The sequence below is a fragment of the Mycobacterium sp. DL440 genome (assembly GCF_011745145.1).
Taxonomy (GTDB): Bacteria; Actinomycetota; Actinomycetes; order Mycobacteriales; family Mycobacteriaceae; genus Mycobacterium.
Genome location: NZ_CP050191.1, coordinates 5,814,269 through 5,870,974 on the forward strand (window position 1 = coordinate 5,814,269; position 56,706 = coordinate 5,870,974).

Annotated in this window: 55 protein-coding genes and 1 pseudogene (2 of these 56 only partly in view); 28 read left to right on the forward strand and 28 right to left on the reverse strand. The window is 64.4% G+C overall.

All coding sequences use genetic code 11. The features are described 5' to 3' along the window. Together HBE63_RS28295 and HBE63_RS28300 are read left to right on the forward strand one after the other, a co-directional pair. A protein-coding gene (locus HBE63_RS28295; RefSeq protein WP_166908215.1) for a sulfotransferase crosses the window boundary here: on the forward strand, positions 1-1,078 show its 3' portion. It extends 185 nt beyond the left edge of the window; only the last 1,078 of its 1,263 coding nucleotides appear in the window; its start codon lies beyond the left edge, outside the window; the stop codon is at positions 1,076-1,078. A gap of 63 nt (positions 1,079-1,141) precedes the next feature. Further along, positions 1,142-2,119, forward strand: coding sequence for a glycoside hydrolase family 6 protein (locus tag HBE63_RS28300; protein ID WP_166908217.1), 978 nt, complete (start codon positions 1,142-1,144; stop codon positions 2,117-2,119). A gap of 6 nt (positions 2,120-2,125) precedes the next feature. Here the strand turns inward: HBE63_RS28300 and HBE63_RS28305 are convergent, their stop codons facing one another. Beyond that, positions 2,126-2,752 (reverse strand): hypothetical protein, encoded by a 627-nt coding sequence (locus HBE63_RS28305; RefSeq protein WP_166908219.1) that lies wholly within the window; start codon positions 2,750-2,752, stop codon positions 2,126-2,128. 84 nt (positions 2,753-2,836) lie between these two features. Beyond that, entirely contained in the window at positions 2,837-3,616 is a 780-nt protein-coding gene (locus HBE63_RS28310; protein ID WP_166908221.1) for an SDR family NAD(P)-dependent oxidoreductase, read from the reverse strand. An 80-nt stretch (positions 3,617-3,696) separates the two neighbouring features. Between HBE63_RS28310 and HBE63_RS28315 the strand changes: the two genes are divergently transcribed. Then, positions 3,697-4,176, forward strand: coding sequence for a VOC family protein (locus HBE63_RS28315; RefSeq protein ID WP_166908223.1), 480 nt, complete (start codon positions 3,697-3,699; stop codon positions 4,174-4,176). A gap of 134 nt (positions 4,177-4,310) precedes the next feature. On the opposite strand, the gene HBE63_RS28320 is transcribed toward HBE63_RS28315, so the two are convergent. After that, positions 4,311-5,249, reverse strand: a complete 939-nt coding sequence (locus tag HBE63_RS28320; RefSeq protein WP_166908225.1) for an SMP-30/gluconolactonase/LRE family protein — start codon at positions 5,247-5,249, stop codon at positions 4,311-4,313. 74 nt (positions 5,250-5,323) lie between these two features. On the opposite strand from HBE63_RS28320, the gene HBE63_RS28325 reads away from it, so the two are divergent. Beyond that, complete coding sequence (locus HBE63_RS28325; protein ID WP_166908227.1) at positions 5,324-5,938, forward strand: TetR/AcrR family transcriptional regulator; 615 nt, start codon at positions 5,324-5,326, stop codon at positions 5,936-5,938. A gap of 155 nt (positions 5,939-6,093) precedes the next feature. Here the strand turns inward: HBE63_RS28325 and thiD are convergent, their stop codons facing one another. Then, positions 6,094-6,891 carry a bifunctional hydroxymethylpyrimidine kinase/phosphomethylpyrimidine kinase gene (thiD, locus tag HBE63_RS28330; RefSeq protein ID WP_166908229.1) on the reverse strand — a complete coding sequence of 266 codons (798 nt, stop codon included), beginning with the start codon at positions 6,889-6,891 and terminating at the stop codon, positions 6,094-6,096. 91 nt (positions 6,892-6,982) lie between these two features. On the opposite strand from thiD, the gene HBE63_RS28335 reads away from it, so the two are divergent. After that, complete coding sequence (locus tag HBE63_RS28335) at positions 6,983-7,825, forward strand: PhzF family phenazine biosynthesis protein (RefSeq protein ID WP_166908231.1); 843 nt, start codon at positions 6,983-6,985, stop codon at positions 7,823-7,825. A 474-nt stretch (positions 7,826-8,299) separates the two neighbouring features. Then, positions 8,300-8,605 carry a hypothetical protein gene (locus HBE63_RS28340; protein ID WP_243858350.1) on the forward strand — a complete coding sequence of 102 codons (306 nt, stop codon included), beginning with the start codon at positions 8,300-8,302 and terminating at the stop codon, positions 8,603-8,605. On the opposite strand, the gene HBE63_RS28345 is transcribed toward HBE63_RS28340, so the two are convergent. Further along, positions 8,581-9,201, reverse strand: a complete 621-nt coding sequence (locus HBE63_RS28345; protein WP_166908233.1) for a TetR/AcrR family transcriptional regulator — start codon at positions 9,199-9,201, stop codon at positions 8,581-8,583. The genes HBE63_RS28340 and HBE63_RS28345 overlap by 25 nt on opposite strands. A gap of 69 nt (positions 9,202-9,270) precedes the next feature. Here HBE63_RS28345 and HBE63_RS28350 point away from each other — a divergent pair, with 69 nt between their 5' ends. Continuing rightward, positions 9,271-10,434 (forward strand): SRPBCC family protein, encoded by a 1,164-nt coding sequence (locus tag HBE63_RS28350; protein ID WP_166908235.1) that lies wholly within the window; start codon positions 9,271-9,273, stop codon positions 10,432-10,434. 9 nt (positions 10,435-10,443) lie between these two features. On the opposite strand, the gene HBE63_RS28355 is transcribed toward HBE63_RS28350, so the two are convergent. Beyond that, positions 10,444-10,995: a VOC family protein gene (locus HBE63_RS28355; RefSeq protein ID WP_166908237.1), complete on the reverse strand. Its 552-nt coding sequence runs from the start codon at positions 10,993-10,995 to the stop codon at positions 10,444-10,446. 297 nt (positions 10,996-11,292) lie between these two features. Here HBE63_RS28355 and HBE63_RS28360 point away from each other — a divergent pair, with 297 nt between their 5' ends. Next, complete coding sequence (locus tag HBE63_RS28360) at positions 11,293-12,387, forward strand: tartrate dehydrogenase (RefSeq protein ID WP_166908239.1); 1,095 nt, start codon at positions 11,293-11,295, stop codon at positions 12,385-12,387. A gap of 22 nt (positions 12,388-12,409) precedes the next feature. On the opposite strand, the gene HBE63_RS28365 is transcribed toward HBE63_RS28360, so the two are convergent. Continuing rightward, entirely contained in the window at positions 12,410-13,078 is a 669-nt protein-coding gene (locus HBE63_RS28365; RefSeq protein ID WP_166908241.1) for an SDR family oxidoreductase, read from the reverse strand. A gap of 199 nt (positions 13,079-13,277) precedes the next feature. On the opposite strand from HBE63_RS28365, the gene HBE63_RS28370 reads away from it, so the two are divergent. After that, entirely contained in the window at positions 13,278-13,544 is a 267-nt protein-coding gene (locus HBE63_RS28370) for a YdeI/OmpD-associated family protein (RefSeq protein WP_166908243.1), read from the forward strand. A gap of 10 nt (positions 13,545-13,554) precedes the next feature. Here the strand turns inward: HBE63_RS28370 and HBE63_RS28375 are convergent, their stop codons facing one another. Beyond that, positions 13,555-14,766 (reverse strand): acyl-CoA dehydrogenase family protein, encoded by a 1,212-nt coding sequence (locus tag HBE63_RS28375; protein WP_166908245.1) that lies wholly within the window; start codon positions 14,764-14,766, stop codon positions 13,555-13,557. Positions 14,767-14,792: 26 nt separating this feature from the next. Beyond that, positions 14,793-15,398 carry a TetR/AcrR family transcriptional regulator gene (locus HBE63_RS28380; protein ID WP_243858351.1) on the reverse strand — a complete coding sequence of 202 codons (606 nt, stop codon included), beginning with the start codon at positions 15,396-15,398 and terminating at the stop codon, positions 14,793-14,795. 106 nt (positions 15,399-15,504) lie between these two features. On the opposite strand from HBE63_RS28380, the gene HBE63_RS28385 reads away from it, so the two are divergent. The 3 genes from HBE63_RS28385 (at position 15,505) to HBE63_RS28395 (ending at position 21,284) form a co-directional block, all read left to right on the forward strand. Next, entirely contained in the window at positions 15,505-15,876 is a 372-nt protein-coding gene (locus HBE63_RS28385) for a DUF2834 domain-containing protein (RefSeq protein ID WP_208301235.1), read from the forward strand. A 351-nt stretch (positions 15,877-16,227) separates the two neighbouring features. After that, positions 16,228-17,136, forward strand: coding sequence for a hypothetical protein (locus HBE63_RS28390; RefSeq protein WP_166908247.1), 909 nt, complete (start codon positions 16,228-16,230; stop codon positions 17,134-17,136). Between the two features lie 758 nt (positions 17,137-17,894). Further along, complete coding sequence (locus HBE63_RS28395; protein WP_166908249.1) at positions 17,895-21,284, forward strand: lipopolysaccharide assembly protein LapB; 3,390 nt, start codon at positions 17,895-17,897, stop codon at positions 21,282-21,284. Positions 21,285-21,594: 310 nt separating this feature from the next. On the opposite strand, the gene HBE63_RS28400 is transcribed toward HBE63_RS28395, so the two are convergent. Together HBE63_RS28400 and HBE63_RS28405 are read right to left on the reverse strand one after the other, a co-directional pair. Next, positions 21,595-22,626: a glycoside hydrolase gene (locus tag HBE63_RS28400; RefSeq protein ID WP_166910331.1), complete on the reverse strand. Its 1,032-nt coding sequence runs from the start codon at positions 22,624-22,626 to the stop codon at positions 21,595-21,597. A gap of 119 nt (positions 22,627-22,745) precedes the next feature. After that, positions 22,746-23,264 (reverse strand): TetR/AcrR family transcriptional regulator, encoded by a 519-nt coding sequence (locus HBE63_RS28405; RefSeq protein ID WP_243858801.1) that lies wholly within the window; start codon positions 23,262-23,264, stop codon positions 22,746-22,748. A 165-nt stretch (positions 23,265-23,429) separates the two neighbouring features. Here HBE63_RS28405 and HBE63_RS28410 point away from each other — a divergent pair, with 165 nt between their 5' ends. From HBE63_RS28410 to HBE63_RS28425, 4 genes are read left to right on the forward strand one after another with little or no spacing between them, the layout of a single operon-like run. Next, positions 23,430-24,137, forward strand: a complete 708-nt coding sequence (locus tag HBE63_RS28410) for a hypothetical protein (RefSeq protein ID WP_166908252.1) — start codon at positions 23,430-23,432, stop codon at positions 24,135-24,137. Next, positions 24,134-24,931, forward strand: a complete 798-nt coding sequence (locus HBE63_RS28415; protein ID WP_166908254.1) for a hypothetical protein — start codon at positions 24,134-24,136, stop codon at positions 24,929-24,931. Before HBE63_RS28410 ends, HBE63_RS28415 begins: the two co-directional genes overlap by 4 nt. Next, complete coding sequence (locus HBE63_RS28420; RefSeq protein WP_166908256.1) at positions 24,928-25,503, forward strand: cytochrome c oxidase subunit 3; 576 nt, start codon at positions 24,928-24,930, stop codon at positions 25,501-25,503. Before HBE63_RS28415 ends, HBE63_RS28420 begins: the two co-directional genes overlap by 4 nt. Before the next feature lie 3 nt (positions 25,504-25,506). Then, positions 25,507-25,803 carry a cytochrome C oxidase subunit IV family protein gene (locus HBE63_RS28425; protein ID WP_166910335.1) on the forward strand — a complete coding sequence of 99 codons (297 nt, stop codon included), beginning with the start codon at positions 25,507-25,509 and terminating at the stop codon, positions 25,801-25,803. Here HBE63_RS28425 and HBE63_RS28430 read toward each other — a convergent pair. After that, complete coding sequence (locus tag HBE63_RS28430) at positions 25,800-27,326, reverse strand: serine hydrolase domain-containing protein (RefSeq protein WP_371815065.1); 1,527 nt, start codon at positions 27,324-27,326, stop codon at positions 25,800-25,802. The two genes, HBE63_RS28425 and HBE63_RS28430, sit on opposite strands and share 4 nt — an antisense overlap. 103 nt (positions 27,327-27,429) lie before the next feature. Here HBE63_RS28430 and abc-f point away from each other — a divergent pair, with 103 nt between their 5' ends. Then, complete coding sequence (abc-f, locus tag HBE63_RS28435; protein ID WP_166908258.1) at positions 27,430-29,088, forward strand: ribosomal protection-like ABC-F family protein; 1,659 nt, start codon at positions 27,430-27,432, stop codon at positions 29,086-29,088. Here the strand turns inward: abc-f and HBE63_RS28440 are convergent. The 8 genes from HBE63_RS28440 to HBE63_RS28475 form a co-directional block, all read right to left on the reverse strand. Continuing rightward, positions 29,056-30,336 carry an MFS transporter gene (locus tag HBE63_RS28440; protein WP_166908260.1) on the reverse strand — a complete coding sequence of 427 codons (1,281 nt, stop codon included), beginning with the start codon at positions 30,334-30,336 and terminating at the stop codon, positions 29,056-29,058. The two genes, abc-f and HBE63_RS28440, sit on opposite strands and share 33 nt — an antisense overlap. Next, positions 30,333-30,980: a GntR family transcriptional regulator gene (locus tag HBE63_RS28445; RefSeq protein WP_243858353.1), complete on the reverse strand. Its 648-nt coding sequence runs from the start codon at positions 30,978-30,980 to the stop codon at positions 30,333-30,335. The genes HBE63_RS28440 and HBE63_RS28445 overlap by 4 nt, the downstream gene beginning before the upstream one ends. A 61-nt stretch (positions 30,981-31,041) precedes the next feature. Continuing rightward, on the reverse strand, positions 31,042-31,470 hold the full coding sequence (locus tag HBE63_RS28450) for a DUF5313 domain-containing protein (RefSeq protein ID WP_166908264.1): 429 nt from the start codon (positions 31,468-31,470) through the stop codon (positions 31,042-31,044). Positions 31,471-31,485: 15 nt separating this feature from the next. Beyond that, positions 31,486-32,001: a MarR family winged helix-turn-helix transcriptional regulator gene (locus tag HBE63_RS28455; protein WP_166908266.1), complete on the reverse strand. Its 516-nt coding sequence runs from the start codon at positions 31,999-32,001 to the stop codon at positions 31,486-31,488. A 55-nt stretch (positions 32,002-32,056) separates the two neighbouring features. Continuing rightward, positions 32,057-32,731 (reverse strand): Crp/Fnr family transcriptional regulator, encoded by a 675-nt coding sequence (locus tag HBE63_RS28460; RefSeq protein ID WP_166908268.1) that lies wholly within the window; start codon positions 32,729-32,731, stop codon positions 32,057-32,059. Between the two features lie 130 nt (positions 32,732-32,861). After that, positions 32,862-33,524, reverse strand: a complete 663-nt coding sequence (locus HBE63_RS28465; protein WP_166908270.1) for a response regulator transcription factor — start codon at positions 33,522-33,524, stop codon at positions 32,862-32,864. Continuing rightward, a complete protein-coding gene (locus HBE63_RS28470) occupies positions 33,521-34,738 on the reverse strand; it encodes a sensor histidine kinase (protein WP_166908272.1) in 1,218 nt (405 codons plus the stop codon). The genes HBE63_RS28465 and HBE63_RS28470 overlap by 4 nt, the downstream gene beginning before the upstream one ends. Positions 34,739-34,837: 99 nt before the next feature. After that, the gene (locus HBE63_RS28475) at positions 34,838-35,125 is read right to left on the reverse strand and encodes a hypothetical protein (RefSeq protein ID WP_166908273.1); all 288 of its coding nucleotides are present in this window, start codon (positions 35,123-35,125) and stop codon (positions 34,838-34,840) included. A 126-nt stretch (positions 35,126-35,251) separates the two neighbouring features. On the opposite strand from HBE63_RS28475, the gene HBE63_RS28480 reads away from it, so the two are divergent. Both HBE63_RS28480 and HBE63_RS28485 read left to right on the forward strand, forming a co-directional pair. Further along, a complete protein-coding gene (locus tag HBE63_RS28480; RefSeq protein ID WP_166908275.1) occupies positions 35,252-35,917 on the forward strand; it encodes a TetR/AcrR family transcriptional regulator in 666 nt (221 codons plus the stop codon). Between the two features lie 9 nt (positions 35,918-35,926). Further along, positions 35,927-36,796 carry a LysR family transcriptional regulator ArgP gene (locus tag HBE63_RS28485; protein WP_166908277.1) on the forward strand — a complete coding sequence of 290 codons (870 nt, stop codon included), beginning with the start codon at positions 35,927-35,929 and terminating at the stop codon, positions 36,794-36,796. 7 nt (positions 36,797-36,803) lie between these two features. Here HBE63_RS28485 and HBE63_RS28490 read toward each other — a convergent pair whose 3' ends face one another. Together HBE63_RS28490 and HBE63_RS28495 are read right to left on the reverse strand one after the other, a co-directional pair. Beyond that, on the reverse strand, positions 36,804-37,385 hold the full coding sequence (locus HBE63_RS28490) for a TetR/AcrR family transcriptional regulator (protein ID WP_166908278.1): 582 nt from the start codon (positions 37,383-37,385) through the stop codon (positions 36,804-36,806). Positions 37,386-37,422: 37 nt separating this feature from the next. Further along, positions 37,423-37,836, reverse strand: a pseudogene (locus tag HBE63_RS28495) (oxygenase MpaB family protein); the annotation flags it as partial. A gap of 79 nt (positions 37,837-37,915) precedes the next feature. Between HBE63_RS28495 and HBE63_RS28500 the strand changes: the two are divergent. Further along, positions 37,916-38,407 carry an OsmC family protein gene (locus tag HBE63_RS28500; protein WP_166908280.1) on the forward strand — a complete coding sequence of 164 codons (492 nt, stop codon included), beginning with the start codon at positions 37,916-37,918 and terminating at the stop codon, positions 38,405-38,407. Here the strand turns inward: HBE63_RS28500 and HBE63_RS28505 are convergent. The 3 genes from HBE63_RS28505 to HBE63_RS28515 form a co-directional block, all read right to left on the reverse strand. Further along, positions 38,373-40,130, reverse strand: a complete 1,758-nt coding sequence (locus HBE63_RS28505) for an alpha/beta hydrolase (protein ID WP_166908282.1) — start codon at positions 40,128-40,130, stop codon at positions 38,373-38,375. The two genes, HBE63_RS28500 and HBE63_RS28505, sit on opposite strands and share 35 nt — an antisense overlap. A 90-nt stretch (positions 40,131-40,220) precedes the next feature. Beyond that, on the reverse strand, positions 40,221-43,532 hold the full coding sequence (locus HBE63_RS28510) for an NAD-glutamate dehydrogenase domain-containing protein (RefSeq protein ID WP_243858354.1): 3,312 nt from the start codon (positions 43,530-43,532) through the stop codon (positions 40,221-40,223). A gap of 158 nt (positions 43,533-43,690) precedes the next feature. After that, positions 43,691-44,755 carry a dihydrodipicolinate reductase gene (locus tag HBE63_RS28515; protein ID WP_166908284.1) on the reverse strand — a complete coding sequence of 355 codons (1,065 nt, stop codon included), beginning with the start codon at positions 44,753-44,755 and terminating at the stop codon, positions 43,691-43,693. 101 nt (positions 44,756-44,856) lie between these two features. On the opposite strand from HBE63_RS28515, the gene HBE63_RS28520 reads away from it, so the two are divergent. From HBE63_RS28520 to HBE63_RS28540, 5 genes are all read left to right on the forward strand, one after another. After that, positions 44,857-45,525 carry a TetR/AcrR family transcriptional regulator gene (locus HBE63_RS28520; protein WP_166908286.1) on the forward strand — a complete coding sequence of 223 codons (669 nt, stop codon included), beginning with the start codon at positions 44,857-44,859 and terminating at the stop codon, positions 45,523-45,525. Positions 45,526-45,638: 113 nt separating this feature from the next. After that, the gene (locus HBE63_RS28525; protein WP_166908288.1) at positions 45,639-46,067 is read left to right on the forward strand and encodes an MmpS family transport accessory protein; all 429 of its coding nucleotides are present in this window, start codon (positions 45,639-45,641) and stop codon (positions 46,065-46,067) included. After that, entirely contained in the window at positions 46,064-48,952 is a 2,889-nt protein-coding gene (locus HBE63_RS28530; RefSeq protein ID WP_166908290.1) for an RND family transporter, read from the forward strand. The genes HBE63_RS28525 and HBE63_RS28530 overlap by 4 nt, the downstream gene beginning before the upstream one ends. Before the next feature lie 5 nt (positions 48,953-48,957). Further along, on the forward strand, positions 48,958-49,578 hold the full coding sequence (locus HBE63_RS28535; protein WP_243858355.1) for a TetR/AcrR family transcriptional regulator: 621 nt from the start codon (positions 48,958-48,960) through the stop codon (positions 49,576-49,578). A gap of 346 nt (positions 49,579-49,924) precedes the next feature. After that, entirely contained in the window at positions 49,925-50,419 is a 495-nt protein-coding gene (locus tag HBE63_RS28540; RefSeq protein ID WP_166908294.1) for a DUF5994 family protein, read from the forward strand. A 59-nt stretch (positions 50,420-50,478) separates the two neighbouring features. Here HBE63_RS28540 and HBE63_RS28545 read toward each other — a convergent pair whose 3' ends face one another. The 3 genes from HBE63_RS28545 to HBE63_RS28555 form a co-directional block, all read right to left on the reverse strand. Then, positions 50,479-50,682: a cold-shock protein gene (locus HBE63_RS28545; protein ID WP_166908296.1), complete on the reverse strand. Its 204-nt coding sequence runs from the start codon at positions 50,680-50,682 to the stop codon at positions 50,479-50,481. A 168-nt stretch (positions 50,683-50,850) separates the two neighbouring features. Further along, positions 50,851-51,813: a DUF808 domain-containing protein gene (locus tag HBE63_RS28550; protein ID WP_166908298.1), complete on the reverse strand. Its 963-nt coding sequence runs from the start codon at positions 51,811-51,813 to the stop codon at positions 50,851-50,853. A 35-nt stretch (positions 51,814-51,848) separates the two neighbouring features. Beyond that, positions 51,849-53,261 (reverse strand): NCS2 family permease, encoded by a 1,413-nt coding sequence (locus HBE63_RS28555; RefSeq protein WP_166908300.1) that lies wholly within the window; start codon positions 53,259-53,261, stop codon positions 51,849-51,851. Between the two features lie 348 nt (positions 53,262-53,609). Between HBE63_RS28555 and HBE63_RS28560 the strand changes: the two genes are divergently transcribed. The 3 genes from HBE63_RS28560 to HBE63_RS28570 form a co-directional block, all read left to right on the forward strand. After that, entirely contained in the window at positions 53,610-54,224 is a 615-nt protein-coding gene (locus HBE63_RS28560) for a sigma-70 family RNA polymerase sigma factor (protein WP_243858356.1), read from the forward strand. Positions 54,225-54,431: 207 nt separating this feature from the next. Beyond that, positions 54,432-54,860, forward strand: a complete 429-nt coding sequence (locus HBE63_RS28565; RefSeq protein ID WP_166908304.1) for an MmpS family transport accessory protein — start codon at positions 54,432-54,434, stop codon at positions 54,858-54,860. After that, positions 54,857-56,706, forward strand: the 5' portion of a protein-coding gene (locus tag HBE63_RS28570; protein WP_166908306.1) for an RND family transporter. The gene runs 1,060 nt beyond the window's last position; only the first 1,850 of its 2,910 coding nucleotides appear in the window; the start codon lies at positions 54,857-54,859; the stop codon falls past the right edge of the window. The genes HBE63_RS28565 and HBE63_RS28570 overlap by 4 nt, the downstream gene beginning before the upstream one ends.

Sequence of the window (56,706 nt, forward strand, 5' to 3'; positions counted from 1 at the left end):
GGGCGTGGAGCAGTACCTGGCCTCGGCCGAGGAGGACGGACGGCTCAACGCTTTCGGTGCGTTGACCGCCCAGCGAACCGCGTCCGGGCGGCTCGCGGCCCGGGTCGCGACGGCGCGGTATCTGCAGGAACACCCCGCCACCGAGCAGCGTCCGCTGCTGCCCCCGGTGATCATCACCGGCGGCTGGCGCACGGGCACCACCTTCCTGTACCGGCTGCTCGACCGCGACCCCCGATTGCGGGCACCGCTGCCCGCCGAGCTGGGCGCGCCGTGGCGGCTACCCGGCGACCTCGACGGCGACGAACGCGGCCGCCGCCTTGAGGCGGCCGCCGCGGGGCCGTATCTGCTGCACGTTCTCAACCCCATGATGGCGGCGGTGCACGATTCCGGCCCGAACCTTCCGGAGGAGTGTGTGCTCGGCATGGGCACCACCCTGCGCAACTGGGGCTTCACCGCCACCACGCGCCTGGATGCCTACGCGTCCTGGCTCGCCGGTCAGGACTTCGCCGCCGAGTACGCGCAGCACCGGAGGATGCTGCAGATCCTCGACGCCGGGGACGGCCGCCGCTGGGTCTTGAAAGCGCCCGCACACACCGCTGAGCTCCGCCATGTCATCGCGACGTACCCGGGCGCCTGCATCGTGCAGTTGCACCGCGACATCGTGGAAACGGTGGCGTCGGGCGCCAGCCTGTTCGCCACCTACCGGTCCACCTACAGTGACGACGTCGACGGGGCGGATGTCGGCCGGTTTCAAACCGCGCAGACTGAACTGTGGCTACGCCGCGCCCTCGATGCCCGGGCCACGGCGTCCACTGTCACCTGGCTCGACGTCCAGTACCCCGACCTGGTGGCCGACCCGGAGGAGACGGTGCGCCGCATCTACGCCGCGGTGCAGATGGAACCGCCGGACATTGCCGGAATGCTCGCCGAACAACGTCGCGCCCAGCCGCGCCACGGCAAGGGCACGCACCGCTATCTGCCGGAAGAATTCGGCATCAACCCCGCCGAGTTGCGCGATCGGATGCGCTTCTACACCCAGCTGTTCGAGTCGTCCGGCACGCATCGGATCGAGGCTTGACGGGCCACCCCGACGGGGAGCGACTGGCGCTTATCGCGTCGCGCCATTACTTTCCCTGAGGTGATGTCCTCAGCCGTTGGCGCAGTCGCGCGGTCGATCGCTCCCTTTCTGACAGTCGCCTCGGTGGTCGCCGCGGGCCTTGCTACTGCTCCAGCGCCGACGGTGCGCCTGGCCAGCGATGGCAACCCGCTCGAGGGGCATTCGTTCTACGTCAATCCTTCGTCGAAGGCCATGCGCGCCGCGCAGGGCAACCCGAGCCCCGAACTGCAGGCGATCGCCAACACACCCACGGCGTACTGGATGGACAACGTCTCCACCCCGGCGGTGGACGCGAAGTACATCGCCGCGGCCCAGGCCGCGGGCACCATGCCGATCCTGGCGCTCTACGGCATCCCGCATCGCGACTGCGGGAGCTACGCCGCGGGTGGCTTCGGGTCGGCCGGTGCCTACAAGGGCTGGATCGACGGGGTCGCCGCCGCGATCGGCGGCGGGCCGGCCGCGGTCATCCTCGAACCCGACGCACTCGCCATGGCCGACTGCCTGTCGGGTGATCAGCGCGAGGAACGCTACAACCTGATGAGCTACGCCGTCGACACGCTGACCCGCAACCCGGGCACCGCGGTGTACGTCGATGCGGGGCACTCCCGGTGGACCGCCGCCGACGAGATGGCCAACAGGCTCAACCGGGTCGGTGTGGCCAAGGCGCGGGGCTTCAGCCTCAACACCGCCAACTTCTTCACGACCGAAGAGGAAGTCGGTTACGGCGACGCCATTTCGGGTCAGACGGGCGGCAAGCCCTACGTCATCGATACGTCGCGCAACGGCGCCGGACCGGCCGAGGGCGAGATGTACTGGTGCAACCCGAGTGGCCGGGCCCTCGGCGCGGCGCCGACCACGGCGACCGGAAACGGCAACATCGACGCCTTCCTCTGGGTGAAGCGTCCCGGTGAGTCCGACGGCGCGTGCGGTACCGGCGAGGCATCCGCGGGGACCTTCGTCAACCAGTACGCCATCGACCTCGTCCGAAAGGCGCACGGGTAGAGCGGCCTACTGGGGCGGTGGAGCCGCCTCGCATTCGGCCAGCATCGGTGTCGAGAAGTCGACCGACCCGACGCCACCGAGCGTCATACCGTTGTCGCGGAGTGTCATCGTCGTCGTGTACCGGCACGTTTGGTTTACCGTGAGGCCGGTGAGGAACTCGACGTCGTAGGTGTAGAGGAACGAACGCACGAGCTGGTGCGCGTCCCACGGCACATCGAGGGCAAACCCCAAGGACGATGCGGACCGGGCGTTGAGTAGCCGCGGGCCGACCTCGCCGATGCCCGGCGTCAGATAAAACGGGGCGCCGTCGAGCTTGGTGCCGGACACGCTGACACTTCTGATGCGATAGCCGGTGGTGCCCGACGGGATGAGCGGGCCGCGTCGGATGTTCGTGCTGAACAGGATTGAGTAGTTCGTGCCGCCCACGATCGAGGTCGTGCTGAAACTGGTCGAGGTGAACTCCTGCGGCAGCTGGGTCGCGCAATTGCCGACCTTGCCGGCTGGATCACCGCATTCCTGCGGAGCTGCCAAGGCAACTGGCGCAACTACTGCCGCGCCGACGACGGGCACCGTCAAGGCGGCACCGCGGATGAACGTGCGGCGGGAGAACGAGCTCCCTGAGTGATTCGTCATTGGTCTTCCTCCTTATTGGCTCGTGCTTTTGATCGGCAAATTCGAACCTAACAAGGGTGAACTGCGATTTGGCGGCGATTGCCGTTACCGGAACGAGCCGGCCCCGCCGTCGACGAGAAGTGTCTGCCCGGTGAGATAGGTGGAGTCGTCACCGATCAGGAAGGCCACGACGGCACCGATATCGTTGGTGGGATCGCCGATTCGCTTGAGTGACGTGCTTCTGACCACCGCCTCGTACTGTTTGGGCGCCATGTCCCGCAAGACTTTCAGGCCGTCCGTCTCGGCGAGCGGGCAGACCACGTTGACGCGGATCCCGTCGACTCCCCATTCCAGGGCGGCAACTTTGGACATGCCGCGAATGTCTTCCTTGGCGCCGGCATACGCGCCGAAAGAGTGCGTGCCGACGGTGCCCGCGGCCGAGCCGAGGTTGACGATGGATCCGCCGCCACCCTTGACCATGACCGGGTGGATCGCCTGCATCAGCCGGAATGTCGCCCGTGGCCCGGTGTCGTGGACCCGCTCGTACTCCTCGGCGGGGATGTCGACGAACGGTATCGGTCCGGCGCTGGCGACGGCGTTGTTGACCAGCGCGTCCACCGTGCCGAACGCGTCGACCGCGGCGTCGACGATGCGCTGGGCGCTGTCAGCGTCACGTAGGTCGGCCACCACAGATGCCACCTCGAATCCGGCGCCGGTGAATTCCGCTGTGGTGTTTGCCAATACCTCGTCGAGGATGTCCGTCACCAGTACACGAGCCCCGCGGGACAGCAACGCGGTGGCGATGCCTTTGCCCACACCGCGGGCGGCGCCGGTGACGATCGCGACGTGGCCGTCCAATGAGTGCGGATGGCTGTAGGTGGACATGGGAGCTGCCTTTCGGATTCGGCCAGATTTGGCACGCTAACTCATATGATCAAGCGCTGACGAGGAAGTCGAGGGACACCATGCTGAGCGATCTACGTTTCTGCCACCTGGTTGTCGGCGTGACCGATATGGACCGGGCCCTGACTTTCTATCGTGACCTGCTGGGCATGGATGTGGTGTTCGACCAGTTGATTTCCGGTGAGCCGTTCGATGCGGTCCTGCACTCGTCGCGGCAGCAGGAGGGCCGTGTTGTCGGGGGAGTGGTGGGCGGAGTCGTGCTCGAACTGCTCAGCCTCGGTTCTTCGACGCCATCTGGATCGGGGAAACGGGGCATCGTGGGCAATCAGAACATCGCATTGTCGGTCACCGATCTCGACGCCACCTACCGCGCCGTGATCGACGCGGGCTTCCAGCCCGTTCAGGAGCCCTTCCCGATCGACCAGGTCCGGATGTTCTTCGTCAACGATCCTGACGGCACCGCAGTGGAATTCGTCGAATTTCCCGGTGGTGCCCGCAGCAGCTATGAGATGCATCGCGGCGCAGGCCACACTGGGTCATGACCATCGAGTTGGTGCGAGGTTCTCGGTTGTTCCCGGGCATGCCTTACGCCTACGCCGCGAAAGCACGGGGATCGGAATCGTTCTCGGATACCCCGATCAACCCGTTGAGGTCGAGGCGATCGCAGTAGTTCCGATCAACTGACCGGCGTCAGGTCGATCCCGGCCGGGGGTTGGAGTCGTCGCAGTTTGCCATCGATGGCCGTGACATACAGGGCATTGCCTTCGGGCCCGCGAGCCACCCGCACCGAGGTCGGTCCGTTGGGCGGCAGGGAGAGTTTGCTCAGTCCTTTGGCTATCGTGCAGACACGGCCGGTGTCGGTGTTGACGGCGTAAACCTCGCCGGAGGTATCGCCCGCTACATACAGCGTCCCATCGCGGGTGGCCTGCATATCGTCGGAGCCGGCGAACAGACCGGGCAGCCGTGCCACCGTCGAGGTGGCATTGGGTTTGTCGAGTGGCACACGCAAAACCGTTGACAGGGCCACATTTTCGGTGAAGATCGCCGTGCGTTCAGGGTTGAGGGCGAGACCATTGGGCAATGGTGTGCCGGACCAGGACTTGGTGTGGCGCCCGGTGGCGGGGCTGTAGCGGTCGATGCCACGCGGCGGGAGAGTCAATTGCGAGAAGATCAGGTCACCGTCCGGCAGGAACAGTAGGCCATTCGGCGCAGGTAGTCCGGTGAGCAATGTCGTCGCTTGACCGGTAGGCACGTCCAGGCGTTGCAGGGTGCCGGGCTTTGCGCCGAGGCCGTTTCCGGTCAGGAAATACAGACTGTTGCCCGAAAGTCGTAGGCCCGCCGGGTGATCGAGACCCGACAGCACCGTGGTACTGGTTCCGCGGTCATCGACGTGGAGTAGTCGACCGTCGTTGATGGCGCTCAGATAGAAGCCGCCGCGGCCGTCCGGTTCGAGGTTCTCCAGGGCGCCGAGTCCGCTGGCCACCGTGGTCACCTGCCAGCGCTGACAGGCGCCGGTCCGCGCGTCGACACCGGGCGTCGCGCTCGCGGTCGGTGTGGCCGCCACGAACAGGGTCGCGATGGCGCATGCCGCGGCGCCAATGGTTTTCTGCAGCATCAAGGCACTCCTCAGACATCCCCACCCGAGTTTGATACCTTTTGGTATCAGATGCCAAAAGGTATCATGGACTCGTGCCGAAGGACGAGGGGCAATCGCAGCGGCCCGTGACGCGACGACGCGTCGAGACCCGTCAGCGGTTGCTGGATGCCGCCTTTTCGGTGTTCGCTGCAAAAGGCTTCGGGCGCACCAGAATCGATGACATCTGCCAGGCTTCGGGCTACACCAAAGGTGCCTTCTACTCGAACTTCGGAACTCTCGATGAATTGTTCCTGGCTCTTTATCGCGAGCAGTCTCGTCAGAGCGCCGAGTACACCGTGAGGTTCCTGGCGGCCGAACCGTTCGACACGGTCGAGGCCACGATCCAGGCCTGGGCGCAGGCTCTGCCGATCAACCGGGACTGGCTGCTGATCAACACGGATTTCGTCCTGTATGCCGCCCGCCGGCCAGAGGTGCAGCTGGAACTGGCGACAGAACGTTCGCGGTTGCGTGAAGGTTTCGCCCACATGCTCGCCGAGCACATCGGCGAACGGGCGCCGGAACTTCCGCCGTCGCTGCCCACGCCGGCAGACCTGGCGCGGGCGCTGGTCACGGTCTATGACGGGGCCATCGCGCAGCTCATTCTCGACATGGACGAGGCGGCGGTGCGACAGCACTTCGCGGATATCGCCAGTGCACTGTTCCGGTAGAACTCACACACCGGCTGACGTCAGTGTGAACGACTCCTCGCCGGACGGATACTGCCGGGAAACTGGATTGCCGAGCGGCGCTGCGACCGTTGGGCGATGACGGCAGACCCTACTCGCAATTGAAGGCCATCGATGATCGTCTCAATACGGCCGGGTCAGCGCCTTGCGCCCTGCCATACGGTGTCGAACGGTGCGTCGCCGCTGATCCGATCGACGATTCCGGCGGTGGTGAACTCCTTGGCCTGGCGCGCCGCCTCGGGGACGCTGGACCCCTTGGCCAGCGCAGCGGTGATGGCCGCTGCCAGCGTGCATCCCGCGCCGGCGACCCGGGCGTGTCCGACCTTCGGCGCGCGCAGGATCTCGGCGTCGTGGCCGTCGAAGAGGACATCGACTGCGTCGTCACCGGGAAACTCGACCCCGCCCTTCACAAGGACGTGGGCCGGTCCGAGATCGGATATGCGTCGGGCCGCCTCGACGAGATCGTCGATCGAGGAGATCGCGTCCATCCCGGCGAGGGTGCCTGCCTCGAACAGGTTGGGGGTGACGACCGTCGCCAGCGGCAGGATCTGGCGACGCAGTGCGGTGTCGGTGTCGAGCGCGGCGCCGGGTTCCTGCCCTTTGCAGATCAGGACGGGGTCGACAACGATGTGCCGCCATGATTGCCGGGCAAGAGCCTCTGCGACGACGTCGATGGTTGCGGGAGTGCCGAGCATGCCGATCTTGACGACATCGAGGTTGTACGCCGACGTCGCCGCCTCGATCTGATCGGCGATGACCTGGGGGTCGACGGGCACGAATCGGTGGCCCCAGTTCGCCTTCGGATCGAACGACACGATGCAGGTCACCGTGCCTACGCCGTACGTGCTGAACTCCTGAAAGGTGCGCAGGTCAGCTTGGAGGCCGGCGCCGCCGGTGGCTTCGGATCCGGCGATGACATACGAGAGGTCGACCACGTGGGTGAGCGTACGCCAGCGCTACGAGCGTCCAACGTGAGCTCGGCGGATACTGGCGTAAGTTGCTGCGCTCTTGAGAGGTGGGAGGACTATGTCGCGTCGTCGTGCATTCGCCCAGGTCGACGTGTTCTCCCGGACCCCGTACCTCGGCAACCCGGTCGCGGTCGTGCTCGACGCCGAAGGCCTCGATGACGTTGCGATGCAAAGACTTGCACGCTGGACCAACCTGTCGGAGACGACCTTCGTGCTGCCCCCGACGAATCCCGAGGCCGACTACCGTCTGCGCATCTTCACTCCGGGTAGCGAGCTTCCGTTCGCCGGGCACCCGACGCTCGGTTCCGCACACGCCTGGCTCGGCCACGGCGGACAATCCCACCGCGAGGGACACGCCGTGCAGGAATGCGGTGCCGGCCTCGTCGAGATCCGGCAGCGGGACGCCGAGTTGTACTTTCAGGCGCCACCGACGCTGCGGTCCGGGCTACTTGAGGACGAGTATCTGGATCGGATCGTCGACGCTTTCGGCCTGGCACGAGCAGACGTCCTCGCGCACCAGTGGGCGGACAACGGTCCGGGCTGGGCCGTCCTCGTACTGGGTAGCGCACAGCAGGTGCTCGAACTGGAACCCGATTTCACTCGGATTCCCACGGCCATGGTCGGTGTCATCGGCCCGTACCCGACTGGATCGCCGCACAACTACGAGATGCGGACGTTTGCACCGGGCGTGGGGGTTCCCGAGGATCCGGTGTGCGGCAGCATGAATGCCTCGGTGGGGCAGTGGCTTACGAGTACCGGTGCAGCACCGGCGGCGTACCGGGTCTCTCAGGGCGCGCGGCTCGGTCGGGCCGGCGAGATCAGCGTGCGGTCTGAATCCGATGGGTCGGTCTGGGTCGGCGGTGTCACCACCACCTGCATCGAAGGCGCCGTGAACCTCTGATCCGTCAATCAACGACGGGCGTCGGGGCACCAAAGTTTTTGACAATTCAACAGCTCTTCGAAAGCGTGGGGGCGACCGCTTGTTATGTTGCGGTGCGAAGGCTCAGATCCCTCCGGGGGTCTGAGCAGTTGCTGCGTTCTGCGGAACCGGGGTGTGCCGTCCTCTCCTCAATCCGAATTATTGTGCATCACTAGGATTTAGTGGCGTATGCGCGCGTTCTCCGGCAACCGGCAGCGTAAATTATTGTTAGCTGATAGCGTCGGCCGCATGAAGCTCGTGCAAAGTATGGCCGTAGCTGCGGCGGCACTGGCGGTCTTTGGCGCCGCCGCATGTAGCAGCGCGTCCACTGATCAGGCCCCGTCCACCACGTCCGTCCCGGGCACGTCGTCGCCCGCCAACCCGGCCAGATCGCCGGGGGCTACCCATCCGGCTGCTCCTGGCGCTTCCCAGCCCGGCGCCCCTAGTCAGCCGATGATGCCTAATCCCAACGGCGATGGCTCGATGGTGCCGTGTGAGGGCACGATCTGCACGAATCCGAATCACGGGGCCGGTGACAACCCGGATGAGAATGGTGGTGCGGTGATGCCGAACCCGAATGGGGACGGCTCGGACGTCCCGTGTGAGGGCACGATCTGCACCAATCCGGATCACGGGGCCGGTGACAACCCGGATGAGAATGGTGGTGCGGTGATGCCGAACCCGAATGGGGACGGCTCGGACGTGCCGTGTGAGGGCACGATCTGCACCAATCCGAATCACGGGGCCGGTGACGACGGGTAGGCCGTGCGAGCCGACACGGCCGGCGCCACCCAGTCTCGGAGGTAGGTGCGTAGTCCGGCATCCCGGCGGGACGGCCCCCCAGGGTCGATGATGAACGACTGCAGTGTCCTCAGCATGAACTCCACCAGCTGATCGAGCTCGTCGCCCTCGAATCCGACTGCCGGCCAATCGATATCGAAGCGATGCAGGATCGACTTGCCGAATTCGATGGCGAGCTCAGATGTGACGCCTGCCGTGAACGCACTGGCCTTGCCGGGCTGCAGGACCAGGCTCAGGTACCGGTCGTGCGGGATCTGTTCAGCGGTGTACGCGATCCCCTCCACGACGGCTTCACTGGGGTCGCTGATCGAGCCCAGTTCGGCGGCCAGTCGATCGAGGAAACCGTCCACCGACGACACGGCGGTGGCGACCATGAGGCTCTCCTGCGTGGGGAAGTAGCGATACACCGTTTGGCGCGTCACCCCGAGGGCCTGGGCCACCTCGGAGACGCTCACGGTGCCGCGTGTATCGATCGCCGTCCGTGCCGCGTCGATGATGCGGCCGACGGCTTCGTCGTCGTCGGCGGGAATGTCTCCCGACCATCCGTGCCTGCGCATGCGTTGATCGTCGCACGAATGACGTTTCCATCTTGACAATACAGTCGATAGACATTGTATGGTCAAATTATGACTGTCAGCCCAGCGAGCAGCACCGATGAGGAACTGACCCGCCGCGCTCTGCGGCATGCCGTCGCGGGAACGACGGATATGGCCGACCGGGTGCTGAAGGTGCCGTTGCACTACTACCGGGATCCGAAGATCACCGAGATCGAGGAATCCCAGATCCTGCGGCGCGTCCCGCTGGCCATCGTGCCGTCGGTCCAGATCGCGGCGAACAACGATTTCGTCGTCCGCTCGGTACTCGGGGACTCCCTGCTGGTCACCCGGGACCGCACTGGAGCCAGCCACGTTTTCCTCAACTACTGCCGCCACCGCGGCGCCATGCCGGCCTGCGGATCCGGCAACGCGTCGCGCTTCGTCTGCCCGTATCACGCGTGGACCTACCGCAATACCGGGGAATTGTTCATGGTGCCGGGCAAGGCCGGCTTCGACACGATGGACGTCGCGGAGTATGGCCTGGTGGAGCTGCCGTCCGAAGAACGTCACGGCTTCGTCTGGGCAGTCCTGACCGCGGACGCGACAATCGACCTCGACGCCCATTTGGGGCCGCTCGGACCTGAACTGGCGCAATGGAATTACGAGACCTACGGTTACCACACCGACCGCGAGTTCTCTTCAGAGGTGTCGTGGAAGGGCGCGCTCGAGGCGTTCGCCGAGGGTTACCATTTCCCGTTCGTCCACGGCGAGAGTCTGATTGGGCAGAACACCCTGCCGAACACCGCGATCTACGACGAGTTCGGCAGGCACCACCGCATCGGCTTCCCGTTCAACTGGATCAAGAATCTCTCTGATGATCCGAGTGCCTCGTTCGACCCGTCGGCCAACATGGGCGTCATCTACTGGGTGTATCCCAACCTCATCCTGGCGAACAGCCCGGTCGGGGTCGAGATCATCGACATGTTGCCTGAGGGCGAACCCACCCGCTGCACGGTGCGGCACAGCTGGATGGGGCGGGTCCCGGCGACGAATGACGACATGCGAGCGGCGTACGACGCTGTCTATGAAGGAGTTCACGCCGCAGTGCGCGACGAGGACTTCGCCATGCTGCCGCAATGCGGGGAAGGGGTCCGGCACGGTCAGCATGACCACATGATCATCGGCCGCAACGAAATTGCGGTGCAGCACATGATCAAGGTGTTCGCCCGGGAACTGGGTGTCGCGCTGGCCTAGCTTCCGGGCTCACCTGCCCGGCAAGGTCCTTCTGGCCTGCAGGGTGATGCCGGGCACCGTGTTCGCCAGGTCTGGACGCTGCTTGCCGAAGGCCCGGATGGTCCGATAGAAGGCCCACAGCTGCCGCGGAGATGGAACTTTCGGCACCCAGGCCAGCTCCCAGTGGATTCCGTTGATCGGGTCGTCGAAGAACACGGCGTAGTAGCCGGGCCAGTACTGCGGGTAGTCCTTGGGCTCGTCGGTGACCGGGATGCCCCGGGCAATCAGGAAGCCGCGATGAAAGCGGTCGATTTCCTTCCTGTTTCGGGCCCACAGTGCGATGTGATTGATCCCGACGGCCTGGTCGGTGTGGGTGAGCTTCTCCCCGGTGAATGCGGGCTGAATGCCGATGTAACTGTGTGGGTTGGCGAATCGCGTCATGTAGTAGATGGACTGGTATTCCATGTTCAGCGACGAGAAGCTGCTGTACCCGAGCCAGCCGAGCATCCCGTCGTAGAACTCGATCGATTTGTCATAGTCCAAGACCGCGAACTCGACATGACTCACTCCGCGCCACCGCATCGTGCCCCCCAAAGAGTCGACTACTACTGAATGTAGTACTGCGCGGGTGCGCTGTGAAGGCCTTTGTGCGTGCCGCTTTCTGCACCTGGGTCGCGATCGTCGAGTGCGAGCAGCCCTGGGGTGGAAAACTGCGCATCAGCCGTCCCAGGCCCTGACGAGGATCAGCGGCTGATTGTGGCCAACCCCCGCTCAATTTCTGCCAGTAACGGCCGCTGACAGACGACATGAGCGAGGGGCATCCACACGGGGTGTCCCTCGCTTTCGTTGGTGGCCAATCGTCAAACGTAGGGTGGCGGAATGACCACCACTCACCGGCTTGCAGTGATCCCGGGCGACGGTATCGGTAAGGAAGTGGTCCCCGAGGGCCTCAAGGTGCTGGAGTCGGCAGCGGCCGCCTTCGGTTTCGCCATCGACTATGAACAGTTCGATTACGCGTGTGCAGAGTACTACGCCGACACCGGCGCCATGCTGCCCGAAGGGTGGTTCGACGAATTGGGCCGCTTCGATGCGCTCTTCTTCGGCGCCGTCGGCTGGCCGGACGTTGTGCCCGACCATATTTCGCTGTGGGGCAGTCTGTTGCAGTTCCGTCGGCACTTCGACCAGTACGTCAACCTACGTCCGGTCAAATTGATGCCGGGGGTGCGAAGTCCGCTGGCCGGGAGAGGGCCAGGCGACGTCGACTTCGTTGTCGTACGGGAGAACACCGAAGGCGAGTACTCGAGTATCGGCGGCAAGATGTTCGAGGGCACGGACCGCGAGACGGTAGTGCAGGAGACGGTGATGACCCGGATCGGAGTCGACCGGATCCTGAAGTACGCGTTCGAGCTTGCCCAACGTCGGCCCGAGAAACACCTGACCTCGGCGACGAAGAGCAACGGTATCTCCATCACGATGCCGTACTGGGACGAGCGCGTCGAGCAGATGAGTGAGAGGTTCCCCGATATCAATGTGGACAAGTACCACATCGATATCCTCGCGGCGAATTTCGTTCTGCATCCCGATTGGTTCGACGTCGTTGTCGCGAGCAACCTCTTCGGTGACATCCTGTCTGACCTGGGGCCCGCGTGCACCGGCACGATCGGTATCGCTCCCAGCGGGAACATCAATCCGGAACGGCGATTTCCGAGTCTATTCGAGCCGGTTCACGGTTCCGCACCCGATATCGCCGGACGTGGAGTCGCCAATCCGATCGGTCAAATATGGAGCGCGTCGTTGATGCTCGACCACCTCGGTGAACCTGATGCCGCAGCGGCGATCCTGAAAGCCGTCGAGGATGTGCTGGCCCGCGGCGGCGACATCCTGACCTCCGACATGGGTGGAGCCGCGACGACGAGCGCATTAGGGGACGCGGTCCGTGACCAGCTGCAGGCGAATATCGCTGGTTTGCAGTAGGTCTCGGGCGATCGCCTATACCTCAGGCCGACATCTGGCACAGAAAGTCGGGTCCGCCGGCGTAGACGATCCCGGACGGGTACGGCGCGGACGCGGCCCGGGCGATGGTCGTCGCCAACTCGCGGTCGGACATCACCTCACCGGACACCACGGTGAAATCGATTCCCCGCCGGTCGAATTCGGAACGCATGGCATAGAGCGCGGTCTCGCCGGCGCGCTTGCTCGCGGCGATCGCCGCGTAGCCCTTCGGCACGGCCTTGTTCGGGAAGAAGTGGGCCTGATGGCTGGTGACGAAAACGATTTGGCCGCCCACCGGCATCAGCGGCAGCGCCAGCTTGACCAGCCGGCGCTGCGCATCGCGGTTCAGCCGCATCGCGTAGCCCGGATCGGTTCCCAGCTCCAGCCCGGTCGACGCATTGAGCACCAGGACGTCGAGTCGGCCGAACTCGCGGCCCACCCGCTCGATCATGGCGGCGGCAGCGGCCTCATCGGAGATGTCGGCCCCCAGCGCGGAGGCGAGACCGCCCGCACGGCGGATGGCGTCGACGACCGTGTTGGCGCGCGTGGCCTTCTCGCGGTAGTTGACGACGACGTGGGTATCCGGACCGGCGAGCTGCTGTGCGACGTCGGCGCCGATACCCCGCGATGCGCCGGTGACAAGAGCGATCCGGGTGGCTGCTGCAGGCTGCATGTCGGGTTCCTTTCCGTCACGGCGAGGCGGCCGGTCGGAAGTTTGACCTGCGATAAACACGGTGTGTCCGTGCTCACAACCGCCCCTTGAGAACCCACCGTACACCAACTCTAAGAAAAATAAGATCCTTCTAAGGTCACGGTAAGGGCAATGTCGTGTCGCAACTGTGTTGCCGAGCCGTGAGGCCTAACCTGGCCTGGTGACTGGCCAACGGGTGCCGGGCGGGGTCGTACACAAGTTGCCGACGGACCTGCGTGAGGCGCTGATCGGAAATGCCACAGCGCTGGCCGCGTGGCGGGACATCACGCCGCTCGCGCGCAACGAGTTCATCTGCTGGGTCGAGGACGCCAAGCAACAGGTGACGCGCGAGCGACGGATCCGCCGGACGCAGGAGGAGTTGGAGGAAGGTCAGCGGCGACCGTGCTGCTGGCCCGGGTGCAAGCACCGCGAGCGCACCGGCAAGTAGTCGCTGCTGTCTAACGGATCGACAGTCCGGTGATGGCCCGGGAGATCACCAGTCGCTGAATCTCGCTGGTGCCCTCGAAGATCGTGAAGATCTTGGCGTCGCGGTGCATCCGCTCGACCGGGTAGTCGCGGGTGTAGCCGTTGCCGCCGAGGATCTGGATGGCCTCATCGGTCACGTAGACCGCGGTCTCGCTGGCCACCAGCTTGGCCATGGAGCCCTCGGCGTTGTCGAAGGCCTGGTTGTTACGGGCCATCCAGCCGGCCCGCCACACCAGCAACCGGGCGGCGTCGATACGGCTCTTCATGTCGGCGAGCTTGAACGCGACGGCCTGGAACTCGCCGATCTTGCGGCCGAATTGCTCACGCTGGCAGGCATAGTCGAGCGCGTACTCGTAGGCGGCGCGGGCCACGCCGACCGCCATCGCGCCCACGGTGGGCCGGGTGCGCTCGAAGGTCTTCATCGCTGCCTGGCCACCGGCTGATGCCCCGGACTTCACCCGGGCGATCCGGTCCTCGAACTTTTCCCGCCCGCCCAGGATCAGATCCTCGGGCAGGCGGACGTTGTCGAGCACCACCTCGGCGGTGTGGGAGGCGCGGATGCCGTGCTTCTTGAACTTCTGGCCTTGGGTGAAGCCGTGGGTATCCGGCGGGATGATGAACGTGGCCTGTCCGCGGGAGCCGAGTTCGGGATAGACCGAGGCCACCACGATGTGGACGTTGGCGATGCCGCCGTTGGTGGCCCAGGTCTTGGTGCCGTTGAGCACCCACTCGCGGGTCGCCTCGTCGAAGCGGGCCCGGGTGCGGATGGCGCCGACGTCGGATCCTGCGTCGGGCTCGGAGGAACAGAACGCGCCCAGCTGGGGCTCGCCCGGGGTGCCGAACATTGGGGGCAGCCAGGTGCCGATCTGTTCGGGAGTTCCGTTGCCCGCCAGGGCTGCTGCGGCCAGGCCGGTGCCCAGGATCGACAGCGCGATGCCCGCGTCACCCCAGAACAGTTCCTCGAACACGGTCAGCATGCCGAGTCCGGTGGGTTCGCCGGCCTGCTGGGCGAACAGTTCAGGGGAATAGAGGCCGACCTTTGCGGCCTCCTGGATGACGGGCCACGGGGTCTCCTCGCGCTCGTCCCATTCCGCTGCGGCCGGGCGCACCACCTCAGCGGCGAACTGGTGCACCCAGTCGCGGACCTCGATCACGTCGTCGCTCAGTTGCATGGAGAACGTCACGGTTGGCTCCTGAAATATGTTGGCGGTCAGTTGTTTTGCGAGCGGTGTTGTTCGATCACGCTGACGGTCTGGGTGACCCAGGCCTCGAAGAAGCGATCGTTGTCGACGTTGCCCGGCGAGCGCTTGGTCAGCGCCTGCAGCGTCGCGGCATAGGACAATGCGGAGATCGCGACGGCCGCGGTGGCCTCGGGATCGGGGATCTGGGTGCGGCCCGAGCGATTCGAGGCGGCCAGCTCATCGGCGAACCGTTGATAGGCGTTGTCGGTGATGACCTGCCACGTCTTCTCGTCGAGCTCACCTAGCTCGTCGGGTTCGCGCAGCATGACCCGCAGCAGTTCCTCGCTCTGGGTCAGGTTGGTCCAGATCAGTTGCCCGGCGCTGCGAACCGCCTCTTCGGTGGTCCTGGGATGGCCGGCGTCGTACTGCTCCCGGGCACTCACGATCGCGTCGATGCGGTGTGAGACCGCGGACTCGAGCAATTCGCGTTTGGAGCCGAAGTGCTTGTAGAGCGCTCCCGAGCCCGGAGCCAGGCCGGCCGCCTGCTGGATATGAGCCACCGAGGTCGCGGCGTACCCCTTCGCGGCGAACAGCTTCAGTGCTGTGGCCAAGAGCCGGTCACGTCCGGATGACATGGTGAGAGAGTACTCACTCACCATGTCGTCGGACAAATGGCCCCCGTGGAGGCCACTGGATCGATACGTTCACCTGGACTGATCGGTCTGACGGGGAGGCGTGACGATGGCGGTCCTGACGAGAAACGACAAGATTCTGTGCGGCGTCTACGCCGTGATCGCCGTGGTGGCGCTGGTCGGCACCTGGTGGAACAACATCCGGTACGTCACCACGGAAAGCACGAGCCTGATCGACTTCTTCCAGAGTGGCTACGTCAACTACGCGTCGTCCTCACTCACCAACGACCTGCTGCTGTTCGGGCTGGCGGCGTTCGTGTTCATGGTCGTCGAGGCGCGCCGGATCGGCATCCCGAAGGTGTGGATCTACATCGTGCTCAGTGCGGTCATCGCCGTGAGCGTGGCGTTTCCGCTCTATCTGATCCGGCGGCAATTCGTGCTGGCCGCGCGGCGGGGGCTGTCGAGATGCAATGAAGATTGACAAACACGGCAGCGTTGTTTAACTACGCCCGATAGTTGCTTGTGTGCTCACCTGACGGAATCGGGTGTTAGCGGTGCGCTAGCTCCGTCCCATCGAATCAAATGCCCGGCGGTGTGCCGGTCCGCATTGCTAGTTCAATGTGGTTGGCAGCGCTTCGGGCAACGAAACCGGCGGCCGAGCCTCAGCACCGCCGTCCCTTCAAAGACTTCTCGGATCTGCGGGGACACGCACGGCGATCCGCTCCGTCGAGCGTGCGCACTGACGCGACTGATGTGAGGGTGGGTCGATGAATGAGCAGTAGCCCGTCTGCTCCACGGCTGTTTCGTTCCCTGTATCAGTAAGAATTCTTGCATGGACGACGAAGATGACCACATTGGCAATGCTGGCGCGTTCCGGTTATCGGCTGACCACGAACAAGCCTGGAAGGAGTGCATGTATGCCGTTAGGTCTTGCGAACTGGTATTGGCGCGGATTGTCGATCCGTCGCAGGGGAGCGACCTTGCGATAGCGGACCTGTTCTATCCATGGGAGAAGGTCTCCACGTGGGTGCGCGGATATCTTCGCGCCTCAGCCGAGCACCTCGGACTGTGGGCTGACGTAGTCGCCCCCTTTAAATTCGACGCCGATACGGTGAACAACGTACGAATGCGGCCGTACTTGTCGCTTGCTCGCGCTGGACTCGAGTCGGCGGCGCACGCGCTATGGCTGACCGAAGTCGATGACGCGCCGGAATGCGTCAAGCGCTTCCTTCGATTGATGTACCGCGACTTCAAATACCACAAGAAGGCAATCGAAGCGGATGGCTTGGACACTGCAAACGTCGACCATCGAATTGACGCCCTCAAGTCCCGGGTGGAGGAGCACTCGATTCCGGTGACGCTGACAGAGCCAGTTCCCGGTTACGAGAAGATGGTGCGGCTAGCGGCGACTGCGACGAACCATGATCCGAACAGTTGGGCATACCTATGGCATTCGGCCTCCGGGGCAGCGCACGGACAGAATTGGTTCGGCATTGAGGCCTACCACTGGTTGCCGCTTGCTGAGTACGAGCAGGGACACTTTCGTGCGATTTCCGCACCGGAGCCGCAATTCATTACCGACGCGATTCAGGCCGCGTGCGACGCGTTGCAGTGGGGCACGGTGAGGTGGTTGCTGATGGGTCGCCACAATCCCCAATTAATTGGCGAAGCGATGAAAGAGATCTTCGAGCGGATGCCAAGAATCGACGGTAGTTGTAGGAATATCGACGAGGCTGATTAGTAACCAACGGTTTGGCTGTCAAGCACAGGTGGCGTGGGCCGTTCTGGCTTCCAGAAGACGCTGACTTCGGGCATCCCGGGATGATCGCGTATGCCCCTGAACGGGGAGTGAAATTGGAATTGCCTGGCGTGTTTGACGAATACCGACTTGCTGGGGGAACAACATCTATTGGACCGATTGTTGAGCGCAGACAACAGTTCCCGGTCATTCGCGGCATCGTTGTTCATACTGACGCCCTAAACTGGGCGCAAGGTGCTCACCCTCGGGAAGCGAATGGGACCCTTCTCCCGCCGCCTTGGGGTCGGTGTCGAGGTGGTGGAAGGAACCGCACCTCGACGCACGGCGGCGCTCCACTCAAGGCCGTCGCGCTCCGGCATGCCGCGCTCGCCCGCACCGCCGAGGGGATCGACACGACTGCCAGCCTGCCGGAGGCGGCCGAGGAGCCGGGCGCTTGGCGCATCGCCAACGCGGACAAACTTGCCCCGCTAGCCGGATGTCCATATGACGAGCGCGCACACCTTGTCGGCACCCCGACTTAATGTTGAGCTTGCTGGCTCCATCGGGGCTGCGCCGATAATCGCCGAGATATATGGGGAGGCGTTGTGGTTGTGGACTGGGGGACCTTAGCGAAAGTCGCGCTCCCGACCGGCCGGCTCGCTGCAAGGGGACTTCGCGGATTCCTCCTGCCATGGAGAGTCGCTTATACAACTCGAAAACAAGCCAAGAAGCAGAATTTGGGCGTACTACCGTATTGGAAGTTGCGGAAGTACCTGTCCACCGGCGAAGCGCTGGAGGCGTTTGGGAGTGGCGAAGTGGAGCGCTTCCGCGGTGTTGGTCGAAAGCTAGCAGACCTCTACAAGACGTGCCCTCAGACCGATGACGCCGAAGGCTGGACCGTCGAACTCTTGCTTCGCTCCTACCGCTCCGCACTTGACCCCAACGCAAACGTCGAGATGTACAGCGGTGTAACAGCAGAGCGGATCAGCTCGACGCTGGAGGAACGGGATGCGACACGTTACGCCGGGGAGCCGACTTTTGAGCAGAACCTTGAACGGATCCCGCCCCAACGCGCCGCAGAGGCTCGCGAACTGAGGGGCGCATGGCCGGGTGTAGTTCATTTCGTCCAGGAGTTCGTGCATTCGCCTGATCGAGCCTCGGCGCTCGTAGATTGGCACAACAATGCTCCGACATGGTTTCAAACTCGAACGTCGGAGGCGGTCGCGTGGTTTGCGCGGATTGCGAACGATTACGGTCTACGCGAAATAGCTTCTGCAGGGTTCGAAGCGGCGATCGAGGCCGGCGCGACGCCCGTGGCGTACTGGCGAACCCGTCAGATCCTCATTGCGAGCGAACGCATCGAAGAGCTAGCTGGAATGCTAGAACCCTACGCGGACGCCGACCAGGTCGCACGTGCAATAGTTACCGCCAACACAGCTGGATACGCCGCAGCTGCGGCTACGCTCCGCCAATGGGAACCTGCTTCCCTTGCTGATAACGCCCTCAAGCTCGCGCTACTGTCCCAACTCGTCGCGCAAGACGACCTACGCGAGGCAATTACCCTCAGCGCGAACGGATTTACGCATTATCGAAGTGGTGCGTGCGGCTCCTTGAACGCGCAGTTTCTCTTAAATGCAGGCGCACATAGAAGAACTGCGATGGACTTCTCAGACTTGGAACGAGCGCTCGAAGCGGCGCTCAAAGCACGCGACGCCATACGTGTTTGGGACGGCCCGAGCGCGGGCCCGGTTGAGATCGCCATCATTGCCGCTCGCCTCCTTGGTCGGGTGCGGCAAGCGTGGAGTCTCGCACGACCAGGGCTAGACGGGACAGCGACTTCAGGCGAAGCCGCAAGTGAAGGGGTCCGTCGGGAGGCAGCGACTATGGCCGCGCAGGTGAAAGATCCCGAGTTGGCTCGCGAATTGGCTGTGGGAACGGGCCCGATGACCGAGCACGAAGTAGAGGCGCTGATTGCTCTCTTCAACGGTGACGACGACGTGGCTCGGGCTCAGTTTGAGTCAGCGATCGAGTATGCAATTGAACCGCAAGACGTGGAGCGGCTCAGTCTTCATTTGGCACAGCTCGGCGTCCTCTCTCCGAAGCTTGGGCAACTGACCCAGGGGCGGCACGAGGAAATTGGACTTATTGCAGACGCGCACAACGGAAGTGAGCAGGCCGTCTCGATCCTGAGGACGCGCGCGCGGTCCAACCGACTGCTTGCCCGGGTGCTGATCGGGCTGTCATTCGAACGCAACGACGGTTTGGGAGCGGCGAAACAGGCCGAACGATCGGGAGAGGACTGGTCAGATCCCGATTTCCACCTGCTTGCCGCAGAGCAATACGTCGAACTAGAAGAATACGATTCCGCGTTGAGGTGCGCCGACGAAGCGCTACGTTTCGCAGGTCCCGCATGGGAGAACACGTTTCGCGCTTATAGTGCAAAGATTCAAGCGCTGACTGTGCGCGGTCGATGGGCGCCAGCCGCGAAAACTGCGATGGACGTCCTCGCGGAGGACCCCGGCAGCATCAGCGCGATATGGGTGCTAACGCTTTGCCAATACCATCTAGGGCAATTCGCCCAGGCCTGGAAAACGTATACGGACATAGGCCATCGACCCGCGCCGCGCGACGCGCATGAGGCGTGTGTGCGGATCGACCTGTGGAGTCGCTTCGAGCGTGAAGCATCAGACGTGGAAACACTTACGGCGCTCCTTGAGCGGTTTCCCGAGAGCCGTGAGGTGAAGGCCGCGGCCGTGAAGGCACTCGTATTTCTGCCGCTAACCGAAGAAGACGACGCCGCAACGATCGAACACGTGCAAAGTGTCATCGCACCGCTCCTTGCGGAACTGTCTGATGTCTTCGTTCAGAAGGAGATTGACCAAGACAACCCGCTGGCATCGCTCAACGAACTAGTAGGTGATCTGCCAGATACGTCGGAGCAGGACGCGCAGATTGAACGAGGCTACTACCCAATCGGCATGGCCGCGACTCTCCATCGTAGGAGTTTGACCGAAATCCTCGCCAGCCGTACTCGAGCACCGATCTTCTCAGGCGATCCGGAGTTCTTCGAAGCCGAAGTTGGCGCCGCGCTAAGCGCAATGGGTTCTCGCATCGTCGTAGACCTCACGGCTTTGTATGCATTGTCGGTACTTGATGATTCCCTGTCGGATCTCCTCTTGGGGTGTTTCATTCAAACAGAGGGCGCTAGGGCTCAGCTTATTGATTCCATACAGGGCACCGATAGCTTGGCGCAGCGTTCCACGCTGCAAATTGGTCGAGCTCCCGATGGCGCGGCCTTCCCCATCACCATTTCGGAAGAGGAAGCGGAAACTCGACATCATCGCGCCCTAAGTATCCGAGCTCAGTTCGATAATGTTGCGACGAACGACAGAATCGACATCGAGCACTTCCCAGAGATTCCCCTTGCTGCTCTGGGGCAATCTGCGTGGCTTGCCGCTGTCGACAACGCAATTGATTGCGCCTGTCCCATGTGGTGCGACGACCGAGCAACGAGGCGGCTCGCCGCAGACAAAGGCGTAATGGCCTTTGGTACGCAAGCTCTGCTCGAAGCGCTGCGGCGAAACGGGACGATTGATGACGAGTCAGCAACCGTCCACCAGGCGCAGCTGATCGCACGCTACTTCGTAGGTATGGGCTTTAGGGATGACTGGCTCGCCGCTGCGGCGAACCTGGATGGTTGGAAGCCTCGCGGATCGGCATCATTCGTCGCCTACAGTGGGCCTTTGCCTGACGCGACGCCCCTCCTCAACTTTGTGATGCAAGGCATTAGACATAATCTGAATCACCCTGATGCGCTACGCAATTGGATTGCCGCCGCGTCCTACTGGCTTGTCCACGTTGCGCCATCCGAAGATGCGGCACAGGCCAACCTGGAGATCCTGCTGTCGATGTTGTTCCGCGAGCCTTGGCTGGAGTCAGGCCAGTTGCCATTTGTGCTACGGGGAGTACGTGACGGCATCGGCACCACTAATGTCGGCGATCCCCTCAAGCCGGTAATGGAAAAGCATTACCGGCTGCTGGCTGAGCGGACAGGCTGGGCTCCAGCCGCTCAGCGAATCCGAGAGCTCGTCGCACTAGCGGATCCTGCGGATCGCGTCATCGCCACCGGCGTTGTCCTCCAGGTGCGCTGACAAAACTGACTACTATGGCCGGCGCTGCATCCATGTGACCGGCCCCACGACTTGTCGTGCAACGGAATTGGCAGCGTTATGACCAAGCGTCCTGAGGCCTTGATGACAGGTTCGGGCGATGTACTGGGCGCACTTGCAGTGTAATCAAACTCTGGAGTGCGCGTCCCTGTTGGTGTTGCGCGGACAGGAGCCCTTACCTGCGCTTTTGCAGCAAAGGTTAACAGACTGACGCGACACGCCCGAGTCATGTCAAAGTAGCCAGGCGTGTCTTGTCAATCTTCGTTGCATCTCGACAGGCGGGGGCCGGAGCTCAGTGGCGGGGCGTCGTCGTAATGTGCACGTGGTCGAAGTGGCCGTAACCAGAAGCTTGCGGTCCGGACGGCGTGTAGTAGGTGCCCCGCCAGATCACATCCTGCAGCCCGAATCGGGCTGCATTGCTCAGCGCGAACGCCATGATCTCGTTGCCGAGCGCGATGCCCTCTGGGCTGCCAGGGTTCGGAACCATGATGTCGATGGCCAGACCGCGGGGATGCCATGGCAAAGAGTCCGGCCGGACCCCACCGATCTCGGAAATCTGAGGAAACTGTGCGCTCACGGCTCGGGCGGCCAGGATGGTGTTGGGCTGCAGCCCGACCTCGGAGGCGACGCCGACGGGCAGCGATTCCGGGATGTCCCCACCAGGGGCGGCGCCGGGAATCACCGCCGCCGCGTTGTTGACCACGGCCTGCTGTTGCGGGGTCAATGCCCCGTACTGGGCCTCCGCGTCGGCGATCTGACGGAGCAGGTCACGCAACTTGGTCTGCAGCTCGGCGCGCACCGTCGCGGCCTGCTCGGCTGCGGCGCGGGCATCAGCGGCTGATTTCTCTGATTCGGCGGCGGCGGCGGCCGCGCGCTCGCGTGCCGATCGGTAGGCCGCCATCTTGTCGGCCGCCCCGTCGACGACGGCCCGCTGCACGGTCAGTTGATCGATCAGTTGCTGCGGGGATTGTGCGGTCAGCACCGCCGCTGCCTGGCCGGTGCGTCCGCTTACGTAGGTCATCGCCGCCACCGCGTTGACCGCGGCCTGAAAGGGCTGGAGCTGGGTGTTCGCGACGTCGAGGGCATCCAGGTCGGCCTGGTGGCGGTCCGCGGCTGTTGCCTCTTCGGCCTGCTTGGCATCGACATCGCGTTGGGCAGCTGTGACGGCCTTGCGACTCTCGACCGCCTGACGGGAAAGCTCGTTGAGTTTGGCCAGCCCATCCGCCGCGGGGTCCGCCTTCACGTCGCCGATCGGACTCAGAACCAGGGCTGCGGCGAGCGCACCACACACCGTTCGCCGAACCAGATGGCGCACCCCGGTCATTCGGATTGTCACGATCCTTCGCTGCAAGGACCGATCCTGGCCCGGCTGTAAATCTCCCGGACAGGCTACGAACTGGTCTGGACGATGTCCACCCGGTGTCTCACTCAGTCGACCCGTGGCTAATCGGCAAGGCCGAGCATCCGGCGGGTCATCTGATTCAACTGCACCCGGAGGGTCTCGCCGTCGATGTCGGCCAGCAGCGGATGCATGACGGCGACGCTGATCGCACTTGAGAGCATCGCCGCGTGGAGCCGAGCCTCCACGCCGGTTTCGGTGCCAAGGAGTGCGGCGTAGAGCCGTTCGATGAACTGCTGAAACGGTTCGTACTCGGCCTGCAGGCGAATGATGACGGGATCGAACATCGGAATGCTGGATGTGCCGCGGCGGTCGATGGCTTGTTCGATCATCCGGTCGAGCAACGCCTCCCGGGCTTGCCGGGGTGACCCCTGGGCCACGACGGCCGCGAGTGCTTCCTCGAGTTGGCTCAGTTCCCGCTCGGTGATCGCGATGACGATCTCTTCCTTGGTCTTGAACTGGCGATACACAGCCGCCTTCGTGACGCCCATCTCGTCGGCGATCATCTGCAGCGACGTCCCGCTGACACCGTGATTGGCAATGAGTTTCAGGGCCGCGTCCATCACGCGTGTTTGAGCGGCGGTGCGCGTGATCGCGCCGAAGGTGCGGGCCTCCTGTGTGGACGTCACAGCGTCAACGGTAACCGACGATTGACCGCCTAGTTGCCGATCGGCTACCGTCCAAGTTGCCGATCGGCAACTAACGCCACGCATGAAGAGAGTCCGACGATGAGACGACCTGACGGTGAGTTGATCCTCTTAGGGACGTTGCCTGTGGTGGCACTCATCTGGATCTCCGCGTTCTTCCTGTTCCCCGGCTTCGTACATCCGATGTCCCCCAACATGCCTGCCGAGCAGGTCGCGAATTTCTATCAGGACCAAACCGCGCGGATCCGCTACAGCATGATCCTGTTCAACTGGTTCGGTGTCGGCCTCATCCCGATTGTGATGCTGTTGGCGATGCAGGTACGCCGGATGGCTCACCGCACGCCGATCTTGTCCTACAGCTTGATCGCCGCCGCCGGAGGTCCGCCGGCACTGTTCCTCATCGCCAACATGTTCTGGCTGCTCGGCTCGTTCCGCCCGGACCGCGCTCCTGAGTTGACCCAGGTACTCAATGACCTCGCCTGGCTCACTTTCACGCTTCTGGTGCCGTATCTGATCGCACAATGCCTGCTGCTGGCGCTGGCGATCTACTGGGACCAGCAGGAACGGCCGGTGTTCAAACCGTGGGTGGCGTCCTTCAACCTTGTCGTCGCGGCGGCGTTGGCCCCCGCCACGTTCACCGCATTGTCGTTCGACGGGCCTCTCGCCTGGGACGGCGCGTTGTCCTTCTGGCTCAAGAACATCGCCATCGCAGTCTGGATTCTGGTGATGGGAGTCGTTCTCGCCCAGACGATCAAGCAGCAACGGGCGATGGACAAGGTGGCCGCGTGAGCGGCTCACGGTTGAGCAGGCTCAGGTGGAACATTCGTTACCACCCCAAACGTGAACTTTGGTTCGCGTGGTACGTGATGGTGTTCTTCTACCAGCTCTATGGTGTGCTGTTCTTCTTCGTCACCCGCGTGCAGCCGCCGCCCAGCCCGGCATGGGACACCCCGACGGTCGTGCACTGGGTCACCGACCACCGGTTCGGCGTCCTCGCCGGATTCGGCGTCGTCTTCCTCATCACGGGCTTGTGCGCGCCGATGAACGCGCTGCTCGCGTACTCGATGCGACGCATGTCGGTCAGTCCCGTGTTCGCGTACTCGTATCTGATCATGTACTCGCTGAGCGCAATTCCGGGCATGCTCGTCATGGCCATCGCGATGACCGCCGCCGCGCTGCGGCCCGACCGCGATCCCGAGATCATCCACTGGCTCTACGAATTCGCCTTCCTGTCGTTCAGCGGGACCATGGGTGTGTTCCTGATCGGCTCCCTGGTGTGGATGGCCGCGATCCTGCTCGACAAGAACCGCGTGTTCCCGAAGTGGTTTGGCTACCTCAATCTCTGCAACGCGCTGACCGAAGTGGTCGTCGCGCCGGCGTGGATCTTCCAGCGGGGCGCGTTCGCGTGGAACGGCGCGATCGCGTGGTGGGTCAACATGGTCGTGTTCGTCACGTACACAGGGGTTTTCATCGTACTGCTGCGCAGGACGATCGAACGCGAGGACTTCGGCACCGGTCCGCTACCGGACCTTCCGGACGAACAGGCTGACCAGCAGCACGTGGCGGCGGAGGCGATTCGATGACCCAACAAGTCGACCGTGACCGCACCCGGACGGTTCCCGGGCAGCCCGACATGTGGATGTTCGTGCTGTTCGAATCGCTGCTGTTCACCGCGTACTTCTCGGTGTACCTGGTGTCACGTACCCAGAATCCGCAACTCTTCCTGCAGTCGCAGTCCCACCTCGACCTGAGGATCGGGGTCGTCAATACGATTGCCCTGCTGCTGAGTTCGTGGGCCATCGCGCGGTGCGTCCAAGCCTCACGTGAGGGCAACTATCGATCCGCGTTGAACAACGTGTTCCTGACTGTCGCGTTCGGCGTCATTTTCCTGGCGGGCAAGATCATCGAGTGGGTCACCCAGATTCGCATGGGGAACACGTTCACCAGCGAAGAGTTCTTCCAGCACTACTTCTTCCTGACGTCGATCCACTGCATCCACGTCCTGATCGGCTTCGTGGTGCTGGGTGTGGTCGTCTACCAGTTGTGGAGTCCGGAGCGGCGATCCCAGCAGCTTGTCGAAACGGGTGCGACGTACTGGCACACCGTCGATTTCCTCTGGGTCCTGATTTTCGCGTTGATCTACGTCGTGAGGTGAGTGGTGCGCACCAACTTCAACCGGAGACTGCTGATCGTCTGGGTGATCTTGACGGCGATGACGCTCGTCTACGTCTGGCTGGATGAAGCCGTCGATCAGAACGGCACACTGAAGGCCAGCACCGCCGTCACCGTCAGCACCATCGTGATCGCACTCATCAAGGTGCGCATTATCTTCCGGGAATTCATGGAGGTGCGCCACGCTCCTGTGTTGCTGTGTCGCCTCACCGACGGGTGGGTTGTCCTCATCGGCGTCTGTCTGCTGGGCAGCTACTTCGTCGGCTCGGCGGTGGCCGGCTAGGTCCCGTACAGATGTAGGGCGCGACCGGTCAGCGTGGCCACTTCACCGCTAAGCCCGGCCATGGGCGGGGCGCCGCGTTGATGGATCACGTTGCCCAGGACCACGACGTAGGTGTCCGACCCCGGGTCCATCCACAACGTCACCCCGGTGAAGCCGGTGTGCCCGAAGCTGCCGATGGGAAACACCATGCCCCGCGGCCGGGACTGTTCCGTGTCGATGTCCCAGCCGAATCCACGGAGGTCTTGCCCGGCTATGGCGGGGTAGTTCGGTGCGAGCAGGGGATGTGCTGTGTTGGGGGCGTTTTCGATGGCTTGCCGGGCGGCGTTGTTCGCCGCCTCGACTTGTGCTTCGCTGTGCCCGGCCTGCTGTGGGGTGGTCATCATGGCCAGAGTCGACTGCTTCAGCGGGAACGGGCTCGGGCGGCCGGCGTGGCGATCGAGCAGGGCTTGCGCGAACAGGCCGACGTCGTTCACCGTCGAGAACACCCCGGCGCTCCCGGCCACGCCACCCATCCGACGGGCCGTCGGATCGTGCACGGTACCGCGCAGCGGGTGGCCGAAGTCCGGATTGAGGCCCGGCGTGTCCTCGTCGAGCGCCGTGGGTGCGACGCGCGCCAGGAGATCGGTGGTCCACGTACCCGTCGGGCAGTCGGCAGCTTTGGGTGCGTTCGGATCGAAGGCGATCGCAGTTCCCCGGATCTGGTGCGGGCCACATGCTTTGGTGACAGGGAGATAGCGGGTATCTGACATCCCGAGCGGCGCGAACACGTTCTTCTGAATGTAGATGTCCTCAGGTTCACCGGTGACCTTCTCGAGGAGCGCACCGAGGATGATGAAGCCGATGTCGGAATAGTGAAAGCGCTCTCCGGGCTCGAACACCACCCACGCCCCGAGCGCACGGTGGATGCCTTCGGCCTTGTCGGGCTTGTCCAGCCCCCACGGCCCGTCCAGGCTCAGATCTCCCGCGATGCCCGACGTGTGGGTGAGCAACATCCGCACCGTCACCTGTGCGCGCCGCGGGTCGTTGGCGGGGTTGAAGTCGGGCAGGTACGTCTGCACGGGTTCGTCGAGTTGAACCTGGCCCCGTTCGTAGAGCTGCAGGATGGCAACAGCCGTCGTGAGGCACTTCGACAACGAGGCCAGGTCGAAGATCGTGTCCTCGGTCATCGGCTCAGCGGGGGCGGGCGCCCCGTCCAGTCCGGGTTCGCCGGCCAGCTTGCGCGAGCCGAACGCCTGGCGGAAGACGATATTGCCGGCATGCCCCACCTGGACCACGGCACCGGGCAATCGGGGTTCCGCAATCGCGTTGTTGACGAGCTGGGCGACCGGGGTGAAATCGCCTGCGGGAACGACGGCGGCCGGAGCGGTAATCGGGACCGGGGGTGCCGGGGCGGTCGTTGTCGACGTGGAACTGGTCGCCGGTGGACGCGCCGGCTGCCCGCACGATGTGGCCGCGGTGATCGTGAACACGACGGTTCCGACGGCGCAGAGCCAGGAGAGGCGAGTCGGTGACACTATCACCAGATCGACGGTAGCCGGGTCGTACCCAGTGTGAGGAGGGTGGGCGTGAAACACGTGAGCCCAGTCGCCTTCCTTCGGCGGTTCGGCGTGATGCGACGATAGAGCCATGACCGCAACGCTTGTCGCGAAGAATGTGGCCGGCGGATTCGCCCATCGCACCCTGTTCGAGGGGGTCGACCTGACCGTGGCAGCTGGTGACGTCATCGGGGTCGTCGGCGTCAACGGCGCCGGCAAGAGCACCCTGCTGCGGATCCTGGCGGGGGACCTCGAGCCGCTCGACGGCACGGTCAGCGTGGCGCCGGCCGACGCGTTCGTCGGATGGCTGCCGCAGGAGCACGAGCGCGTCCCCGGGGAGACCGTCGCGGCCTACATCGCGCGTCGTACGGGATGCACCGACGCCACGCAGGCCATGGATGCCGCGGCGTCGGCACTGGCAGACCCGAGCCCAGGAGAGGAGGATCCGGCCGCTGCCTACTCGGCCGCGCTGGATCACTGGCTCGCCACCGGCGCGGCCGACCTCGACGAACGGCTACCTGCCGTGCTGGCCGATCTCGGACTCGACACCGATACCGTGCGACCGGACTCGACGCCGATGACCGCGTTGTCAGGTGGGCAGGCGGCGCGGGTGGGGTTGGCGGCACTGCTGTTGTCGCGGTTCGACATCGTGCTGCTCGATGAGCCGACCAACGATCTGGACCTCGACGGACTCGCCCGGCTGGAGCAGTTCGTCAGGGAGCTGCGCGGGGGTGTGGTACTGGTGAGTCACGATCGGGAGTTCCTCGCCCGCAGCGTGACTCGCGTGCTCGAGTTGGATCTGGCGCAGAACACCACCACCGTTTTCGGCGGTGGGTACGAAAGCTATCTGGAGGAGCGTGAGGTCGGTCGCCGGCATCGGCGCGAACAGTACGAGGAGTTCGCCGAGAAGAAGGCCGACCTGGTGGCCCGCGCCCGCACCCAGCGCGAGTGGTCGAGCCAGGGCACCCGCAACGCGATGCGCAAGTCGCCGGACAACGACAAGATCCGTCGACGCGCCGCCACCGAGTCCAGCGAGAAGCAGGCGCAGAAGGTGCGTCAGATGGAGAGCCGGATTGCCCGCCTCGAGGAGGTCGAGGAACCCCGGAAGGAATGGACCCTGCAGTTCACCATCGGCGCCGCGCCACGGTCGAGCTCCGTCGTCGCCACCCTCGACAACGCCGTTGTGCGGCAAGGTGATTTCGTGCTGGGCCCGGTGTCATTGCAGGTCGATGCCGGCGAACGGATCGGCATCACCGGCGCCAACGGGGCGGGGAAGTCGACATTGCTGCGGCTACTGCTGGGACGCCGGCAGCCCGACGAGGGTCGTGCCGGCCTGGGCGCCAGTGTCGCCATCGGCGAGATCGACCAGGCCCGGGCGGATTTCACCGGTACCGCGCGGCTCGTCGACCGGTTTGAGCAGCAGCTGCCAACCTGGACGACGGCCGATGTGCGCACCCTTCTGGCGAAGTTCGGGCTGCGGGCCGATCATGTCGAGCGCCCCGTTGACGAGCTGTCCCCAGGGGAGCGAACCCGGGCCGGCCTGGCGTTGCTGCAGGCACACGGCACCAATGTACTGGTTCTCGATGAGCCGACGAACCATCTGGACCTGCCTGCCATCGAGCAACTCGAGCAGGCGCTTGAGGCCTATGACGGTGCGTTGTTACTGGTGACGCATGACCGCCGCATGCTGCAGAACGTTCGGTTGGACCGAAGGTGGTTAGTTGACGACGGGCGCGTTGCCGAGTTGTAGCGTCGGCGTGCGCGGCTCCAGATGTTTGGCCCATCCCGACGCACACACTGCCGTGCAGACAATCGCCAGTACCCCAACAGAAGTCAGCATGACCGGATAGCTGAACCAGTGCGCGAGCGCGGCCAGTACGGCGGGCAGGAGGAACCCGAGATAGGCCAGCGAGTAGTAGACCCCGGAGATGCCGGCGAGCTCGTCAGGTGGCGCAATGCGTTGAATCTCAAGCAGACCCGACACGATCGCGATGCCGTATGCGCTGCCCAGAAGCATCGCGACCAGCGGCGCGACGAGTGCCGAACGCGTGAGTGCGGTGGCCACCGCGGCGAAGATACCCAGCGCCATCAACGCCATCGACACCACCACGGCCCGGGAGCTGGACACATCATCGAGCCGACGTGCGATCGGTTGGATCGCCACGCCGCAGCCCAGCGTCAGCACGGTCAAACCCGCCGTATAGAGCAGGGCCCACGACCCGAGCTGGTCGGCGACGAGCGCCGGAACCACCGCATAGGCGATGGCTGCTGAGCCAAAGATCCACGGCGCCATGGGAACAACGACACGCAGGAACCGGCGGTGGCCCGCTGCCGGAACCTTCAGGCCGTCGAGGAACGGTCGAGAGGTCATCCGCTCACGGGTCTCGACGGTCCGGTTCCACACCGCCCACAGCACCGGCACGCACAGGGCAGCGTGGACCAGGTAGGTCAAAACCAGTGGCAGCGGCGCGTACACGGTGAGCAGCCCGGCACACAGCGGTCCCACCCCGAAGCCCAATGACAGGGAGATCGAGGCACGCCGCGCTCCGGCGCCGCCCGAGGCGTCGTCGAAGGGCGGCCTGGACAGTTCGGCGATCCAGGCCGAGCCCACCGCCATCGCGATCCCGACCGCCACCCCGCTGAACAACCGGCCGACGAACAGGGACGGGAAGCCCCAGTAGTCGCCGACTGCCAGAATGAGGCTGCCCAGTGCCGCACTGATCACACCGGCGGCCATCACATTGCGTCGACCATGGCGGTCCGACAGGGCTGAGGCGATCAGCAGGCCCGGAATCAGGCCGAGCACGTAGGCGCCCAGGAGGATGTCGACGTCGACACGGTTGTAACCGGCGTGCTGGGAATACGCGATCAGCAGAGGGGTGAACTGGTTACCGCCCCAGCCGATGCAGAAAATTGCGATGGCCACCGCGAGCCAGGGCTGCAGGCGTCGCCGGAGCCTGACCGGCGCTTCGGCGAATTCCGTTGCGACAGCGGTCATGCCAGCACCACCCGGTAGGTGGCTTCCAGATGGGCCAACAGGGCAGCCTCGAAACCGGAGACATCGCGTCGCCCGATGGCATCGGCCAGATCCGCGTGTTCACCGATCAGTTCGGTGAGCCGGGCTGAGTCCGAGCGGGCGGCGTCGGCCATCATGCGGCGCTGCCGGTCGCTGAGCGATCCGTAGAAGCGGCCGGCGATCGAATTCCCGGCGACCTGCACGATCCGACGGTGAAACGCGTCGTCGGCCGCGGCGAACTGCTCGGCGTCACCAATCGCGGCGCCGTGGCGCTGCCGCTCCACCAACTCGTTGAGGTCACCGAACAGCGCGTCGATGGATTCCGGTGACCGGCACAGCCGGCGCACCGCCGCGGTCTCCAGCGCCAGCCGCATCTCGAGCAGATCGGTGGCTTCCTGCGCGGACACGGGGATGACGACGGCGCCGCGCCGCGGCACCAGATCCAGGAAGTCCTCGGCGGCCAGGCGCAGAAACGCCTCGTGCACCGGCGTTCGGCTGACGCCGAGCTGCGTCGCCACTTCTACCTCGCTGAGCAGCTGCCCGCCTCGAAACTCACCGGAGAGGATCTGATCCTTGGTCATCCGGTAGACGCGCTGGCTGTTGCTCGATTTCTCGTCCGTGACCACGGAAGACCACTCTACCCCTTGCATGCAAGCTTGCATGCAAGGGGTCTGGCCAGCCTAAATGCTAGAAGGGGCTGCTGTTGGCCTGGTGCTTGGAGGATTCCGGGCGCGGTCCGAATCGGCGGATGTAGTCCTCGTGCTTCTGCCGGTCCTTCTTGTACTGGATCTCATCGACCAGGTTGGGATCGAGGCCGTGCTGCGCCAGCCGGTGGCGGCGCCAGATCTTGTTGAGCGCGAGCGCCATCAAGATGGCCCAGGTATAGATCGGCACGGTCATCTCGATGTGCACGTACAGCGATGCGGGCAGCAGCCAGAGTGGCGCCAATACGAACAGTGGCGGGATCGCCATCCGGATCAAATGGCGGCGCACGGCCCCATGGTCGGCCAGGTCGTGAGCCACCCAGTCCCGCATGGAATCGGGCAACCGCTTGCCATAGCAGTAGGCGATGTACTGAAAGAGGTTGGGACGGTCTTTGGTTTTCTGGCCGGCCATGATGGCCTCCTCGGGTCAGTCGGTGAGTGAATTGGCCGCCAGTGCAGCCACGTTGATACGGGTCAACACCCGATGCAGCTCTTCGAGTTCGGCGAGGCTGACGCCCAGGCGCTCCACCACTGCGGGTGGGATGGCCAGGGCCCGTTCACGCAGGGCGATCCCCGCCTCGGTGAGAGTGACATCGGTCGCGCGCTCATCGTCGGCCCGGCGGCTGCGGGTCAGCAGGCCGAGCGCTTCCAGCCGTTTGAGCATCGGTGAGAGCGTCGCCGAGTCGAGCTGCAACGCGGAGGCGATCTCTTTGACCGACAGCGGCGGAATGCCTCCGGAGGCGGACCGTTGGTGATCCCACAATGCCAGCATCACCAGGTACTGAGGATGGGTCAGGCCCAGCGGCTCCAGCAGTGGCCGGTAAACGGCGAGCACGGCGCGGTTGCTGACGGCCAGCGCGAAACAGACCTGTCGCTCGAGGGCCAGGGGATCGGCGCCGAGCTCCCCGGAGGGTGCAGCAGTCGCTTCGGATACTGCGGTCATACTTAGAACGTACCCTAATAGTTAGGGTACTAACAATGTCTGTGTGGTCACATGGTCAGTGCGCGCGCTTGGCCAACCGTTCAGCGTTGTCGATCAGGATGCTGCGGCCCTGCACGCGGATCCAGCCGCGTTGCGCGAAGTCCGACAGCGCCTTGTTGACCGTCTCCCGCGAGGAGCCCACGAGTTGGGCGATCTCTTCCTGGGTCAGCTCGTGATCGACGCGCAGCGCGCTGCCATCGCGGTTGCCGAACCGTTGCGCCAGATAGAGCAATTGCTTGGCCACTCGTCCCGGCACATCGGTGAAGATCAGATCGGACAGGTTGTCGTTGGTGCGGCGCAACCGGCGGGCCAGCACGCGCAGCAGTTGTTCGGCGATCTCGGGCCGATCAGCGATCCAGCTCCGCAGCACACTGCGGCTCATCACGACCGCCTTCACCTCGGTCAGGGCGGTCACCGTCGAGGTTCGTGGACCCGGATCGAAAATGGCGAGCTCACCGAACATGTCCGATGGGCCCATCAGCGTGATCAGGCTGTCGCGACCGTCCACGGATCTGCGGCCGATTTTCACCTTGCCCGCGGTGATGATGTAGAGCGTGTCACCGGGCTCGCCTTCGGAGAACACGACTTCGGTCCGACGGAAGGTCACCGGTTCCAACTGTCGGGCGAGCGCGGCCACGGCGTCTGGCGACACACCCTGAAAGATGCCGGCGCGGGCCAGCACTTCATTCATTTCTCCCCCTTGGTGGATGTGCCGAACCTCGCTGCCCGGAACGTTTGTGCAGGTGGCAGCCGAAAGGAAGGCCGCCTTTTTACTTTACAAGGACTTCGAAATCCGTAATGGGGGGCCTGTTGACCTGGGGTTATTGCGGACTGACCAGCCCGGTGTCGTACGCGTGGATGATCGCGGCGGCACGGTCGCGCAGGTCGAGCTTGATGAATATGTGGCCGATATGGCTCTTGACGGTGAGCCCGGAGATGCTGAGTTCGTCGGCGATCTCGGCATTGGAATGCCCCTTGGCGATCAGCGTCAGCACATCGAGCTCCCGGGCCGTGAGATCGCCGACGGCGGCGTTTCGACGCGGCTCGGCGGATTTGCGGTACGTCGTGAGCACCCGTGAGGTCACCGCCGGGTCGAGATAGCTGTCGCCCTGTGCCACTGCCCGCACCGCCCGGATCAATTCCTCGGCGGAAGAATCCTTGAGCACGAACCCGCTGGCCCCGGCGCGCAGCGCGCCCGAGAGCAACTCGTCGTCGTTGAATGTGGTGAGCGCCAGTACCGGAGGCCCGTCGATCGCCGTCACCTGGCGGGTGGCTTCGATCCCGTCGACCCGTTTCATCCGCAGATCCATCACCACCACGTCCGGACGGCACTGGCTGATGGCGGCGGGCACCTCATCGCCATCGGCACATTCGGCGACGATCGTGAAGCCGTCCTTGCGCCGCAGAATGCGTCGCAGCCCGGAGCGCACCAGATCCTGGTCGTCGACCAGGAGCACCGCGACCTCGGTCACGGGGTCCGTCATGACACCACGGGGCACCATCGGGGCACCCGGTCGGTGTCGTCCAACGGAACGTTGGTGCGCACCGACCACCCGTCGTCGGCAGGCCCGACGCTGATGATCCCGCCGAGCAGCTCGACGCGCTGGCGCATACCGCGCACCCCGCGGCCCTCCACATCGCGGCCGTTCCTGACGACGAGCGCCGTCGCCGGGAGTCGGTTGGTGATGGTCAAGTTCGCCGAGGTGCGTGAGATCCGCAGTAACACTGTCGTTTCCGCGTCGGGCGCGTGTTTGGCAATGTTGGCCAGGGACTCCTGGGCGATGCGATACAACGCCAGGCCCACCGCTGCGGAGACCGCATCGGTGCGGCCGGTCGCGTCGAAACGGACGTTCAGCCCGGCGCGCACGAAATCGTCTACCAGGCACCAGATGTCGTCGACTCCGGGTTCGGGGGCCATGCTCATCGGAGCGCCGTCGAGTAGTCCGACCGTGCGGCGGATATCGGCCATGGCCTGACGGCCCAGGCGTTCAGCCTGTTCCAATGCCTCGACGGCGTCGTCGACGTCGCGGTCCTGCTGCAACCCGCGACGTGCCCCGGTCACATGGAGCAGCGTGACGCTCAGCGAATGCGCGATCACGTCGTGGACCTCGCGGGCGATGCGGCGCCGTTCATCGGCCGCGGCGTGGCGGGCCTGCGCGGCCTGTGACTCCTGTTGCTGTCGCATGAGCTGCTGCTGGGTGTACACGAGGTAGCCCACCAGCCAACCCATCCCGAGGATCCCCAGATAGAGCGGCAGAGCATCGAGACGGTGTTGCGAGGCGGCGGTCAGCAGCAGGGTGGCCGCTGTGAGCGAGGCCAGGAATCCGCCCCACACACCGGTCAGTGAGGCGACCTCGCCGACCATGAGTACCGCGATCAGCGGAGCGAAATCATTCGATATCGGTGTTGCCGTCGCGAACAGCAACACAGCAGTGGCGGTGGTCCAGGTTCCCCAGACGATCGGTGCCTTGAAATCGACACCTGACAGGTAGAACAACGCAAACGGGGCAGCGCATACGACGAACGCGAGCAGGCCGGCCGGAAGGTCGGCCGTCGGGCGCTGCAGCATCGCCACCAGGCTGGCACCGATCACCGTGGTGTCGAACGCCAACACGATGGCCCAGTTGTAGCCCACCGGGAGGGCATACCCCCGCCGATGCACGTGCGCACGGATGCCGCGCGCGATGCTACCGAGCATGTTCTGATCGTAGAAGGTGAGAATGCTGTCGCGCCTCCTACTGCGGTCTGATCTTCTGGGGCCTGATCTTCCGGGGCCGGACTTCAGCATTTCAGCAATTCAGAGTCGCCACATTTCGCGCGACATGGCGGCGTCCTCGACGAACTGTTCACGCACCGGCGGATAGTAGGGCTGCTTCAGATCGGGTCGGGGCACGGTGGCCAGTGCTGCGCGCACCGCGGCCACCGCGCGCCGCCAAAGGCCGGCCTCCCTGGGGCTCGGGTGCAGCGGTGTCGCTCGGTCGGTCACCGGCGGGGTGATGAGGGCGTCTGTCGCCGTCCATCCACGGGCGACGCCTGTCACTGAATTCGCTATCGAGATAGCTGGGGAACGCTGTGCTCGTGTCATGGCTCGACGCTACGAAGAACGCAGGTCAGCCCACATCGCTCTGGTGTCCGATCTTGACCTACGACCGTAGTAGGAGAACTGGACCGACCACAGGACTATGGCGCCGCAAGTGGTTAGGCTCCTGTTGTGGTCTCGAGCTCGACCCGCAGACGTGGTCCCCGGCGTGATGTCGACACCCGAACCCTGATCGTCGATACCGCTGAGCGAATGTTCGCCGAGACTTCGATCGGTGCGGTGGCCTCGCGGGCAGTGGCCCGCGAGGCGGGCGTGGCCAGCCGCGCGGTGGCCTACCATTTCCCGGCCAAGCGGGACCTGGTGCTGGAGGTGGCACGACGGCGTGCGCCAACGGTGTTCGAGGCTGTTGTCTCCGAGCTGGTGCGGGTGGCTGAGTCCGCGAACGAGATCGGTGTCTGCGACGTCGTCGAGGCTCTCATCGTGCCCTACGTCAGACTGCTCGAAGAGGATCCGGTCGGCGGATTACGCTGGCTCAAGGTGATGAATCAGCTTGCCCTGGACGAAGATCAGATCTGGCTCGACCAGTTGGCGGGCACACCGAGCCTGCCCGAGCTGTTCTTCGCCGCCGCAGGACGGGCGGTGCCGGACATCCAGACCGTAGAAGGTCAGCAGCGCAGCACAATTGCTATCTTCGCGATGATCGGTGCGCTGGCCAGTTCCGATCTGATGCTCTACGGACGGCCTTTGGGGCCCGACGGCCTGGACCGCGGATGGGTCAACCAGCTCGTCCGATTCACCGGCAGCGGTTTACACGGCGACGCGGATCTGTCCGACTAAGATCGTGGCGTGCAGATCGACGGTCAGCAGCTTGCTGCCTTCGCCGCAGTGGTCGAGCTGGGAAGCTTTGATGCGGCCGCGCAGCGTCTGCATGTGACGCCTTCGGCGGTCAGCCAGCGCATCAAGGCCTTGGAACAACGTGTCGGGCAGGTTCTGGTGGTTCGTGAAAAGCCCTGCACGGCAACATCTGCTGGCATTCCACTGCTCAGGCTGGCTGCGCAGACGGCACTGCTGGAGTCCGAGACACTGGCGGAGATGGGCGGCGGCACCGCACAACGCACCCGGATCGCACTGGCGGTCAACGCCGATTCGATGGCGACCTGGTTCACCAGGGTGTTCCCCCGGACCGCCGAGTTCCTGTTCGACATCAGGATCGAGGATCAGGATCTCTCGGCACGGCTGCTGCGTGAGGGTGTGGTGATGGGAGCAGTCACCACCGAGCGAAGCCCGGTGCCGGGTTGTCGGGTGCACCCGCTGGGTGCGATGCGCTACGTGCCGGTGGCCAGCGCCGAGTATGTGCAGCGCTACCTACCCGGCGGATTCACCCGCGAGGCGGCGCAGGCGGCCCCCTCGCTGTCCTGGAACCGCGACGATGCGCTGCAGGATCAATTGGTGCGCAAGGTATTCCGCAGGGACGTCATCAGGCCGACGCATTACATCCCGACCGCCGAAGGCTTCGGAGCCGCAGTGCGCGCCGGGTTGGGCTGGGGGATGTATCCCGAGGAACTGGTGGACGACGATTTCGTTCGGATCACCGAGCAGTATCTGGACGTGCCGCTGTACTGGCAGTGCTGGAAGCTCGACAGCCCCATGGTCGACGCCATCACGGCCGCGGTGCGCGATGCGGCGGACGGTCTGCGTGGGCCGGCCCGAGATTGAGGGTCCGCTACCGCACTAGTGGAGCCAGATGCTTTCGCGCGTACGCGCGAACCGCTTCGTCGTCGTTGACGTCCAACACTGCCGTCGGCATCTGGGCCAGCGAGCACGCCAACCGGATGTGTAACTCGGCCACGGCCAGCAGCGCGGTGTCAGGCATGGTCGCGCCCGCCGCGCGAAGTGCCTTGGCCATGGCCGACGAGGCGTGGTGCAGAAAGGCCGGAGCCTGGTCGTAGGCACCGGCCACTGCGGTGAAGTCGGAGTCCAGTCGCAGGAACCGGCGCATCACCGGTTCGGTGGTCAACAGCCGCATACCTTCACAGAACGCCGCCACCGCAGCTTCATTGGGGCCGGAATCGATTGCGACGGTGCGCAACCGATGCATTGCCGCGTCGAACGTACGCCGCCCCAGCTCGGTGATCAACGCGTCGCGGGTGGGAAAACGACGGTAGAGCGTGCGGCGGCTGACGCCGGCCTGCTTGGCGATGACGTCCAGGCTGGCCCGGCCGAGCCCGACAAGCGTCACCTCCTCGGCCGTGGCCTTGAGGATGGCGTCTTCCTGTTCGGATTGGCTGGCGTTGCTGCGTGGCATCGCTACCAGTGTGTCAGCCTGCCGCCGGACATCCCAGCGGCGCGAACGAATCCAGTGCCACCGATCGGTGCAGGCGCACCAGCTTCTCGTACTGCAATCGGTTGTAAGCCAGGGGGTTCAGTGCGCTGTAGCGGACCTCGGCGAAGTCGTCCTTGCCGTGTCCGCGGACGTCGCGGTGCATGGTCTGCAGGCGGCGCCCTTCCGCCTCGCGGTCTGTCTCGTCGCCCCAGATCGCCAGGAACGCCGAGAACCCGCTGCGCACCCCGCGATCGAGGAAGTTGCGCTCGAATCGGCCACTGCGGTCGACGGCGGCGGCCACCGGGACCAGGGCCACCTCATCGAAGGCCGCTGCGCCGAACGCGCCTCCCAGGATGCTGCCCGAGTGCCTGCGGAAATCTGCCAGTACGTTCGGCCGCACTACGTCTTCGTCGGCCACACTGCCAATAGACATGGCACAAAGGCTAGCAATCTGTGCCAATGTGTCAATACCGGAAATCGCCCCGACGTACGCGATTGGTACGGTCGCGATCATGGCCAACCGGACGCATCGATACGAGGTCGAGGTCGCTTGGACCGGCAACACCGGTTCGGGGACGAGCGGCTACCGCGACTACGCTCGCGATCACGATGTCACCGGTATCGGCACGCCCGGCAAGCCGGTGATCCCCGGCAGCGCCGATCCGGCCTTCAGGGGAGACCCGCAGCGCTGGAACCCCGAAGAGCTGCTCGTGGTCAGCCTGTCGCAGTGCCACATGCTCTGGTACCTCGCGCTGTGTGCCAAGGAAGGCATCATCGTCACCGGCTACAGTGACCGACCCGAGGGCACGATGAGCGAGAATGCCGAGGGCAGTGGCATTTTCACCGACGTGACATTGCGGCCTCAGGTAACCATCGCTGACCCGGACCGGGTCGCAGACGCCACCGAACTACATCACGAAGCCCACCGGATGTGCTTCATCGCCAACTCGGTCAATTTTCCGGTGAGCGCTACACCCACCGTGACAGCACCGAGCGGGGAATGAACGAAGCGTCTACTGGGACGAACCCGAGTGCACTCCAGTCGGATTCGTCGGGCAGTGACCCCGAGTCGATGACGACGGCGGTGGCACTGCCTGTCCCGGCGTCGATGTCGACGGTCTGACCCGCGTCGCCGTACGTGCCGTTGCAGTCGCTCAGACACCGGCCCGTGACCGGATCGATGTTGCCCTCGAACATGTCGTTGACCCATCCGGCCATCAACCCTTGCACGCCGGGTGGGTTCTGCGGCTGCGGAATGCCCGCAACCAGATAGGCCGCCGCCTGGATCAGTGGGTTGCCACCCAGCATGGAATCCATATGGACACCACCGTTGACCACGACCCCGATGAACGTCCCAGGTCTGGCCGCCGAGAGCTCGTCGTTCACCTTGCTGGTGGAGTTGAATGCGTTGCGTGGCGCACCGATCTCATAGACCGGCACATAGTCGGCAGGATCGTTGCCATTGCTGGCCTCGAGCTGATGGAGGCGGTCCATCGCGGCCGGCAGACTGCCCGAGGGAGGGACCCCGTCCAGCAGCACCACACCGGCGAGGTCGTTGGGTGCATCCTGTCCTTCGGAGCGGCGGGCGACCAACCCCTCGGCGTAGTAGCCGGCCACCCCGGGCGCGAAGCCGCCGCCCAGCGAATGGCCGACGAGCACGAATCGTTGTGGGACGGTGAAGCTCTCCTTACCGGCCTTCAACGATGCGGTAGTCATACTGGCGTTCAGGGCTTCTCGGTCCTGGTCGAGAAAGAGCTGGGCGACCGCCTTGTGCATATTGTCCCCACCGAGCCACATGCCGCCGGCGGTGTACGGGTTGGACGTCACCGTGGTGACCACGACGACGCTGTTGGTGCGATCGGCCAGATAGGACGCGGTGTAGCTGTACATCGGGCCGGTGGCGATGAATCCGTGCTGGAGGTAGATCAGCCGGTCCGGCTGACCGTGCGTCGGGAAGTACCAGTCGGCGGGAACCTCGTTGCCCGGGGAAACCACCAGCGTCGAGCTGCTCACCTCGACCGAATCCCGAAGCCCGGGCGGCACGGTCGGTGGTCCGTCGACGGCTTGGATCAGCCCTCCGACCGCGTTGAACAACGCGGACCCGACAGCGTTGACCACCGACTGCAAGCCGGATTGAATCAGATCGGGGAGCTGTGCGGGCGACGGCGCAGTCACGCCGACGCCGCTCGGTGAGGCCGCTGAAATCGTTTTCGGCACTTGAGAAATCGCGGTCAGCGGACTAGCCACGTCAGTGGCTGGTTTGCCGTGTTGGACCGGGTCGGCAGTCAGCGGTGCCAGGCGCTCACGTAGCTGTTTGTGTACCGCACTTCGCTGCGTCGACGGCGCGCGAAGCGGCGTCTGCTTGGCGGAGACCGGCAGTGCGTCAGATTCGCTGTCGTCCGGCGTGGCCGCTCGTTCCTGCCCGACCGCGTCCTTCCCGACCGCGTCCTGCCCGACGGCACGACGTACACGAGGTGCCGCGGAGCGTGCCGGATGATCGGCCCGCCTGAGGTGCGGTGTGACCCGTCGACTACCGGCGGGCGCGGAGTGGTCCGGCTTTGCGCTGCTGGTCGACGTCGACGTCGACGTCGACGTCTTCGCCGGACCGGGATGCGAATCGCCTGGGGAGTCTGCCTCGGCGTTGGCTGTGCCGGCGCCGGCGAGCAGCGCCGCCGATACTCCGGCGGTCAGCACACCGGCGCCTACCCACCCTGACAAGTACGCCACATGTCCCCCTGGTACGCCGATCCGCGATTGGCTGGATGCTAACCGCGGAATCGGCCGCCGGATGAGGTTTTCGGTGTGTTGGCTACGAGTTCATCGATGGAGCCGACGCAGCTGGGCTGACGCCACCGACAACACCGCCAGGTCGGGATCGGCGGAGTCGAGAAACTCGTCCAGCGTGCGTTTGGCGCGGTCCAGGCGCGGCCGGTTGTAGGCCTCGAAGTCGCGGATGCTGCAAGCGGCCTGGTCACCCTCGAGCCCGTGCTTGGTGACGTCGATCGTGAGATCGCGCAATGACCGGTACAGGTCCTCCCGAAGGGCAAGCCGGGCCTGGGCATGCCAGCGGCCACCCCGGGGAAGCGACGACACCGCCAGCAGTAGCCGATCCACCCCCAGCCGGTCCGACAGTTCGAAGTAGATCCTGGCCAGTTGGGCGGGGTCCTCTCCGTGGACGTGGGCAACCTCGATGATGTCCAGAAGGCTGAACGCATAGAGGGATTCGCTGATCCGGTGGGCGATGTTGCCTGGCACGCCGCGAGCCACCAGGTCGTCGTGTGCCGTCAAGACGGTTGCGCGCTCCTGGCCGCGTAGCATCGATCCGAGTTGTCCGTGCAGCATCGCCAGCTGGGTGCTGAATCGGGTGATCTCGGTGTCGATTTCGAGCGGTTGCGGCCGGTTGAGCAAGAACCATCGGGCGGCCCGGTCGAGAAGGCGCCGGCCTTCGATGACCATCGCATTCGTCAGCGCCGGCGAGAGGTCGGCGGCATAGATGTCGGACCAGAGTGTGTCGAGGTCGAAAACCTCGGACACCACCGCGTGAGCCCGCACGATATCGGCTGGGGCTGCGCCGGTTTCCTCGGAGAGCCGGAACGCGAAGGTCAGCCCCGAGCTGGCCAGCACGCGGTTGACGATCGAGGTGGTGATGATCTCCCGACGGAGCGGATGCTCGGGCAGTGGCTCGCCGAGCTGGCGTCGCAACGTCGGTGGGAAATACCGGGTCAGCAGCGCGACGAAGTATGGGCCGTCGAACATCTCGCAGGCGAGCAGGTCAGCCTTGAGGTCTAGCTTCACGTGTGCCATCAAGGTGGCCAGTTGTGGCGCGGCAAGGCCGCGACCGTCCTTGGCCAGGTCAGCGAATACCTCTGGGCTGGGCATATTTTCGCGGAATCGGTGTAACCCGCGTCGGGCCTCCAGGTCCGCCGTCATCCGGGCGTGCACGTCGACCATCTGGGTTGCGTTGGAGCGGGCATCGCTGAGCAGACGATTGTGCGCCTGGTTGTTGGCCAGGACGAGCTGTGCCACTTCGTCGGTCATATCGGCCAGCAGCCGGTTGCGCCCGTCACCCGTGATCAGGCCGGACCGGGTGGCGGAGTCCAACAGGACCTTGATGTTGACCTCGTGATCCGAGCAGTCCACTCCGGCCGCGTTGTCGATGGCATCGGTGTTCACCAGACCGCCGCGCCGGGCGTAGGCGATGCGGGCGCGTTGGGACAGCCCGAGGTTGCCGCCCTCGACGATCACCTGGGCTCGGACATCCTCGGCGTCCACCCGCACCGGATCGTTCACCTTGTCGGCGATGTCGGAGTGCTGTTCGTCGCGGGCCTTGATGTAGGTGCCGATTCCACCGTTGAACAGCAGGTCCACCGGGGCGCGCAGGATATGGCTGATCAATTGGGTGGGAGTGAGCCGGATCTGGTCGTCGTCGATGCCGAGCGCGGCACGCATCTGCGGTGTGGTGGCAATGGTTTTCGCGGTCCGCGGCCACGCCCCTCCGCCCGGGCTGATCACAGAACGGTCGTAGTCATCCCACGACGACTGGGCCAGTTCGAACAGCCGTTGGCGTTCTTTGCGGGCCGGCACGGTATCGGGCTGGGGGTCGATGAAGATGTGCCGGTGATCGAATGCGGCCACCAGGCGCAGGCCGGGACGCAGCAGCATGCCGTTGCCGAAGACGTCCCCGCTCATGTCGCCGACGCCGACGGCGGTGAACTCATCGGCCGCCGAATCGATACCGAGCTCGGCGAGGTGAGTGTCGCCGCTGACCCAGGCACCGCGAGCGGTGATGCCCATCGCCTTGTGGTCGTAACCGGCCGAACCGCCGGAGGCAAAGGCGTCGCCCATCCAGTAACCGCGGTCGAGCGCCACCGCATTGGCGGAATCGGAGAATGTGGCGGTGCCCTTGTCCGCGGCCACCACCAGGTAGGGGTCGGGTCCGTCGTGGCACACCACGCCGCCGAAGCGGGGTTGATCTTCGGAATCTGAGGGGGCGGTCTTGTCGACCACGTCGAGCAGTGCGGCGATGAACTGCCGATAACTCCGCAGTCCCTGAACACGGGGTGACTGGCCCGCGGCGGGCCTGGCTTTGACGACGAACACGCCCTTGGCTCCGACCGGAACGATCATCGCGTTCTTGACAGCCTGTGCCTTCACCAGTCCCAGAACCTCGGTGCGGTAGTCGTCGTGGCGGTCGGACCAACGGAGCCCGCCGCGGGCCACCAGCCCGAAGCGAAGATGCAGGCCCTCGAATTCCGGTGAGTACACGAAGATTTCGGAAAGCGGACGTGGCTGTGGCAGCTCGTCGACGGACTGGGCATCGAGTTTGTGGACCAGATAGGGCGCCCAGACGGTGAGGGCATCGGGCGCGAACGCGTTGGTGCGCACCGTGGCGTTGATCAGATTGTGGTACGCGCGCAGGATCCGGTCGGCATCGATGTGCAGCACCTGATCGATCTCAGTGGCCACCTGCTGCTCGGCCTCTGCGATTCGGGAAATGCGGTGGGGGCTGTCGGCGGGTTGTTCGGTGCGGTCGAACCGGGCCTCGAACAGGTCCAGCAGTGCGCGCGTGGCCGTCGGGTTGTCCAGCAGGACCCGTTGGATGCGCGTCTGGCCGTAGGGCATCGGCAGTTGTCGAAGGTACCGGCTGTAGCTGCGCAGCACGGTCACCTGTCGCCAGCTCAGCGCGGCCCGCAGTAGCAGCGCGTTGAATCCGTCGGATTCGACCCGGCCGGCCCACATCGCCCGGAACGTCTCGCGGATGCGATCGACGGTGTCGTCCTGCGGCTGGGCCACCGCGTCGACGACGTCGGGACCGGGCTGCAAGAGCAGGTGGTAGACATGGCAGACCCGCCCGTCCGGCCTGGTCCAGGTACCCGCCTGTTCTTCCAGCACCTCCAGGTCCATGCTCTGCAGCGCGGGCAGCATCCGGCGCAGCGGAACCGGCTCGAGGGCGGCGAGCGCGAAGTTCAACCGGCCGTCCGCGGAGCCTGCCCAGTCCAGGTTCACCTCGACGGCATCGCCGATCAGATCGTTGAGCGCCTTGCCTTCCAGCAGCCGGTTGGGTACCACAACCCCGGCCTGCTGATCCTGCATGTCGGGCGCAATATGGTTGGCGCGCAACGAGTCCACGGTGTGCTCTCCTCAATCGTCGTTGATCGATTCCGCCGGTTGCGTTCGACGGACGGACCAATCCTGTGGTGCGGAACACCGACGCGGAGAGTGCAAAGTGTCAGCGATCTGATGGTCGCCGTTACATTGTGTAATTCACTGGCCTGGGTCTCTGCGCCCTAACTCGCCGGTACCACTCCCCGCGGCAGGATCAGCGGGAGATCGTTGTACGTGACGATCCCGGGTGCGGCGTTGATTACCGCGGGAATCGCGTTGATCGGGGGAGTGGCGGTCATGATGTGTCCGAGCACCATGAACTCCTCCAGGGTGGTGGCCTCGAAGTCCGGTGGCGGCAGGAAGCCGACCTTCATCGTCACGGTCGGGCGACCGGCCACCTCGATCACCCAGCCATCCTGGTCGATCTGCCAATCCGGTTGCAGCGTCTGACCTTTGCGCCAGCGCAGGGTGAGCTCGACGCGGGTGGTGCCGCCGATGATGCCCTTCCAGCTGACGAACACCCCCGCCACGCCGCCCGCCGGAATCGTCCACGAGCCGAGGTCGAGATCCTCTGTGGTCTGGGCGTATTCGGCGTCGCAGCGGACTTCGTCGAACTCGATTCCGAGCGCGTCACCGATCATCCGCACCGCCTCACCGAAGACCCCGGTGCCGTGGGCTGTCATGGACTGCAGGTCGGGATGATCGATGGGCTGGCCGAATCCCACCGGCTTCTCGGTTTCGGGTGAGTCGTAGAAGGTGGTGTCGGCGGCCTCGTTGACGGTGACCTTGTCCACCCGGTCGCAGATGCCGGCGGCCACGATGGCCAACTGGTTGACGTAGCCCGGGCTGATGCCCGATCCGAACATCGTCGAGCCTCCCTTGCGGCAGGCCTCGGCGATGCGGCCGCGGCCCTCGCCCTGGTTGTGTCCGGTGATGAATGAGGCCGTAGCTACGACATTAACTCCGGCGGAAAGGATTTCGACCAGTTCGTCGACGTCGATCCACATCGGGTTGTAGACGACAACGTCCGGTTTGAGGGCCAGTAGTGCCTGGACGTCATTGGTGGCGGCGACCCCGAGGGGTTCGATACCGACGAGCTCGCCGACATCCTTGCCGGCCTTGTCCGGTGACCAGGCGTAGCAGCCGACCAGCTCCAGGGTCGGGTTCCGGGCGATGGCGGCCACCGAACTTTTGCCGACGTTTCCCGTCGTCCACTGGACAACTCGGTATGGAGAAGTTTGTGACATCGCAGCGGCTCCCTTGCTCGGTTTCGGGCATTTTTCCACGACCGTGAGAAAAAAGGAAGAGTGGTGCGTCGGCGGCGTCCCGAGGAACTAGAATTGCCCCTGTGACCACCGGAGACGCGCCCCGTCGGGGGCGGGGACGTCCACCGCGCATCGATCAGCAGCGGATCGTCGCCGCGGCACGCGCCCTGCCCCCGGGTGCGCTGACGATGCAGGCGGTCGCCGATGAGCTCGGGGTGGACCGCACCACGTTGCACTACTACGTCGGTGATCGCGACGGCCTGCTCGAGCTGGTTGTGGCCGATCTGTTCGAGACCGAGTTGCGCTCGATCAAGTTGCCCGAAAATGCGAGCTGGCAGGAGATTCTGCGGGCCTACGGCAGCGCGATCCGCCAGGGCGTACTCAAACTCGGAGTGACGGCCACGAGTTTCCGGTTGAGTGGTACCGGTGGGGCGGCGAGCCTCGCGTTGGCTGAGCAGGTACTGCGGGCTCTGGCCGCCGGGGGATTCGGTACCGACGACGCCGGGCGGGTGCTCACCCTGGTATCCGGGCTCGCGATGTCGGCCGCGCACGATGTGCTGGGTTCAGCCGAGTCTCGCCTGCACCATCAGACGCCCGAGGTGGTCCGCGTTCTGAAAGACCTTCCGTCGAGCGACTTTCCGCTGCTCAGCGGCGTGGTAGCCGCTCGCGGCGCCGATGCGACGGCGGCTCAGGATTTCGACTTCAACCTCGACATAGTGATTGCCGGCCTCGAGCGGTTTCTGGCCGGATAAGTACCGAGTCGTCGGCCGAGCCTGCCTCGAGTACAGTACTCAGCATCCTCTTAGGCGGAACCGGAGTTCCGTCTGGGTTAATTGCGAGAGTGTCATATCGGGGAGGTGCAACGGTGTTCAGGTTGCTCAAAAAGGCGTGGATACCGCTGGTGCTGGTGGTCGTCGTCGCTCTGGGCGCATATGCGATCCTTCGAATTCGGGGCACCGGGCAGAACGAACCGAACTTGGCGGAGGGCTCCGGAATTACCGAGAACTTCAATCCGAAACACATCAAGTACGAGATCACCGGGTCCGGGGGGACGGCGAACATCAACTATCTCGACGAGTACGGTCAACCCAACCTCATCGAAAATGCCCCGCTGCCATGGTCTTTCACGATCGTGACGACGCTCCCGTCCATGTCGGCCAACATCATGGCCCAGGGTGAGAGCGACGTCAGCGGTCTTGGATGCCGGGTGACCGTCGATGACGACGTGCGCGACGACCGGACGAGTACCGACACCTTCAAACCATTCATCTACTGCTTGGTGAAATCCGTATGAGCAACGCGCACACGAAGCCCCATCGTCCGTTCCTGGGCCACATGGTCCGGATCTTCTCGCTGCCGATCATCGTATTCTGGGTGCTCCTCACGATTGCCTTGGGAATTCTTGTCCCGTCACTCGACGAGGTCGCGGCATCCCGGTCGGTACCGCTGAGCCCCACCAGCGCGGACTCGTACAAGGCGATGCTGAACATCGGCAAGGTGTTTCAGCAGTACGATTCGGACTCCTCAGCGATGGTCGTGCTGGAGAGCGACGAACCGGTCGGTGCGGCCGCGCACAAGTACTACGACGAGATCGTCGCCAAACTGAAGGCCGATACCGAGCACGTCCAGAACGTCCAGGACTTCTGGAGTGACCCGATGACCGCGGCGGGATCGCAGAGTGTGGACGGGAAGTCCGCCTATGTGCAGATCTTCCTCGCGGGGGACCAGGGCACCAGCAAGAGTTACGCGTCGGTGGCCGCCGTGCGTGACATCGTCGCGTCCGTGCCCGCACCACCGGGTATCACGGCCCACGTCGCCGGAAACAGCGTCCTCAATGCCGACACCCAGGTGGCCGGGCATCAAAGCATGGCGAAAATGGAGTTGGTGTCGGTCGGCGTCATCATCGTGATGCTGCTCGCGGTCTACCGCTCCATCGTGACACTGCTCGTGTCGATGGTTGTCATTCTTTTGGAACTATTTGCTGCACAGGGTGTTACGGCCGCCGCTGGCTACCTGAACATCATCGGCCTGACCCCGTACGCGGTCAGCATGGTGACCATGCTGTCTCTGGCGGCGGGAACCGACTATGTGATCTTCCTCCTCGGCCGATATCACGAGGAGAGATCGAAAGGCCTGGATCGGCAAGACGCATTCTATGTGGCCTACAGCGGCGTATCGCACGTCATCCTGGGCTCTGGATTGACGATCGTCGGCGCCTGCCTGTGCCTCACCATGACCACGCTGCCCTACTTCCAGACCATGGGCCTGCCATGTGCCATCGCGGTTTTGGTGATCATCATTGCCGGACTGACATTGGCGCCCGCGGTTCTGACCGTCGCGTCGAAGTTCGGTTTGCTCGATCCCAAGCACAAGATCGCGTCGCCGGGTTGGCGCAAGGTCGGCACCTCCGTGGTTCGGTGGCCCATCCCCATCGTCTTCGTCACCAGCCTCGTCGCCGTTATCGGCTTCATCGCCTTGATGACCTATGTGCCGCAGTACAACGACAAGGAGTTCACCCCCGCCGATATGCCCGCCAACCAGGCCATGGGTGTCGCAGACCGCCATTTCTCCCAGGCCCGGATGAACCCCGAGCTGCTGATGCTCGAGGCCGATCACGATCTGCGTACGCCCTCCGACATGCTCGTCATCGAAAAGGTCGCCAAGAACGTGATGCACATGCGGGGCATCGAGCGGGTGCAGACCATCACCCGCCCATTGGGCGCACCGATCGAGCACAGCTCCATCCCGTTCCTGCTCGGTGCAAATAACGCCAGCACTCTGCAGGCCGCGATATTCAACAACGACAACTCGGCGCAGATGCTTGAACAGGCCGATGAGATGAGTAAAACCGTCGCCAGCATGGAGCGCATGTACGCCATCACGAAGCAGATGACCGAAGTCACGCACAGCATGGTCGGTAAGACCCACGACATGGCGGCCACGACCAACGAGTTGCGTGATCACATCTCCGACTTTGATGACTTCTTCCGGCCGATCCGCAACTACCTCTATTGGGAACCGCACTGCTTCGACATCCCGATGTGTTGGTCGCTGCGCTCAATTTTCGATTCGTTGGACGGGATCGACAAACTCGCCGATCAGATCCAAGGTCTCACAGTGGATCTGGACCGACTGGATGTGCTGTTGCCGCAGATGCTGCCGGTGCTGCAGGACACCATCGGGACAATGAAGACCATGCGCGACTTCATGATCGCGACCCACAGCACCATGGCCGGCACCCAGGCCGCGCAGCAGGAGGCAGCCAAAGGCGCGACCGAGATAGGCCTGTACTTCGATCAGGCCAAGAACGACGACATGTTCTATCTGCCGCCGGATGTATTCGATAACCCCGACTTCCAACGTGCGGTGAAGATGTTCATGTCGCCCGACGGCAAGGCAGTCAGGATGATCATCACCCACCAGGGCGACCCTGCCTCGGTGGACGGCATCAAACACGTCCAAGGGATCAAAGGTGTTGTCGCAGACGCACTCAAGGGCACCCCGCTGGCCAGCGCGAAGGTGTCGCTGGCCGGAACCGCATCGCTGTACGCCGACATGCAAGACGGCGTGAAAACCGATCTCATGATCGTGATCATCGCTGCGATGATCCTGATCTTCTCGATCATGCTGATCATCACCCGAAGTGTGGTGGCCGCCATGGTGATCGTCGGTACGGTGGCCGCATCCCTGGGCACTGCGTGTGGTTTGTCGGTGCTGCTCTGGCAGGACATCCTCGGCTTGGGCGTGCAGTGGATCGTGATCCCGTTGTCGATGGTGATCCTGCTGGCAGTCGGCTCGGACTACAACCTGCTGGTGGTCTCGCGTTTCAAGGAAGAGATACATGCCGGGCTCAATACCGGCATCATCCGCGGCATCGGGGCCACCGGACGTGTCGTCACCGCGGCCGGCCTGGTGTTCGCCTTCACCATGATGTCGATGATCGTGTCGGACTTGCGGGTGGTCGGTCAGCTCGGCATGACCATCGGTATCGGTCTGATCGTCGACACGTTGATCGTGCGGGCCTTCATGACGCCGTCGATCGCTGCGGCGCTGGGCCGCTGGTTCTGGTGGCCGCTCAACACCTTTGAGATCACCAGGCGCGGTCGCGAAGAGCGCCAACGGAAGTCGGCCGGCGACCGGGACGACAGCACGGCGCCCATTCCGACCACCGCGGAATGACAGTCATGAGTGCCAGTGCGCCGGACGCAGAATCCAAGCTGCGCCGGCGTACTGACGGTCGGCTCGACCGATCGCGCGACCCAGCGATCCTCAACGCGGCATTGGCTGCCCTGGAGGAAAACGGCTATGTCAACACCAATATGAACGACATCGCCGCGCGAGCCGGTGTCGGCAAGGCGGCGATCTACCGCCGCTGGTCATCGAAGGCTGCGTTGATCACCGATGCGCTCGTGTATTGGCGGCCGGAGTTGATGGACGAGGATGCGCCCGACACCGGAAGTCTGGAAGGTGATTTCGACGAGATCGTGCGCCGCGCTCTGCGCATCGACGAAGAGCCCTTCTCCTACGATCTGGTCCTGCGAGTCGCAGTCGAGGCCACCCATGATCCGCACCTCGGGTCAGCGCTCGACGATCTGATGCTGCTCAAGGGCAGGCGAGTGATGACGGCAATCCTCCAGCAGGCCGCCGCGCGCGGCGAGGTGGCACAGGACCGGGACTGGTCATTGGTTGCCGACGTGATGACGGGGATGGGCCTGATGCGGGTCATCAGCGGGCAGACCGTCGACGCGAAGTTCATCCGGGACATCATCGACACGTTGATCCTGCCCGCGGTGCGCGGCCGCTGACGGTGGTGCCCAGGGTGCCGGGCCGTCGGGGCACCGCTCATCGGGTGTAGATTTGACTAGGCCGGATACATCAGTTGGTCAACCGTGACGTTCGACAGTCACGATTTTCGATGTTGAACCGTCAGCCGGCGATCAACCATCGCCGGCTATCCAATACCAGTGCGGTAGTCCCGCACCTTTCAAGGACACTCTCTATGGAATCGTCCGAACTGTTTTCACACCCTGAGCAGCAACAACCTATGCCGGATGTCGAGAACTCGAGTGACCCGTCGCGGGGACTTGTTTTCTCGGATCGGCCCACAGATCGGCCCGCGCCGCCGCCTCGCGCAGATGCCCAGTCGCCGTCGTGAACGGCCTCACCGGGACTCGACGGCTGGCCAGCCCTGTCCGGCTCACCCTCGCCCGGCAGTTGGGCGCCGATATTGACGGAGCGTGGTGGCCGCACACCGCCTCGGTGGCGAACGAACTACCAGACCTTGTGGGAGTTCTGCATCGATCGCTGGGGGAAGTTGTTGACATTCGCGTCAACTGGTCAGCCGCTGAGGGCCAGTTGGACCTCGACTCGATCGTGACCGGCACCCGTTTGCCGACCGGGGTGAAGCTGAGTCGGCCCCGTCTGATGATGGTGGCGGGCCAAGACCAGTGCGTGAAACTGCTTGTCGTCCCGTGCAAGACGTCCGTTGCCCTCGGCGGGTTGGTGATGCGTTGCGCCGCGTTGATGCCCGTGGAGGAATCGGTGCGGCGTACCCCCATGTTCGACACTGCGGATCGTGTGCTGCGCGTGGCCCAGATCGAATCCGTGCGATGGTTGGGGCATCTGCAGGCGCAGACGCCTGTGTGAACGAAAGTGGGCTGGTACGGAATCTATCCGTACCAGCCCACCATCAGGTCTTGGGGCGGTTAGACCGCCGTAACTCCCGTTGCCTGGGGGCCCTTGGCTCCCTGGGTGATCTCGAACTCGACGCGCTGGTTCTCTTCGAGCGACCGGAAACCACCGCCGGTGATCTCGGAGTAGTGGACGAAAACGTCCGGGGCGCCGCCGTCAGGAGCGATGAAGCCGAAGCCCTTTTCGCCGTTGAACCATTTCACAGTTCCCTGTGTCATATTTTCTGCTTCTCTCATTGTAAAACTGGACGTACCAAAAACGTCCTGGTCAAGTATTACACGTCGATGGGTGGGGCGCCTAAAAGTATTTGCAATTGCCGCAATCGGTTGGCTGCGGCGGGAACCCAAGCACGGGCCGGTGGAATCAGGTTCGACAGGTGGTGGCGATCAGGCGGGGGCGTCGTGATCGTCTTTCTTGCCGAACGGAAGTACATGCATGATCCCCACCACCACCGTCCCGACCAGCAGACCGATCACCGCCGATGCGGCGGTGTTGGTCAGCCAGGCAAGCACGCCGCCGAAGGGACCGCCGACCGCGTGGTGCACCGACTCCTCGGCATGGTGGACCACGCCGTATAGCGTGTGCCAGCCCAGGGTGTTGGTGCCGACCAGCAGAATGTGTCCACCGACCCAGAGCATCGCCACTGTGCCGATCGTCGAGAGCGCCGAGAGCAGCTTGGGCATCCCTGCCACCAGGCCACGGCCGATCTTCTGCGCCACCTTCGACGAGCGCTGGGCCAGCAGCAGACCGATGTCGTCCATTTTCACGATGCCGGCCACCACGCCGTACACCACCGCGGTGATCACCAGCGCGACGATCGCCAGGATGATCAACCGCGGGACAAAGGGCTGGTTGGCCACCTCGTTGAGCGCGATCACCATGATCTCGGCGGACAGGATGAAGTCGGTGCGGATCGCGCCGGTCACCATGTATTTCTCGGCGTCGCCGCCGACGGCCGCGGTGGGCTCGCCATGGGTGTCGTGCCCGCCATGGCCGAGGAATCGGCCCCAGACCTTCTCGGCGCCCTCGAAACAGAGGTAGGTGGCACCCAGCATCAGGATGGGCGTCAGCAACCACGGCGCGAACTGGCTGAGCAGCAATGCGGCGGGCAGGATGAACACGAGCTTGTTGCGCAGCGAGCCGATCGCGATGCGCTTGACGACCGGCAGCTCACGATCGGCGGCGATGCCGTGCACGTATTGTGGCGTCACCGCGGTGTCGTCGATCACCACCCCGGCCGCCTTCGCGGTGGCCTTGCCTGTCGCCGCACCGATGTCGTCGATCGACGCCGCTGCCAGCCGGGCCAGCGCGGCGATGTCGTCGAGCAAACCGAACAGGCCAGCGCTCACGGATTGATCCCCATGGCCGAGAAGGCTACCGGCCCTCACATGCCGATGAGCGACTCGATCCAGCCGCGGGCGAAGTACAGGATGAAGCCCGCGGCCACGACCCACAGCAGCGGGCTCACCTCGCGAGCCTTACCGGCGGCGGACCGCAACACTGCCCAGGCCACGAAGCCGACGCCGATGCCGTTGGCGATCGAGTAGCTGAACGCCATGGTGGCCACGGTGAGCACCACCGGCAGGGCCACAGAGAACTCCGAGAGATCGATGTGGCGCAGCTGCGACACCATCATGGCGCCGACGATCACCAGGGCCGCGGCGGCGACCTCGGTGGGCACGATCGAGGCCAACGGCGCGACGAACATGGCCGCGAGGAACAGCGCACCGGTGATGAGGTTGGCGAATCCCGTGCGGGAGCCCTCCTCGATGCCCGCGCCGGATTCGATGAAGACGGTGTTCGACGACGCCGAGGAGGAGCCGCCTACGACGGCACCGGCACCTTCGACGAGCAGTGCGGATTTCAGCCGCGGGAAGTTGCCCTGGGCGTCGGACAGCCCGGCCTCCCGCGACAGCCCGGTCATGGTGCCCATGGCGTCGAAGAAGTTGGCGAACACCAACGTGAACACCAGCATGATCGCGGCCAGCGCGCCGATCCGGCTGAAGGCGCCGAGGCTGACGTCGCCGACAAGAGACAGGTCAGGCAGAGCGAACGGTGAGCCGGACAGGGTCGGTACCGACAGACCCCACCCGCCGGGCTTGTCCTGCGCCGAGCCGAGATGCCAGATCGCCTCGACGATCACGGCGACCACGGTGCCGGTGACAAGACCGATCAGGATGCCCCCGCGAATCTTCCGCGCCACCAGGATTCCGGTGGCCAGCAGAGTGAATACGAAGACGACGGTCGGCACGGTGTTGATCGAGCCGACCCCGCCCGCGCCGAGACCGACCGGGGGAGAGGGCAGACCGGTCGAGCCGACGAATCCGGCGTCCACGAGTCCGATGAACAAGATGAACAACCCGATGCCCGCGGTAATGGCCAGTTTGAGCTGCATGGGCACCGCGTCGAACACCAGACGGCGGAACCCGCTGGCCGCAAGCGCCACGATGATCAGACCGTCGATGACCACGAGGCCCATGGCCTCGGGCCAGGTGACCGTGCCCACCACGGTCGTCGCCAGAAACGAGTTGATGCCCAGACCCGCGGCGAACGCGAACGGCAGTCGCGCGATGATCCCGAACAGGATCGTCATCACACCCGCCGCCAGGCAGGTGGTGGCCGAGACCTGTGCGAATTCGAGCTTGTTGCCCGCGACGTCGGCGGAGCCGGAGAGGACGACCGGGTTCAGCACGATGATGTAGGCCATCGCGATGAAGGTGACCAGGCCTCCACGGATCTCGGAGAGGGCCGTCGAGCCGCGGGCCGAGATCTCGAAGAAGCGATCGAGTCGATTCATAACCGCTGAGCCTAGGGCGGGAACGGCCGGGTTTCCCGCCGTATCGCCGATGATCGGTATGTGCATGTGTGGCGGCCGCCGGCTCAGCATCGGGGCCATCTGCCGTGGGGTCAATATCGAGGTGCGCAAACGCAACAGCCGCAAAGAGATTGGCGCCGGAAAACCATTTGACCTCAACTTGGGTTGAGGTGTCATGCTGCGTGCATGACGGTTCGACGCGACCGGTGCGGTGTGGAAAACCACCGCCAACCCGGGGGGAATCCCCCTGGGGGTCGGCTGCGTCGCCGGATAGCTTCGAGTTGCGAAGTGTCTGAGGCCAGCGATATGAGCAGTGGCAGGAGCGGGGCCATGCCGATGAGCACGGGTATGCACGTGAGCGACGATTGTCGCGCGGAACGGTTCGAGCGCGACGCGCTGCCGTTGGTAGACCAGCTCTACGCGGCCGCGCGTCGTTACACGCGCAATGTGCCGGACGCCGAGGACCTCGTCCAGGAGACAATGGTCAAGGCGTACAGCAGTTTTCACACGTATCGGGACGGTACGAACATCCGTGCCTGGCTGTTCCGGATTCTGACAAACACGTGGATCAACTCGTACCGCACAGCGCAGCGGCGTCCCAAGGAAGTCTTCCCCGACGAACTCTCGGATGCGCAACTCGCGGAGGTGGCGCAGCGGTTTCCGCTCGGTGTGGTCTCGGCGGAACTGGCGGCCCTGGAATCGATGGGCGATGACGACGTGCGCCAGGCCATGCGGGCGTTGCCGGAATCGCAGGGTGTCGTGGTGTACTACGCCGACGTTGCGGGCTTCCGCTACAAGGAGATTGCGGAGATCCTGCAGATTCCGGTCGGAACAGTGATGTCGCGATTGCATCGCGGGCGCCGAACGCTGCGTTCGAGGCTGGTTGAAATAGCAGTCGCCCGTGGCTATCTCGATCGGTCTACGCATGACGGCACGGCGGCCTAGCGCGTCGACCGCCGGTCTTTCAGGAAATCGACAGCAAGTTCACAGCATCGAGGCCCCGACTGCGCTCCCGGTCGCAGCGGTGTAAAGTTTCCCGCGCTGTACATAGTTATTCGAACTAATTCGCCGAGCGCCGAAGCGTCATCGCTGTCGGCGGGTTCGGGTAATCGTCTGGAGGTACCGGTGAGTCCTGGTCGGGGCGCTCGTCGTGTGTTGAAACACGCATGGATTCCAGTGGTTCTGGTTGTCGTACTGGCCGTGTCGGGCCTGGTGGTCTCACGACTACACCGGATGTTCGGCTCGGAGGATCTCAACGCGAATGCCGGCGCCGGGATCGAGATCGTCCAGTTCAACCCCAAGGTGGTCTTATACGAGGTGTACGGACCGCCCGGAACTTCCGCCGAGATCAGCTATTTCGATCCGGACGCCAATGTGCACTCGGTCGACGCCCAGCTGCCCTGGTCCGTCACCTTGTCCACCACGTTGCCGACCGTCAGCGCGAACCTGATGGCGCGCAGCGACAGTGAAAGCAGCGGCGACCACATCGGGTGCCGTGTCACCGTCAACGGCACTGTCCGCGAGGAGCAATCCGCCAATGGCGTCAACGCCCAGACCTACTGCCTGGTGAAGTCCGCATGACCGCATCCGCCACCCCGCCCGAGTCCACCGGCAAGCCGAAGCGGCCTGCCTTCCCGCACCTGCTCCGCATTCTGGCGTGGCCGATCGTCCTGATCTGGATCGCGATCGCGGTTGTGGTGAATGTGATCGCGCCGCAGCTGGAGGTCGTCGGCGAATTGCACGCCGCACCGATGGCGCCAGAGGACGCCCCGTCGATGCAGGCGATGAAGTTGATGGGTGCCAACTTCAAGGAGTTCAACTCCAACAGCACGATCATGGTCGTCGTCGAGGGCCAGGAGCCGCTGGGCCCGGACGCGCACCGGTACTACGACGAGATCATCCACAAACTGCAGCAGGATCCCGAGCACATCCAGCACATCCAGGACTTCTGGGGTGACACGCTGACCGCGGCCGGCGCGCAGAGCGCCGACGGCAAAGCGTCGTACGTGATGATCAACCTCGCCGGCGAGCAAGGCATGACGCTCGCCAACGAGGGCGTCGAAGCCGTCCGCAAGGTCATCGAGGAGACGAAGGCTCCCCCCGGGGTGCAGGCGCACGTCGCCGGCCCTGCCGCACTGACCAACGATATGCACGTCATCGGCAACGCGAGCCTGGGCGAGATCACCCTGATCACCCTGGTCGCCATCGCAGCCATGCTGCTGGTGGTCTATCGCTCGGTCAGGACCACGCTGATCCAGTTGTTCCTGACGTTCCTGGCGCTGCTGACCGCCCGCGGCGTGGTGTCCGTGCTGGCGATGCACGACGTGTTCGGGTTGACCACCTTCGCGGGCAACATCCTGACCATGCTGGCGATCGCTGCTGCCACCGACTACGGCATCTTCATCTTCGGCCGGTACCGCGAAGACCGCGGCATGGGCCTGGACCGGGATGACTCCTACTACGCGACCTTCAAATCGGTCGCGCCCGTCATCGTGGGTTCCGGTCTGACCATCGCCGGAGCGACCTACTGCCTCAGCTTCGCGCGACTGCCCTACTTCTCCACCATGGGTGCCCCCGTCGCGATCGGCATGGTTGTGGTCGTGGTCATCTCGGTCACGCTCGGCCCGGCGGTGCTCTACCTCGGCAGCCGTGTCGGGCTGTACGAGTCCAAGCGGCCCCCGCAGAGCAAGTTCTGGCGCAAAGTCGGTACCGCGGTGGTGCGTTGGCCCGCACCGATTTTCGTGACCAGCCTGTTCATCGTGCTGATCGGGGTGGTGGCCATCCCCGGGTACAAGCCGGCCTACAACGACCGGTACTACCTGCCCGAGGACGCTCCGGTGAACGTCGGTTTCGCCGCTGCCGACCGGCACTTCTCCCAGGCCAGGATGAACCCCGACATCCTGATGGTCGAGTCCACCCATGACATGCGCAATCCCGCCGACATGCTTGTGCTGAACAAGATTTCGAGCAATGTGATGCACGCCGAAGGCATCGCGATGGTGCAGAGCATCACCCGGCCGCTGGGAATCCCCATCCAGCACAGCTCGATTCCGTTCCAGACCAGTATCTCGGGGCAGACCAGCAATATGAACCTGCCGTTCCAGCGCAAGCAACTCGACGACCAGCTTCGGATGATCGACGCGACCAACACCTCGATCGACATCATGAAGAAGCAATACCAGCTCTCGGTCGAACAGACCCGCCTCACCCAGGATTCCGCGGCGAAGTCGCAGGAGCTGCTGGAGGTCACCAAGAAGATGCGGGACAACATCGCGAACTTCGACGATCAGTTCCGGCCGATGCGCAACTACTTCTACTGGGAACCGCATTGCTTCGACATCCCGATGTGCTCCGCGGCACGGTCGGTCTTCGACGCCCTCGACGGGATCGACGAGCTGACCGACAAGACCTCGTCGGTACAGGTCAA

Coding starts and splice junctions, on each gene's coding strand:
- HBE63_RS28400 (WP_166910331.1), bottom strand. CDS start 22,626: ATGACCGGGGTGCGCCATCTGGTTCGGCGAACGGTGTGTGGTGCGCTC.
- HBE63_RS28560 (WP_243858356.1), top strand. CDS start 53,610: ATGCCGATGAGCACGGGTATGCACGTGAGCGACGATTGTCGCGCGGAA.
- HBE63_RS28455 (WP_166908266.1), bottom strand. CDS start 32,001: ATGACCGCAGTATCCGAAGCGACTGCTGCACCCTCCGGGGAGCTCGGC.
- HBE63_RS28490 (WP_166908278.1), bottom strand. CDS start 37,385: ATGCCACGCAGCAACGCCAGCCAATCCGAACAGGAAGACGCCATCCTC.
- HBE63_RS28380 (WP_243858351.1), bottom strand. CDS start 15,398: ATGTCATCCGGACGTGACCGGCTCTTGGCCACAGCACTGAAGCTGTTC.
- HBE63_RS28365 (WP_166908241.1), bottom strand. CDS start 13,078: ATGCAGCCTGCAGCAGCCACCCGGATCGCTCTTGTCACCGGCGCATCG.
- HBE63_RS28345 (WP_166908233.1), bottom strand. CDS start 9,201: ATGCGCAGGCACGGATGGTCGGGAGACATTCCCGCCGACGACGACGAA.
- HBE63_RS28530 (WP_166908290.1), top strand. CDS start 46,064: ATGAGCAACGCGCACACGAAGCCCCATCGTCCGTTCCTGGGCCACATG.
- HBE63_RS28360 (WP_166908239.1), top strand. CDS start 11,293: ATGACCACCACTCACCGGCTTGCAGTGATCCCGGGCGACGGTATCGGT.
- HBE63_RS28440 (WP_166908260.1), bottom strand. CDS start 30,336: ATGACCGCTGTCGCAACGGAATTCGCCGAAGCGCCGGTCAGGCTCCGG.
- HBE63_RS28475 (WP_166908273.1), bottom strand. CDS start 35,125: ATGACACGAGCACAGCGTTCCCCAGCTATCTCGATAGCGAATTCAGTG.
- HBE63_RS28305 (WP_166908219.1), bottom strand. CDS start 2,752: ATGACGAATCACTCAGGGAGCTCGTTCTCCCGCCGCACGTTCATCCGC.
- HBE63_RS28470 (WP_166908272.1), bottom strand. CDS start 34,738: ATGCTCGGTAGCATCGCGCGCGGCATCCGTGCGCACGTGCATCGGCGG.
- HBE63_RS28335 (WP_166908231.1), top strand. CDS start 6,983: ATGTCGCGTCGTCGTGCATTCGCCCAGGTCGACGTGTTCTCCCGGACC.
- HBE63_RS28355 (WP_166908237.1), bottom strand. CDS start 10,995: ATGCGGTGGCGCGGAGTGAGTCATGTCGAGTTCGCGGTCTTGGACTAT.
- HBE63_RS28340 (WP_243858350.1), top strand. CDS start 8,300: ATGCCTAATCCCAACGGCGATGGCTCGATGGTGCCGTGTGAGGGCACG.
- HBE63_RS28410 (WP_166908252.1), top strand. CDS start 23,430: ATGAGACGACCTGACGGTGAGTTGATCCTCTTAGGGACGTTGCCTGTG.
- HBE63_RS28385 (WP_208301235.1), top strand. CDS start 15,505: ATGGCGGTCCTGACGAGAAACGACAAGATTCTGTGCGGCGTCTACGCC.
- HBE63_RS28450 (WP_166908264.1), bottom strand. CDS start 31,470: ATGGCCGGCCAGAAAACCAAAGACCGTCCCAACCTCTTTCAGTACATC.
- HBE63_RS28310 (WP_166908221.1), bottom strand. CDS start 3,616: ATGTCCACCTACAGCCATCCGCACTCATTGGACGGCCACGTCGCGATC.
- HBE63_RS28515 (WP_166908284.1), bottom strand. CDS start 44,755: ATGTCACAAACTTCTCCATACCGAGTTGTCCAGTGGACGACGGGAAAC.
- HBE63_RS28300 (WP_166908217.1), top strand. CDS start 1,142: ATGTCCTCAGCCGTTGGCGCAGTCGCGCGGTCGATCGCTCCCTTTCTG.
- HBE63_RS28500 (WP_166908280.1), top strand. CDS start 37,916: ATGGCCAACCGGACGCATCGATACGAGGTCGAGGTCGCTTGGACCGGC.
- HBE63_RS28315 (WP_166908223.1), top strand. CDS start 3,697: ATGCTGAGCGATCTACGTTTCTGCCACCTGGTTGTCGGCGTGACCGAT.
- HBE63_RS28545 (WP_166908296.1), bottom strand. CDS start 50,682: ATGACACAGGGAACTGTGAAATGGTTCAACGGCGAAAAGGGCTTCGGC.
- HBE63_RS28555 (WP_166908300.1), bottom strand. CDS start 53,261: ATGAATCGACTCGATCGCTTCTTCGAGATCTCGGCCCGCGGCTCGACG.
- HBE63_RS28535 (WP_243858355.1), top strand. CDS start 48,958: ATGAGTGCCAGTGCGCCGGACGCAGAATCCAAGCTGCGCCGGCGTACT.
- HBE63_RS28420 (WP_166908256.1), top strand. CDS start 24,928: ATGACCCAACAAGTCGACCGTGACCGCACCCGGACGGTTCCCGGGCAG.
- HBE63_RS28350 (WP_166908235.1), top strand. CDS start 9,271: ATGACTGTCAGCCCAGCGAGCAGCACCGATGAGGAACTGACCCGCCGC.
- HBE63_RS28320 (WP_166908225.1), bottom strand. CDS start 5,249: ATGCTGCAGAAAACCATTGGCGCCGCGGCATGCGCCATCGCGACCCTG.
- HBE63_RS28465 (WP_166908270.1), bottom strand. CDS start 33,524: ATGACGGACCCCGTGACCGAGGTCGCGGTGCTCCTGGTCGACGACCAG.
- HBE63_RS28390 (WP_166908247.1), top strand. CDS start 16,228: ATGGACGACGAAGATGACCACATTGGCAATGCTGGCGCGTTCCGGTTA.
- abc-f (WP_166908258.1), top strand. CDS start 27,430: ATGACCGCAACGCTTGTCGCGAAGAATGTGGCCGGCGGATTCGCCCAT.
- HBE63_RS28405 (WP_243858801.1), bottom strand. CDS start 23,264: ATGGACGCGGCCCTGAAACTCATTGCCAATCACGGTGTCAGCGGGACG.
- HBE63_RS28460 (WP_166908268.1), bottom strand. CDS start 32,731: ATGAATGAAGTGCTGGCCCGCGCCGGCATCTTTCAGGGTGTGTCGCCA.